Origin of the sequence: Gilliamella sp. B3464, from assembly GCF_026536145.1 — a bacterium.
GTDB lineage: Bacteria > Pseudomonadota > Gammaproteobacteria > Enterobacterales > Orbaceae > Gilliamella.
Window position 1 is genome coordinate 1 of the sequence record NZ_JAFNOQ010000007.1, and the last position, 57671, is coordinate 57671.

The following is a 57671-nucleotide window of genomic DNA, read 5'->3' on the forward strand; positions in this document are numbered from 1 at the left end:
CACATTTTGTTGTCTGATTATTGATTTTTGGCGAAACCATTTGATCATATGACAAGATGTGTATCTACCTTAACTTAATGATTTTGATAAAAATCATTAGGGGATTCATCAGTGCTTTGCCTTAGTCCATATTGTAACAATAACTGCTTGAAATCAGCACTGCAATATTGGTTTCCTTGGTCAATGTGAATGAGTTCATTTTTAGAAAAGTGATGACGAAACAAAGCTTCTTTAATGTATTACACACTAAATGATGGTCTATGTAGCGAATGGTTTGCCTAGCAATCACTTTTTGTCCATATAAATCGAACTAACCTTCACCTGTTTTAATATAAGTAATATAGGTTACCCATGTCGTATTCGGCTTATCAGGGTTAAATTGCTTATCTAACGTGTTGGGCACAATATTGCGATGAGCCGTGTCTGTTTTGTACTTGAATTTACGTGCTGCTTTACTCCTTAATCCCCATTGTCGCAAAACACGGCTAATTGTCCTTTCTGAAACTTGATATCTTACCCCCTAGCACCATAATTTGTTGTTACTCAGACGTTAACTCTCGATGACTAGTTTTATTCTGGGTAAGTTCGCTGATAGAAAGGTGTGCATGAGATAACTCATAATCAACTGACTGCTGTTTGAATTCGATACTAAATTTTTTGACCATGATATTTGTCCCCTATGAGTTTTGTTTATATCATAGAGGCGACTTATGTCCAGTTTTTTGGCGAGGATCAAACATCAATAAGAGCAGCACTAGCATCATCGTAGCCCTGATAGAGCCAAGCATTGAATTCTATAAATATATATTTATCTGCTTCTTTTCAGCCTTAATATGCTTATTTTCTAATTCTTGACGAATTAGTTTTATCATTGACGATTTTCCAAGACATCAAGCTCCAGATACACCAATCAAAATAGGCGAGATTGCGCTTGCTTTATAATTTCAGCTACAGTTTTTGCGATACTGCCAAAATTTAAATAATACTTAGTTGTTTCATTATTTTTTCATATTAATAGAAAACCTTATTTTAAAAAAAATGACTTATTTATATGAACTACTATTAAACCATATAAATGGTACTCTACTAAGAATATAAGAACAATAAATAGCCTCCCCAAACTAGAATATGTAATAAAAATCAAACGTATATTATTTAATGTGTTGGCTATTATCTATTAGTTCCATTTTATTCTAGGTTGTTTATTAACATAAACTTTGTCATATTTCTATTTGTAAGCTGTTTTATATATTTACACATAAAATGTACTTTACAGAAAATGCAATAATATTTAAATTAACATACAAATTGAATAAGCTAATCATATTGCATGGCTAAATTATTTTCACCTCTAGCAACGAAATGTACTAAAAAAAAATGCCAAAAACCCATCTGTTATTCTGCGCTATTTAAATATAAAAAAGGGTTATGTAGTGAACATCTTGCTGAATTTGAACATCAATTATCGATAAAAAAACAGAAAAAACGATTAATACCTAAAAAATGCCCTGTATGTAAAAACATCATCAAAATAAGAAGAAATCAACGATATTGCAGTGCAAACTGTCGTCGGATCGCAATGCGTTTTGTTGAACATCCTATTGTGTGTGAAGTAACAAAAACAGCAATATGGCAACGTGTAGAGCGCTTATTGCGAAGCAGTCCATGGGGATTGGCATCTGTTAATAATTGGGGGGACATTTATCACCTATACGCCTTGCTTTCTATGAAAAAATATTATGAAGTGCTTTTAAAAAAAGATGCTCCTTTGCTTAAATTAAAGTTGGTCCATCTGCATCATCTTGATATTGGTGGAACCAATACGATGCAAAATATTTTATTAGTACCTAAAATGAGCACCAATTATAAAAAAGATATGAATAAAAAATGCACTGAGTTAATCTATAATGGTGAGCAAATATATAATGATAAAGCATTACCGATCACTACTTCATTATATAAAAGTCTAATTTTTCTTGATGGAAACTCCAAAAAGTGCAAACAAAAAAATAAAAACGATTTAATTGAATTATGTTTGAAAATAAAACAAGAAATTATCCAGCCTATAATAAAAATTAATGATTATACTCTTTCTTACCTACCAGCAGATATGCTCTATGCCAACCATTTTATGGTGTTCAATTCTTTATCACAGAGAAAAGAGATTAAAAGCGTTATTTATTTTCATTTGATGAACCAATTTGCTCGTATATCATTATCTAATGAGTTTATTTCTCATTTAAAAACTACAGACAATCATTTTGATAAGTTTTTAAGAGATTCATTAAAACATCTTGAGTTTTCTGATGAAAAGCTAACCTTTCAATTTTTTGAGTTACTGGCTTTAGCCATTTACCACAATTTAGTCAATGGCGATCAATCATTTACTAAAGATATCATTAAAATAACGTATGATGTATTAAGCATGATAGAAAAAAATCCAAATGATGTAAGCTCAAAGAAAGAATATTTATTTCAAAAAATCGTCGACTATATTAATCATTATTTTGAGTTATCTCTTTCAACAAAAATTGAGGGGCATGAGAAATTTATAACATTTTATAATCGATTTTTTCAACGGGTAGGCGAATAGAAACTGGAAATCATAATGAACAAATCACTAAAATCTAAATGTAAAAGACTAAAATGTGATGAACTCATTGCAAAAACACCACTTGCAAGACAATATCGTTTATGTAAAATGCATTTTAATGAAAAAGTCAACAAAATACAAAAGCACAAAAATTCTGTTAGAAAACAGTGTAAATTTTGTGGTAAAACAATAGCAAATAAAAGGAATAACGCATTCTGTAATTATAATTGTTGGCAACTAAGTTTTTGGTGTACGGAAAAAATCACTAAAGAAATCGTGGATAATTTCTTTGCGAAAATTAATCATCTTTTTTCAGAAAAAAAACAATTTAATTATGAAAAAGCCGAACTATTATTAAATCTTGAAAGAATATTATTAAATAAAGAATTAATTAATGTTATGCCCATATTCGAATCACGTTATTCTATCAAAATTGAGAAATTTTTAACACAACCTTATCTGTATATAAGGGTAGAATCATACTTTCTTAGTAATGGTTTATTAAAATATTATAAAATACTATTTTCATTTAGAGATACTTATCCTTATGATTGTGTTGAGACCATGAACCCTCAAAATCCAGATAAAGAAAATACAGATAATAATGGTATATACTTGATAAAAATGTTTTGTACTTTCGAAGTTATAGCAATATCAATGTGTTATTCATTACTATTCAAACATATTAAAGTTTTTAAAAAAATTTTTGCATTAATCTCCAAACATCGAAAGCGTATTAATAAAGAAAATTTAACATATTTAGATAAGGTTGAGGAATATCTTGAATTACTAAAATATTGCATCAATTATTTAAATGATAATTTCAACGCACAGCTACCAAATTACTTTAACTCTAAAGAAAATATACTAATATTTCTTAATTTTTACAAAAAAATAAATAATATTAACTCATGTGTAATGTAAAGTAACTCTGTAAGTTTCATTGAAATTTATAGAGTTACTAAGTGCTCATTCTAAAGATCTTGTATAGTTCAAAACACAATACTCTTCAGGAATACTTTCACCATCGTAATCGGAACTAAAAGTTTCACCTGTATAATAGATGTAATTACCAGAATAAAATGTGCCACTTTGTTCAAATGCAATATCATGGCCATATCGTTCATAATCAAAGTAGTTACTTAAATTGCCTAACTCTTTTAAACTATAACAGCCACTTTCTGCAATCCAATAAAAACCTAAATCATATTCATCAGAAATATTGGACAAGGATTGAAAGCAATCTAAGTTATCAGATAAATTAATTAAGTCAGTAATAGAATTAACGTAGTCTCCAACATCAATAACTGCTTCATAAATTTCCATTTCATCATGACTTAATTCGTTAAGTTTACAGGCTAAAAAGTTTAATTCATCAAGATTACTATGTTCTGATATATAATTTGATACACCATAGACAGTTGATTCATAATCTGTTAAGAAATACTCATCATAGTTAATGCCATCAATACCAATTCGTTGAAAGCATTGTTTTACTTGTTCAGATGTTGTTGGCAAGGCAAGCCATTCGCCCACTAACTCACCTTCGTTATATTTTCCTAAATTGGTTACAAATACTGAGATCGTACCCGAACCCACCGCAGTGGATTCAGGGTATGACGATACATTCGGTAATGTTTGCATAAACATCTCCTTAAATTTTTAGATATTAAAATAATTAATTTTTGAAAAGAGAATTAAATAGTAGAGTGCTTTTTAAGCAGTTTTGAATTCATAAGGCATGACATATTCAGTTCGGATTGAATCTAAGTAATCAGCCCACCACTGAACCATTTTTGTTCGTTCAATAATGTGCTGTGCTTTATGAATATAAGCAGCCCTTACACCATTACGTTCTTGATGACTCATCTGGCGTTCCACAGCATCTCGTGACCAGAGATTAGATTCAACCAAAGCACTACAGGCCATTGTTCTAAACCCATGCCCACAAAGTTCTGTTTTGGTATCATAGCCAATAGAACGTAATGCTTTGTTTATTGTGTTTTCGCTCATTGGCTTTCTTGCTGAGTGATCCCCAATAAATACTAGTTCGTACATGCCACTAATTTCATGAATCTGTTTTAAGATTTCAATTGCTTGATCACTTAGTGGAATTAAATGAGGTGTTCTCATTTTGGAACCTCGTTGAGAATGAGGTACACCATCAATTTCTTCCCTTTCAGCAGGAATAGTCCAAATCTTTTTATCGAAATCAATTTCTAACCAACGAGCAAACCGTAGCTCACTAGAACGAATAAATATAAGTAGAGAGAGTTTTATTGCTAATTTGGTTAACTCTCGTCCTTTAAAATTATCAATGCGTTCTAAAAGTTCAGGTATTTTTTCGAGTTCAAGTGCAGGCCGATGATTCACTTTTACTTTACTCACTACCCCTTTTAGATCTTGAGCAGGATTATAAGAGATGTAACCATTTTGCACTGCATAGCGCATTATTGCTGAAGTACGTTGCTGTAATCGGTTAGCGACTTCAAACCGACCATTTTCTTCAACAGCTTTAATTGGAACAATTAACTGACGGGTAGTTAATGCTGAAATAGAATAAGCTCCAATTTTAGGAAATAAATACAATTCTAATGTTCGTAGTACTTTTGCTCTATGTGGCTCAGACCAAGTTTTGTTATTGGTACACCATTTACGTGCAACTTGCTCAAAAGTAACTTGTATTTCATCTTCAAACTGTTTTGCTTTCTTTTCTACCTGCGGGTCAATATTTCTAGCTAGTAATGATTTGGCTTCATTTCGTATCTTTCTAGCTTCGCTTAATAAAACATTAGGATATTGGCCTATAGACATTAATTTTTCTTTACCATTGAAATAATAGCGAAAACGCCAATATTTAGAACCATTTGAATGAACAAGTAAGAATAAACCATCACCATCAGAAAGTTTATATTGTTTATTGTATGGTTTGGCGGATTTGATTTTTAAATCTGTCAAGGACATAACGAATTCCTCAATTATAAAAATTTAGATATAAAAAAAGCCACATATTTGACTATGTGGCTTGGGTGATAGAAATTTAACTGTTAATTAGTTTTAGTCTTTATCCATGCTTCAACTTCTTTTAGGCGCCAACGCGAAGATCTTCCTAGTTTTATAGGGAGTGGAAATTTATTCTGCTTTATCAAAGCATAAAACCATTTATCAGTCATGCCTGTAAGTGTGGTGATATATTTCATATCAACTAGGTAATCAGGATGTATTTGTGCATCCAAAGGGGGTAAGAATGTTGACATTGTTGTACCTCTATTGAGTGATGTGGGTTAATTACATTCAATAGATAGGTATCAACAATATTTTTTTACTATTTGATAATAAGAATATCCATTAATGGTTTTAATTGATGTGCAAAACAGGAATAAATTATTTACCACGTAATAATAGGATTGTATTTATAATAATTTTTTTTCAAGGTCACTTAGTCCTTATTTAAAAATTAATTAAGATTAATAATTATTTATAAGTTTTTCATCTGGATATAAGTTAGGATCGGTAATAGTGAATTTTTCGTAAGATACTAAAATAGGTTGAAAACTAATTACATAGGCGGGTATGTTATTACTCTTAAAGTATTTTTTAGCGTCTTTAGTATAGTTGTAAACCATTTCACGTGTTTTACTGTAGTCAACTGATATATCAGTATCGCCTTCCACGTCAAATCTTCCTGTAATATTATTTGTTAAACCATCGATGACTTCAGACTCCCAAGCTTTAAGTGAGCCATCTTTTGATTTTTCTTCCCAAAACTTATCTTTTTGTTCTTTATTTAAAAAGCCATAACGTAATTCAAATATAACTGTAACAATATCAGCATTATTATAATAGTCACGTATCCCATTAAACTTAACAGGAACAAGTATAGTATCAACTCCATTTTTGATAACCGCTAAATGTCGATTTAATCTTTCTTGTTTAATATCATCGTTGTTTTGTGCATTTGCTATACTAATTGAAAATACAATAGATAAAAGTAATATAATTAAATGTTTCATAATTTTGTTCTATTATTCTGTTTTTATTAATTTAGTAAATTTAAATAACCAAGATTAAAAAGGGCTTTTCTCGTATTGGTTTGCATCATCTACTCTAGATAACCCTGGTTCAGTATATTTATAAGTTATATATTCAACTTTTGTTGGTTGTAGGCCAACAACGTAAAATGGCGCATCTTTATACCATTTCCTAGCTTCTAAAGTTAAAGCAAATACATGATCACGACTTGAACGAATTGGAAGCCCATGAGTGTTTAACCAGCTATCAAGATCGTCTTCAATAATATCAATAAATGCATCTCGTCTATCAGTATTATCCATATCCCATAGTCGAACATCTTTTTCGGTTTTACCATCAATAAGAACATAACTAAGATCGAACTCCAATCTAACAACTACTTTTTTAGGTTCACATAACCCTCCTTCATCAACATCAATACATTGAACGTGGTCTAAAGTAATCTTTTTATGTTGTATTTCCCTTTTAAGTAATTCATTAAAAGTTTTTAAACGTTCAGGATAGACTGGGACATAATTGTATTGTGGTATTGGTTGCATGTTACTTAATTGAGATTCATTCGTATATATTTCGCTATCATGGTAAGGATTGTTATTTGCTAATGAACTTCCTGCAAATAGTAGAGATATAGCTATAAAAAAGGTTGAATTTATTTTTGACATTTTGTTATCTCCTATCCATTTAATTAAATATTATTAGTAGATTAATGATATTTAATTATTCAGAAAAATTATTGTTAGTATTTTGATGTTAAATGATAGTTATAAACAGCTAAATTATTAATTAACGTTTCATTTTGATTTATTATTTAAATAAAGTCATATTGTTTAAACAGATCAATAAGATCTTATTGATCGTTAAAAACGATCAATGTGTGTTCAATAAAGATCTATTTTAGGATCAACCAAAACTTGCTTTATGCGAGAAATTTCAGGGATTAGTTGAGGTAAATAATTAATTAACCCTATTAAATTAATTAATAAAATTGGCCGAATTGACTTTTAGAAAATTTACCTATCCGGTAAGTAATAATACGATCTATAACTGCTCCCATTACACCGCCGATTGCTGGGATAGCCTTAATTAATTTTACACTTTGTTTTGTACTTAAAATAACGATTAGTTGTTTTGTGATGGAAAGACTTATTTGCCGAAATATTTCATTAGGCTGTTTCATTAAAGTTGCTAAACAAAATTGTTGTAATTTTAATTTACTAGATATTAAACATAATGATAAATAAATTAATATTTTTATTCGTGTATCACGTACATCGTGGCCTTGTAGTATCGCAATGGTTGTTGATAATCTCATTTGAATAAATAATACGCTTAAAGTATTTGCTGGTAGAGTAATAGTTAAACTTAAAATTCCCCCTAATCCTGTTATAAATCCGGCCATTGTTGCTTTATCAGCTTCTTGTTTAATTAGTTTATCAAGGCTATCGGAATGGAATGGAAAACGAGTTTTATGTTGTTCAGCTAATGTATAAGCTGAAGCTAAACCATAACCTCCGGTCAAACAAAGCTGATAGAGTTTATCAAGTAGTAAAGGTAATTTATCTGACATATCATAATTCCTTATTTGTCGACTTAAATAAAGAATGAAAATGATAGTAAGATAAATTGAGTTCTATTAAATAGAGTAGGATTAATTGAAATATGAGGTAAATTAGCATTGTACACTCCTTATAATAAAATATAATTGAAATAAATAGTGGTATATTCAATTAATAATATCTATTTATAAATATTTATAATAAGAGTGTTTGTAGGCCATATAAAAATTATATAAAGCAAACATATTTATAATGTTTGCTTTAAGAATAAAATTAGCAATTAATAATACTACTTGTGTTTTCCATAACGTACTAAATTTTGTTTAGCGCGAGCCTTTTGTTCATCGGTTGTTTTATCTGAATTTAATATAATTTTAGCCGTGCCTTCAACTATAGCAGGTAATACATAAGTTATAGTTAATTGCCCAGATTGATAAAGTTTTTTACCAATCCATTTAATGCTACTTATAATATTACTATTCATCGTCATGTCCCGAACACTCTGGGCATGGAAAAGTAAAATTTACATCTCCGCCACATACAGGGCAATTATCCGGATGAGGTTCTTCACCATATTCAAGTGAACAAGGAATTACTCCTGTTCCATTACATTCACTACAGTCATACTTTGCCATATTATTTCCTTAAATTATTGTTGGATTAAATAATATAACTATTATCAAAAATGTATTACCTATTGTCATATTGTTTGTGTCGATCAATGTTTAAGTTATTGATCGTTACAAGCGATCAATAAATTTAGTTATGCCTTTATACGTTAATACACTATGAATAGAATTTTCTTTCTTCTATACTGATTTTACTATTCTAGCTAAAAAATTTTTAACAAGTTGTTTTTGAAAACTAATTCCACTGCACAGATTCCACTTTTATAACAATTGGCAACTGAATTTATAATCGCTTCATAGATTGCATATTGTGTAAAGTTAAAATATAAAATGGAGGAGAAGTAAAAAACAAATTATTAACTAAAAGCTGTTATCCAAACGGTACTTAAAATATTTGGAGAAAGTAATGTTAAATCAGATAAGTTTAACATATCCATATATGTATCTACTCCATATTGCCTCTGATAGGCAAAACCCATTCAGACTGGATATAACTTTCCATAACGTGTAAGTAACGATTTATCATGAGCTTTTAGCTTATTTAGTATTAGAGCATAATATTTATCTATTTTTTGATTCCTCTATATGAATTGGAACTATATCAATGAGCCTGTTTTTGTATTATTAAATAGAGAGAGGTATTAAAAATTTACTTACACCAAGTGTTCTTGGTTTTCCACGATGGCTAGGTGGAGGAACTTCACTTAAAAAGAGACAATCACTATAACGTTTTTTAAATGGCTCTTTTTGTTCTGTTTTAGCTAAATAACTTAGCATATAACAAGCCGAACGAAATGCTTCATGATCATGATGGTTTATCATTTTTAACCCATTTATACAATAATTATTGCGTTGACAGTCATATAAGTAACCATTAGTCAGTTCATGCCATGCACGTTCTAGTTCAACATAAACAGGATAGTATTTTTGTCTTTTTTGACCATTTACATAAAAAATAGCATGGAAATGAATATGTTTATTTTGATTGAACTCCATAACAACAGCATACCCTACAATATCTAGTTCAAATTGCATTGCTTGAAAAAGTAAGCATGTGATTTCTTGTTTAGCGATATGAATATTTGTATTGAATTTATCATCCTTAGCATAATGAATGTCGATTCGAATCGGTAAAATTTTTGAGTATCTATCTTGTAATTTATTTAGGTGTGTCATTAGTTGCTGATTGAGTTGGGTATGAATAGTAAAGTTTTTATTTTTCATGTGATGGCTCTTATCAAATTAGAATCATTTGATAAGAGCTAAAATTATTTTTTTACTGTTTTAGTAACTGATGGTTTACTCAGATAAGGGGGTATTGGTGTTATTTATCTAATAATTTTCTTTTATATAATAATATTAATTAACCTTTAATGATTATTTTTTTATCTTATCCTTAGCCTTAATAAAATATCGAAAACATTTGATAGAAATTAATATTTTAAATTGCAAAATAGTGAAACGCTAATGTAATAATATTATTGTCATAAAACGATCAATCCATCAGAATATGAATGGATGAAGATGAATAGTGCATAATTCTTTTATGATTAAACAACCGGTGTAATGTAAATAAATATTTACAAAAAGAATAAAGTAGTAACGGTATCAATTGAAAGTAACAGTACAAATAATGAATACATAATCATTTGGCAAGCAATTCTCTATAGCCCTTGCAAATAAAGGCCTTAAAGCCATTTTATGGATACACGCCATTATCGAACCAAATGTATCCGGGTTTGTATCCGATTTTCCGCTTGATTTGAGGTAATTTCAGTTGAATTCGGTTGAGTAGTGAAACAAGGTGAAAGGCTTATTTGAAAAGGCTTTAGGCATAAAAAAACCTGCTAGAAGCAGGTCTTAAAATTTGGTGATTGGTGCCCGGACGCGGAATCGAACCACGGACACGGGGATTTTCAATCCCCTGCTCTACCGACTGAGCTATCCGGGCAACAATGGATGCACATTAAACACGATCTGAGATTATCCGTCAATCCCTTTTGTAAGATATTTTAAAAAAAATAGATTGTTTGGTTGAAAAATAACTAATCATCTATATATCTGGATCTAATTTTAATAATATAACGTCACTTTTTAAGGAATTGTTATATGCGATATCTAGGCTTTATTGTTTTTTTTATTTATCTCTATTTTGAGATTAGTACATTTATGATGGTAGCTAACGCTATTGGCGTTTTTCTTGCCTTAATTTGTATTATTGCAACATCTATTATTGGTTTTTCATTAGTTAAAACACAAGGTTTAAAAAACCTGCGCGAAATGCAACAAAAAATAGCAGAAAATCAGAGCCCTAAAAATCAAATTATTAAAAGTGTTGCTTTATTGTTTGCTGGTTTTCTATTACTTATCCCTGGTTTTTTGACCGACATTTTAGGCGCTATTTTATTAATTCCTTATGTGCAAGAATCGATTGTTAATTTCATTGTAAGAAAAATGCCCAAAAAATCAATATTTTCATCATACCAACGCACTGATAAAAATGCTGATATTATTGAGGGAGAATTTATTCGTAAAGATGATGAAGAATTAATCAATTAAAAAATATTTTGATTTTATTCTCTTGAAGAATTTAAAACAAACCCCATGTAGTATTCACTATATTATATAGATCATAATTTGATGATTTATTGTTAATAATTATTTAATTTAAATTAGTGCTAGGAGATAACTAATGAAAATTCGTCCATTGCATGATCGTGTGATCATTAAACGCAAAGAAGTAGAATCAAAATCAGCTGGCGGTATTGTTTTAACAGGTTCAGCTGCGGGTAAATCAACACGTGGTGAAGTTTTAGCTGTTGGTAATGGTCGCATTTTAGAAAATGGTCAAGTTCAACCATTAGACGTTAAAGTTGGCGATATCGTTATTTTCAATGAAGGATATGGCGTTAAAACAGAAAAAATTGATAACGAAGAAGTGCTTATCTTATCTGAAAGCGATATTTTAGCCATTGTTCAAGCGTAATTGGCAAATAATTTAATTTATAGACAGAATTCAGGAGAAATACAAAATGGCAGCTAAAGATGTAAAATTTGGTAATGACGCTCGCGTTAAAATGCTTAAAGGCGTTAATGTACTAGCTGATGCAGTTAAAGTCACTTTAGGTCCAAAAGGACGTAACGTAGTATTAGATAAATCATTTGGTGCACCAACTATTACTAAAGATGGTGTGTCAGTTGCTCGTGAAATCGAATTAGAAGATAAATTCGAAAACATGGGTGCACAAATGGTTAAAGAAGTAGCTTCAAAAGCAAATGATGCTGCTGGTGACGGTACAACTACTGCAACAGTCCTTGCTCAAGCGATTGTTAATGAAGGTTTAAAAGCGGTTGCGGCTGGCATGAACCCAATGGATTTAAAACGTGGTATCGATAAAGCTGTTGTTGCAGCAGTTGAAGAGCTTAAAAAATTATCTTCACCATGCGCAGACTCTAAAGCGATTGCACAAGTTGGTACTATTTCAGCAAACTCTGATGAAACTGTAGGTACTTTAATTGCACAAGCAATGGAAAAAGTGGGTAAAGAAGGTGTTATCACTGTTGAAGACGGCACCGGTTTACAAGACGAACTTGATGTTGTTGAAGGTATGCAATTTGACCGTGGTTATTTATCACCATATTTCATCAATAAACCAGAAACAGCAACGGTTGAATTAGACAGCCCATATATTTTATTAGCTGATAAAAAAATCTCTAACATCCGTGAATTACTACCAGTATTAGAAGCAGTTGCTAAAGCAGGTAAATCACTATTAATCATTGCTGAAGATGTTGAAGGCGAAGCATTAGCAACATTAGTTGTTAATACTATGCGTGGTATTGTTAAAGTTGCCGCAGTTAAAGCACCTGGTTTTGGTGACCGTCGTAAAGCAATGTTACAAGACATCGCGATTTTAACAGCTGGTACTGTAATTTCAGAAGAAATCGGTTTAGAGCTTGAAAAAGCAACGTTAGAAGATCTTGGTCAAGCTAAACGTGTTGTTATCAATAAAGACAATACCACTATTATCGATGGCGTTGGTGAAGAGTCTTTAATTACTGCGCGCGTTGAACAAATCCGTAAACAAATCGAAGAATCAACTTCTGACTACGATAAAGAAAAACTTCAAGAACGTGTCGCTAAACTTGCTGGCGGTGTTGCAGTAATTAAAGTTGGTGCAGCAACTGAAGTTGAAATGAAAGAGAAAAAAGCACGTGTTGAAGATGCATTACACGCGACTCGTGCAGCGGTTGAAGAAGGTGTGGTTGCCGGCGGTGGTGTTGCGTTAGTTCGTGCTGCATCTGCAATTTTAGACCTTAAAGGTGCAAACGAAGATCAAAACGTTGGTATTAAAGTAGCTTTACGCGCGATGGAAGCGCCATTACGACAAATCGTGACTAACTGTGGTGAAGAAGCATCTGTTGTTGTTAACGCAGTTAAAGGTGGCAAAGGTAACTATGGTTACAATGCTTCAACTGAAGAGTACGGCGATATGATCGCAATGGGTATCTTAGATCCAACTAAAGTAACGCGTAGCGCATTACAATATGCTGCATCTGTTGCAGGTCTTATGATCACAACTGAATGTATGGTTACTGATTTACCTAAAGATGATAAAGCTGATTTAGGTGCTGCTGGTGGTATGGGCGGCATGGGTGGAATGGGCGGAATGATGTAATTCATCCTATTTCGTTACAACCCAAAACCTGTTAAAAAACCACCCTTTTATCGGGTGGTTTTTTATTTATTTTCCTTCTATCAAATACTCATTAACTTCACAACTTAATCACATAATCAACACCGTGAATATCAAATAAAAGTCCATTTACACTAATTGTTGTTGAAAATAGCAATACATCTAATTTTTCTTTATGACTTTTAGTTACGCTTTTTTAGAAATGAACCAAGTATGTTGTTTTTTTCTTGTCAAAATGAAATGTAAAATAGATAATAACATGATGAAAAAATGAGGTTTATTTTTTCTATAAAAATAAATTAATTATACCAAACTTTATTACTTTATATGAAATAAGATATAAAGTTATTAAATAATAAGTGAATATAAAAAGGAATAGAACAATGAGTGTATCGTCCAGTAAAAAAGCTGCAACAGTTCAACAAAATGATTATTCAGTAAGACAACGACAAAAATCTACCCGAACAGAATCCCCTCAAGCTAACATTCAAAATAATACTTTTTTCAAAGTTATTTTTTCCGATAATCTTTCTCTTGAACAAAAAGTTCAAGAAGTTACACAAATTTTAGAATTTACCGATAATAAAGAAATAGATCGTGAAAAAGTAGAAGAGTTTGATAAGTTCAAAGAATATCTACAATCAATCTCTGAAGAGATGTCTAAGCAACGTATCGAAATGACTGATACCGAAGTGTTCGCTGAATTGCAACGAGTCTATGCTGATTTTAATAATGACCTTAATGATTTTATTGATAAAATCAAACCGCTTACCGAGATAACTGATGCGCTTTATAACTTACGCCAAAATGGTGAAACACGTAACGCTCTAGCGCAAATAAAAGCAGATCAAGAATGGGATGATGAGAAGCAAGCCGAAAAAAAACAAATACAAGATGAAATCACAAATAACAATACACTAATAACCAAACTAAAAGAAGAAATTCATACTTTAGAGCAAGATAGAATATTCTTCGGACTTGGAAAAATTAAAGCGGCTTCAAAAGCGAAAATAGCAATTAATCAAGAAAAAATAGCGCAATTAGAACAAGATATACAAAATAAAAATACACAATTAGCAAATCTTGAAGAAGAAATTAAACACCGCCATGCGCAACGTAGTGAATCACTTGATGTTGAGAAATTAAAAGAGCTACTGAATTTAACATCAGATGAACACACATTACGACAAGCTGATATGGTTGAATCTGCCTTAAAATTCGTTAACCAAGGTAAAGAGCGTTTTGGTGCTATTCGTGGTCATCTTGAAAAGATGGTTAAACAAATCGAAGGGCTTAGCGACAATAATGGTAATATGATCCAAATTTATGCCATTATGAACGAAGCGACCAAACAAGTTGAAAAAGTCCATCGTGAACGCCGACAAGAACTCGAAAATAAAGATGTTGGTGACAATTTGTTAGAGTCAATGAAACTGGAAGAAACTCGACGTAATTTAGATGAACATATCGATACCGTATCAACCGCAACTGTCGATACTATGCAAACCTACGGCGAATTAACTACCGAAGCAATTAAAATACGTAACATGCAAGCTGCAACTAAAAAACAAGTAGAAAGTGCAAGAGCAATGCATTCACGCGGTATTGCATCAGTCGCTTCACAACTTAGCGTTGTGGTAACAGCGGTTAACTCAGCAGCGATTAATGAAGCGCAATCCATGGCAGGAAATACTTTAGCTGAAATGGCGAGAGTAACTAACGATATTGCTAAGAACGAAGCAATACGAATTGCAACGGGTCGTGATGAAATCAATAACGACTTAGAAGCTATGCTACAAAACTTAGCTGAATTTGGCGATACTCAACGTGAAGCAACAGAAATCACCCGTTCTGCCCTTGAAACAATGCGCGCTAATTTAGAAGAAATCGAAAAAATGTCCAAAGATGTTCAAGGTGATACTCGTGAATTTATTGCAGTAACTGGTGATGTTTTATCTGAAAAGAGTGAAGCCAAAAAAGAAACTAAAAATACTACGTCCCCTTTTAAACTATAACTGACGAAGGAATGCACAATGTACCTAGTTAGAGGGCGTGAATATTTAGCGCAACATCCCAATTTTTCATTAGTGGGAAGAGAGCATGATTTAGAAAGAATATCATCAATTCTGATCCGACAATCATCAAACTCACTTTTACTAACAGGACCAGCTGGTGTAGGCGTTTCGGCGCTTACCCTTGGTTTACAAGCAGCTAAAAATAGTCCTGACACACCATTTGACTTAATTGTTAAAAAACTATTTTGGTTAAATAGTGATGCACTGTTTTCCAGTGGTGATAGCACTAAAATTAATAACGAATTTCAAAATATTTTAAAAAAATTACTGCAAACACCTGAATCGGTTTTAATTATTACTGATACAGCTAATTTTTTAGAAGCGGCACACAATACCGGTAATGCTCATTTTATTAATGCATTAAATAACGCTGATAAATCGGGTAATTTTCAAGTAATTCTAGAAGTTCGTGATGATAAACTTAGTAGTGTGCTAAAAGCTAGTACTAAAATGCCAGAGCTCTACACGCTTTATGATGTAAAAGAGCCAACAGGAAGTGATTTAAAAGCAATTGTTACAGTTGTTGCAAAAGAGCTATCTGAACATCATCAAATCGAAGTTGACGATAATGCTATTGACGAAGCAATACACTTAACAAGCAAATATCGTGATAGTTTGGGTTTAGGTGGAGCACAGCCTCAACGCGCAATATCCTTGCTTGATCGCGCACTAGCAAGCTACCGCCAACTGACGCATAAACAGCACCCTAAAATTGCTCAATTAATGGCTAAAATTGCGAAAAGTACTGATGAAACAGAACGTCAAACTTTGCAACAGCAATTAAATCAATGGCAACAAGATTGGCAAGATTTGAAATCAGAAATTAGCAAAACATATCAATATCAACGTGATGCTGAAACATTACGCTTCCAGCTACAAGACGAAATCACCCAAATTCAGGAGCAAGAAGAGGAAAACAAAATTTCTGATTCTGCGGCCATAAAAACCTTTGCTCAATTGACAGCAGGTGGATTTGACTCGCCAGCTGTCACCAAATTGAAAGAAAAAATTCGACAAATTGATGCCGAAATTGCACAAAATAATGAGCAACATAAAAAACTAGTAATGCTTGCCAATAAAGATCTACGACTAAATCGACAAGAAGTAATTACTGAATTTAGTAAAATTTCGGGAATATCAACCAATAAACTCGATGAAAACGAAGTTGAAAATTTAATTAATTTAGAAGCGCATTTATTGTCACGTATTTTTGGTCAGGATGAAATCGTCAAACATGTAGCTAATTCGGTTAAAGTTGCTAAAGTCGATGCACTAAAAGAGTCTGGTCCAGCAATGTCTTACCTCTTTTTAGGACCATCCGGTGTAGGCAAAACAGAAATGGCAAAAGCTTTAGCGCAATACGTATATGGTGACGAAAAATCATTAGTGCGATTTGATATGTCAGAATATATGGAAAAACATGCAGTTGCTAAATTAATTGGTGCGCCGCCAGGATATGAAGGGTTTGAAGCTGGTGGTATTTTGACTAATTCAGTTAGGGCTAAACCGATTGGTATCTACCTATTCGATGAAATCGAAAAAGCACACCCTGATGTATTTAATATTTTCTTGCAGATCTTATCAGACGGACGTTTAACCGATAATATCGGTCGTACGGTCGATTTTTCTGACATAATGATTATTATGACATCAAATATTGGTCAGCCTTATTATCTTGATCCTAATCTATCTGATGAGGCAGCACGCGAACTAGCAACAAATGAGCTAAATAATACCTATCGTTCAGAATTACTGAATCGTTTTAATGGTAGAGAAAATATTGTTCATTTTAAACGACTACCAATGGAAGTTATTGAGAAGATTATCCGCCGTGAAATTGATAAACTCAATCAAGCTTATCAACCTCGAAACCTAACTATAGAAGTACAAGACGCTTGTCTTAGTGCATTTTGTCATGATCATTATGATATTATTCGTGGTGCAAGAGGTTTACCAGGTTATATTAAAGCCAATATTCGACCGTTTATCGTCAATCACATATTACAAAACCCACTTGATCAAGGCACGTTTAAAATAGTGTATAACCAACAAACGCATAGTTTTGATATGGAATTTTGTAAAAATTAAAAACGCTTCACTTCGTTTTTAGCGAAGTGAATTTACTACAATAAATTGAAGCTAACAGGTAATGTTCCTTTAGCTTCAATTATACAACCTTTCCTAAATTCAAAACTTTTTGGCGTAGCCACGTAAATTATCAGAAAATTACCCAATAGCAGTGGTAAATAAATTAACCGTTGTGATTTTTTCTCATAGTTATATTACGTAAAGTAAACCATCACCCAAAATGGTTTACTAACATAATTTAATTAAACTTACGCAACAAGCCTAGGGTGTAAACTTCCGCTTTGTACAAGCACGATATCGTTATCAATATTTATTTTTTCGCAACAGAAAATAGATAATTAGCCACCTTAGTATCACCATTTTTTTGGTATAATTGAGCCGTTTTAATGACACTTTCTTGTCGAGATGCATCATAATTAAAAAGCTGCTTAAACATTAAATCAGCAGTTTTCTGATCACCGTTTTGAATTGCACAATAACCATACTGTTCATACGCATCGGCTTTCCAACGGTGGCGATCTAAATCAATACTTTGTTGAAATTGTTGTTTGGCTTCTTGATAACGATTTCTACCACATAAAAAAGAGCCATAATGGACATGATACAGTCCATTACCGGGTTGCATTAAGGTGATACGTTTGTAAATCATTTCAGCTTCATTATATTCACCAACATGCTGATCAAACATTGCCATTGCTAGCATAACTTGAGGGTTATTAGGTGAATATTGTGCAGCCAATTTCAAGTTATAATGTGCAGCTTTGATATTTTCTGGGGACTCATCAGCCTTAGCCAAATAAGCTAAACCTAATCGCGTTCTAGATAATGCGGCAGCTTCGGGATCAAATTCTTCATGTCCTTTAACTTGGCAACCTGTTAAAGCAATCATGGATAAACAGCTGAAGATGACTAACCATATTTTCATTAACTTTTCCCTTTTCCGTTGTCTATTTTTATGCGGTTTGCTGAACCAAGTTTTGCTTTTTATATAGTGTTCTTTTAGTCCTGTCGACAACTTCACCGGCTAACTGACCACATGCTGCATCTATATCATCGCCGCGGGTTTTACGTACAATAACCGTAAATCCATAACCCATTAATGTTTTCATAAAACGGTCTATACGTGTATTTGAGCAACGAGAGTAAGGAGCACCAGGGAACGGATTCCATGGAATTAAATTAATTTTACTTGGTACATTTTTTAAGAATTGAGCTAACTCATGAGCATGTTCTACGCCGTCATTAATCTGATTTAGTAACACATACTCAATTGTTACCTTGCCATGATTGGCATTTGAAGTAGATAAATAACGTAAAATTGAATCGCGTAACATCGCCATATTATACTTTTGGTTAATTGGCATAATTTCACTACGTATCGCATCATTTGGAGCATGAAGTGAAATCGCTAACGCAACATCAATCATTCCTGCCAACTTATCTAAAGCAGGAACAACACCAGAAGTTGAAAGCGTAACACGTCTTTTTGATAAACCGTAACCAAAATCATCTAACATGATTTCCATTGCCGGTGCAACGTTAGATAAGTTGAGTAAAGGTTCCCCCATTCCCATCATAACAACATTCGTAATAGGCCTATCAGCTAATTTTCCTGTCACACCAATGGCATTTGATGCACGCCAAACTTGGCCGATTATTTCAGAAACGGTTAAATTACGATTAAAACCTTGCTGAGCGGTTGAACAGAATTTACATTCCAAAGCACATCCTACTTGTGAGGACACACACAAAGTTGCGCGATCGCGCTCAGGAATATACACCGACTCAATCATCTGATTATTGCCAACATCCAATGCCCATTTAATAGTACCATCAGATGAGCGCTGTTCCATCGCTATTATTGGGGCTTTAATTTCGGCTAACGTTTTTAATTGTTCACGTAATTTTTTATTAATGTCAGTCATTTGATCAAAGTCATCTATTCCAAAATGATAGATCCACTTCATCACTTGATCTGCTCTAAAAGGTTTTTCACCTAATGATATAAAAAACTCTCTCAATTGCTGGCGGGTAAAATTGAGTAGATTAATTTTTTCATTGGTTGCTGGAGTAGTTTGTGTTATTTTTGCTGCATCTGCACAATTTACAGACATGTTCGGTGTTGATGATGTTAACATAAGGCCTCGTTTTTACACATTATGGCTATTTAAATTTTTAGGGAAAGGATTATACTGGTTTTCACCTTATCTGGCTAATAAATATTAGTGATATATAAATGAAAATGAATTCAACAATTTTAAAAAAAACGTTAACGATTACTCATACAATAACTTTACTTTTATGTTCAACATTCGCTATGGCACAACCAATTCCATTAGATAAATTAACAGGTCAATTTGACGAAAAGAAAGATAACAATTTTATTGCGTTAGATTCAACAATTTTGCCTGTTAATAAAAAAGGCATGTATCTGCAAAAAGAACCTGCCGAGCAGTTAATTAAAGCTTATAACGACTTTAAAAAGTCTTATCCAGATATACCGTTTATAGTTGTGAGCGCAACTCGTAATTACACGTATCAAAATGGCATCTGGCAACGTAAATGGGATGACTTGTTACCAAAACTTCATGAACCACAAAAAATTGCTGAGCAAATTTTAAAACTATCATCTATGCCAGGTACCTCAAGACATCATTGGGGAACAGATATTGACATTACCAGTGTTTCATCAAGTTATTTTAGAAATGATAAAAAAGGCATCATACTTTACCAATGGCTACAAAAAAATTTACCTAAGTATGGTTTTTGCCAGCCATTCAATGAAGGTCGTAAAGGAGGATATTTGCCAGAAGAGTGGCACTGGTCATACAAACCTATTTCCAGCCAATATATCGCGCAATATAAAGCTATATTAGACAGTGAGCCTGATAAAATTATACAAAGGCTCAATTTTACTGGTCACGACAAAATTACACTTGAAAGTTTAGTCAAACAATATGTATTAACGGTTAATTCTGAGTGTTATTAATAATACATTAGTGGTTTCGCCAATAAGGAAGTTTGATAGTGACCACTAATCCCCCACCATCACGATTATTTGCTTGAATCGTACCGTTATGCATAATGACGGTCTTTCTTGCAATTGCCAGACCTAAACCATAACCTTTGCCTAATTGCGCTGACTGGATACGAACAAACGGTTCAAAAATACTCGATAATTTATTTGAATCAACACCTGGACCACGGTCTTTGACTTCAATTTGCAAATATTTACCCACTTCTTTTAACGACACTTCGACAGCTTGCCCAGCTTTAGAAAAACGAATTGCATTACGAATAATATTTTCAACTGCTCGGCGAATTTGTTCCGAATTACCTTTAATAATAGAATGCGTTATGGATGCTAAATTAAAATGTACATCAATTAATTGATGATTGGCTTCATAATTAGCATCACTAATCACCACACTAATTAAATCTTTTAAATCAAAATATTCATCAGTACGATTATTCATTTCAGCGCGTGAATAATTTAAAATTTCACCAATTAACTGATCTAATCGTTCCGACTCTAATTCAATTCTCGCTAAAGCAGTATCAATATTTTGTTTATTTTGTTGGGCAAGCCCAATGGCTAACTGTAAACGCGCAAGCGGTGTACGCAACTCATGTGACACATCATGTAAAAGTGCTTGACGATCTGAAATTAAAATATTTAATTGTTCAACCATCATATCAAAATCTTTACCCAATTCACTGAGCTCATCACGTCTAGGCTTTAATTTTTTAAATAACCTGACAGAAAGATCACCTTGTGATACACGAAAAAAGCCTTGTCGTAATAACCGCATTGGCCTAGTTAAGTTCCATGCTAAAAATAGACTAAAAGCTAAACCAACAAATCCCCCCATTAACATAATTGGCAACGGCATACTAAAAAATACCTTTTTGCTACGATCATCTTTATCTTCTTTGAACGAAACAGCATATAAAGTACCATCAGGCGCAATAGCTGTTCGTTGATAAATATAAGTTGGTGACTCTAATTCATCAGTCAATATATTAACTTGATCATTTTGAGGGGAAATTAATTTTATTGATAACAACGCCCGTTCACGTTCAGGTAAATGCGCAATAAAATTAAGTGTTTCATCTTCACCCGCAACATGTAACAATTGCGCAATCATATCGACCTTGGTCGGCATATGATTAAGAAAACGTTGATTTCTATTTTCTACATAAAAGGAGAAAGCTATCCAGGTTAACTGAAAGGTAAGATAAAAAATCACACAAAATATAATCAGTATTTTCCAAAATAATCGACGATTCATACCAAAGCCTATTCTATCGTTAACGGATACGGTAACCTACTGCTCGAATGGTTTCAATTGTCACATCGTTTTGTGCTACTTGAGACAGTTTTTGACGAATATTACTAATATGGACATCCACGCTACGATCATAAAGCTCTCTAGCTCGACCTAATCCTATTTCAGATAGCTCTTCTTTAGTCACAACCCGTTCACTATGTTTGACTAATAAAACTAATAAATTGAATTCAGTTGATGTCAAATCAATAACTTGTCCATTCCAAGTACAAAGTCGCTGCGGTAAATCAAGCGTTAAACCATTAAAATGGTATTTTTTGTCATCGACCATTTCAACTGAACGTTCATCAAACCGACGTAAAACCGCTCGCAACCTAGCTAATAATTCTCGTGGATAACAAGGTTTAGGAATATAATCATCAGCACCAAGCTCTAAGCCTAACACCCGATCAATATTATCGCCTTTAGCTGTTAACATAATAACGGGCATATTACATTGCTGACGTATGCTTTTTAATACATCAATACCATTAATATCAGGTAGCATGACATCTAAAATTGCGGCACGATACTTACCCGATAATGCTTCATCAATACCATCTTTACCCAAATAAACACTTTTAATATTAAAACCTTCATTGGTCAAATATTCACTTAGCATTTGTGATAATTCAATATCATCATCAATTAATAAAATATTTATCATAATCGCCATCATTATCTAAATTTTAGGTCTTTACATTATTGCAATAATTAAAAAAAAGTCAGGTAGTTTTACTAAAATATTACATATTTTGAACTATTCCTGATTATTTAATTTACTAACCAACCATATAAAAAATTTAAGATAAATATTATCTCTTATTATATTTTTTGAAAGAATTTGAATAGTATTTATCAGTTAAATTACTTACCATATTATTTAAGTCAAAATTGTCAGATTGGTTATTAATATCAAACAGCAAATAACTAAGTCTTATACTGTTTACGCTGCAATCACATCGTTCAATTTTCAATAAATATTAAATAAAATAGTATGCTATCAAGAAGGTAACATTTCACCATCAACATTACCATTAAAATATGGAGATAAATAATGAAACAACAAGTAATGTGGCAAGAGTTAATTAAATTGGTGAAACACGAAGTATTACCCGCACTCGGTTGTACTGAACCGATATCATTAGCATTTGCCGCTGCAGTTGCGGCTCAATATCTAAACAAAAATAATATTGAAAAAATTGATGCTTATGTTTCACCTAACTTAATGAAGAACGGTATGGGCGTGACTGTGCCTGGCACTGGTATGGTTGGATTACCTATTGCTGCAGCAATTGGCGCAATAGGTGGCGATGCAAATGCAGAACTTGAAGTATTAAAAAATATTACAACAGAGCAAATCACCTTAGCTAAAAAAATGTTAGTGGATAACAAAGTGAATGTGAAAATAGCCAACAATAATCAAGCTATCTACTGTGAAGTCAATATTTATACTCAACACGATCATGTTAAAGTATGCATCGAAAATTCACATACCAATGTTATTTTGATTGAAAAAAACAGTAGCGTTATTTTTAAACAAAATAACATTACTGCAAATCAATTAAACAATAACGATATCATCAAACAGGTATCAGTCAGATTAATTTATGACTTTGCAACCTATGCAAATTTTGAAGATATTCAATTCATTTTACACTCTGCCGAATTAAATTGCGCCCTATCTCAAGAAGGATTAAAGCATGCTTATGGATTAAGTATTGCCTCAACATTACATGAACAAACCCAAACAGGATTATTAGCTGATGATTTGCTTTCAAAGGTCATTATTCGCACAACCGCTGCATCTGATGCTCGTATGGGGGGCGCAACGTTACCAGCCATGAGCAATTCAGGTTCAGGTAATCAAGGGATCACTGCCACCATGCCGGTTGTGGTGGTAGCAGACTATTTAGATGCAACACCTGAACAATTAGCTCGAGCATTAATATTATCCCATACTATTGCCATTTATATTCATAGCAAGTTTCCGCCTTTATCGGCTCTTTGTGCAGCATCAACAGCCGCTATGGGCGCAGCAGCGGGTATGGCATGGTTACTTGGTCAAGGCAGATATGAACCTGTCGATATGGCAATTTGTAATATGATTGGCGACTTATCAGGCATCATTTGTGATGGCGCTTCAAATAGCTGTGCAATGAAAGTTTCAACATCTGTTTCATCAGCGTTTAAAGCTGTACTGATGGCTTTAAACCATATTCGGGTCACAGGAAACGAAGGTATAGTCTGTGATAGTGTTGAAAATTCAATCAACAACTTAGGGGCTATCGCTAGTAATAGCATGAAAGCAACTGATACTCAGATTATTGATATCATGTCACATAAGGCTTAAACTACGTTTTAGTGCTAAAAGATTAAACTTTTAGCGCTTTTAATATAACCAATTGGTATATTTTTTAAAAAATATGCTGGACAATGTTGTTTTTTATGCGTAATATTTCGTCCTGCTTCAATGGTGGCTATAGCTCAGTTGGTAGAGCCCTGGATTGTGATTCCAGTTGTCGTGGGTTCGAATCCCATTAGCCACCCCATTTTATGAAGCAAAAAATCTAACGGCGAGTAGCGCAGCTTGGTAGCGCAACTGGTTTGGGACCAGTGGGTCGGAGGTTCGAATCCTCTCTCGCCGACCAATTTTAAATAAAAAAGCCTGCTCATTGAGTGGGCTTTTTTATTATCCACTTTAGCTTAAAGGATGAGAACCGACGGAGGTTCGAGCCGAGCATCGCGAGACAACGTTGCCAAAGCAACGGCCCAACGGGCGAGCATAAAATGCGAGTCATCCTCTCTTCCCCCGCTCTATTTTTTATTATCTTACTGATTTAATGTTACTAACAATAAATATTGTGATCACAACAACAATTTTGGTACTTAAGATTGACAAGATATATTTTTTTAATTAATTTTTAACCAATAAAAATGGATTTAAGATATATCTTTTAGATATTACGATCCAAAAAGGAAGGGGATGACTATTGGAATATCGTGATATTGCGGTCAAAACAGCTGTTGAAGAGCAAATTAAAGCCAATCCAGCCATAATTAAGGATAAATTCACAGAACGTGGGCTTGCCGAATATTTTGGCGTCAGTCGAACAACGGTTAGAAAAGCGTTAAATGATTTGGCCATGGAAGGCTATGTTTTTTTTGATAAAAAAAATACGCAATATCCAACAATCTTTGAAATCAATATGTTAAAAATGTCTTCATTTAGTGAAGAAATAGATAAAGAAAATCCTAAACAAATTAAAATCAAAGTTCTTTCCAACCAAATTATCAAGATTCCTTCAGAATTGACAAAATTCTTTAATTTTAATCACCAATTACTCAAAATAATTAGGCAACGCGTATTAGGTGAAATGCCTTTATCTTACGAGATCTGTTATTTACCCTTCGAAAAATTCAGAGGTTTAGAAACACAAAATTTGAGCAATGTGTCGCTTTATCAATATTTAAAAGATCATTACCAGCTCATCCCGAGTCATGGTCGGGAAGAAATTACCTACGAAACCGCAACTAAAGAATGTGCCAAGTATTTAGGTATCAAAGAACAAACACCAATCTATAAAGTTTCAAGTTATAACTACGATAATAACTTTGAGCCTTTTGAACACACTGAGCAATATTTAATAGGTAACCGATTTAAATATCACTTATCGGCTAAAAATATCTTCAATTATAGCGAGACAGATAAATGAAGTTATTTGAAAAAATTGCAGTTCAATTAGGCGAGCTAATAGATACAGGTAGGTATGGTGTTGGTGCCGCATTACCGCCAGAAGGCCAGCTACAACAAAACTACGGCGTAAGTAGAACAACTATTCGTAAAGCAATAGATCGATTAGTTGAAAAAAATCAAGTTGTAAGAAAGAAAGGGGTGGGTTTATTTGTCGCACCTAAACTTTCAACGCAAAATATTCTAGAAATGACGGGCATCATCAAACCCTATGATTATCAAAATGATAAAAAAGTGATTAAAGAGTCTTATTTAAGACAAGCAGGAAGCTACTACAGTCAATTATTAAAAATAAAATCGTCCGAGCTTATTTATTATATCAGCTTTCTTGAAGTGGCAAAAAACAGTGTCGTAAAAGCTATATTTTTGTTACCTCTTAACTATTTTCCTGATTTTCAACTTTCCATCATAAAAGTGTTATCGGCGCTGGAAATTGTCAATTCGAGTAAAAAGAAAGTTGATAAATTAGAACAAGATTTACAATTAATTGTTGCCAATGCTGAACTTGCCAAACAGCTAGGTATCAAAATTAATAACCCATTATTTAAAATTTCTAACCACTATTTTGATATTAACAGTGAACCAATAGCCATTGAATATAAATTTGCTACTAATACTAAATATGTTGTCGATTTCACCTAGGAGGAAAATTAATGATTAAATTATTACGTGTTGATCATCGTTTATTACATGGTCAAGTTGTTGTTTCATGGTTCGATAGCGTTGGGGCCAATACTATTTTGGTCGCTAATGATACGGTGGCAAATGACGAACTACGCAAATCAGCTATTCGATTAGCTAAACCTGAACATGGCAAATTAGTCATGAAATCCATTGATGACAGCATTGAGGCAATTAATTCGGGTGTCACTGATAAATATCAAATGCTGATTGTTGTTGAATCGGTTGCCGATGCTGAAAAGCTAATTAGAGGCACTCAAGGAAAAATAACCAGCCTCAATTTGGGTGGCACAAAACCACGCGAAGGCACGAAGAGCTACTCTAAAACGATCAATCTAACTGAACAAGAAGCAGATTTATTAACTGCATTAACACAAGATGGCATTGATATTTACATTCAACAAGTTCCGAGTGAAGCAAAGCAAAAATTTGAAAAATAATTTAGAGGATACAACACATGAGTATCGAATTAACAGCACTTCTATTAGCTTTAATTGCGATGTTAGCAAATGCTGAATACTTTTTAGGATCATCAATGTTATCTCGCCCACTTGTCACCTGTACTTTAGCAGGTTTAGTTATGGGGGATATCACTCAAGGCATTATCATTGGTGCAACCTTAGAGTTAGCTTTTGTTGGATCGTTTTCTATTGGGGGGTCGATTCCACCCGAAATAATTTCAGGCAGTGTTTTAGGTACCGCATTTGCTATTGGTGCAGGCAAAAGTACCGAAATTGCTTTAACATTAGGTATTCCAATTGCGTCACTGGTGTTATTAGTCAAAAACCTCTGCTTCCTTTTTATTCTTCCTTATTTTGTTCACAAAGCAGACAAATATGCCAGTGAAGGCAATGGTAAAGGGATGGATAGAATGAATATCTTAGGTGGATTTTTCTCAATCAATCTTCCAATTGGGTTAGTTGTCGGATTTTCCTATTTATTTGGTAGTGCCGCTGTTAACAACTTATTAGAGATGATACCTAAATTTATCATTGATGGTTTAGGTATTGCCACAGGGCTACTACCAGCTTTTGGTTTTGCAATGTTAATGAAAATTATGATCAAAAAAACCAATACTACCTTCTTTGTTCTTGGCTTTGCATTAGCGGTATACATGAAAGTACCTGTTACCGGCGTGGCTATTTTTGGCGCTTGTCTTGCCTTAATTTTGACCGGTTATTCTGCATTTAATGGCAAAAAAGGCGCAATAGACGAAGGTAATCAACAGCTCAATACCAATACGGGTAATGCATTAGCATCACAGGAGATCGATTATGAAAATGAAGAATTCTAAATTAGTAACCAATAAAGAATTAAACAGAACCTTTTGGCGCTCGTTTACCGCTGAATGGTCATGGAACTATGAACGACAAATGAATTTAGGCTATGCCTATGCTATGCGTCCGGCTTTGGATAAAATCTACAGCAATAACAAAGTAGAATTAACCGATGCCTATCAACGACACCTTGAATTTTATAATATCACACCATGGTTAATCACTTTTCCATTGGGTATTTGCATTGCCATGGAAGAGCAACACGCTACAGACAGTGAGTTTGATAAAAACTCAATCAATGACGTTAAAATTGCCCTAATGGGACCATTAAGTGGTTTAGGTGACTCATTTTTTTGGGGAACACTACGTGTCATCGCAACAGGCATTGGTACCTCGTTAGCGTTGCAAGGCAATATTTTAGGCCCACTTTTATTTTTACTAATCTTTAATGTCCCGGCAATTTTGGCGCGGTATTTTGGCTTACTCATAGGCTATAACATCGGCACTTCATTTATCGACAAAGTTCAAAAAACAGGTTTGATGGATAAATTATCCTATGGCGCTTCGGTATTAGGGCTTTGTGTGGTCGGGGCGATGGTTGCCACCATGGTTACCTTAAATATGCCATTAAAAATTGGTTCAGGTTCAGACGCGGCATCACTGCAAGATATATTTGATGGAATTGTGCCACAAATATTACCGTTACTTTTTACGCTGTTTATTTTTGTACTTGTTAAAAAAGAAGTGAAAGCACATTGGATTCTATTATTAATTGCGGCAATAGGTATTTTTGGTGCCTGGAGCGGTTTGTTAGGTTAATGAGAGGAAAACAATGAAAAGTATCGCAGATTATGTGGCTTTAGAACCTGAGTATTATCAACATATACTCGATAATTACCAAACGTTATTTGCCAATATTATCGATTTAAGCCAGATCAAACAACTTAACGCAATTGTTATTTTTGCAACAGGTTCAAGCGCTAATGCGGCCTATAGCGCTCGCCCTTTTATGAGTAAAATATTAAACGTGCCAGTTTATATAGAAGATCCTTCTATTGCGGCTAATTATTCATATTACAATGATCCCAACAATTTATATTTTGCTATTTCGCAAGGCGGTGAAAGCTACTCAACGATTCATTTAGTTAAACAATTTGTTGAGAATAATCAAACTATATACAGTTTAACCAGCAATCCAAGCAGTCCATTGTATAAAGTGAGTAATCATATTTTATCAATGGGAATGCCAATTGAAGAGATGCCTTATGTCAGTGCAGGTTATAGTGTAACCATACTCGACTTGATGTTAATCGCTTTAGCTATTAGTCAAAAACTAGCGCGTATTAACGCTCAACAATTTGAAAGTTATTTCACACAAATACAAAAAATAACCCAACTATTGCCTCAAGCCATTTTGCAGTCACAAGCTTGGGTTGCGAAACATCAAGATCAATTCAATCAAACTAACCGTGTGATTTTTATCGGTTATGGCGCAACATACGGCATTGCACGCGAAGGTGAAACTAAATTCACTGAAACCGTCCGCAATACAGCATTTGGCAAAGAATTAGAAGAGTATATGCATGGCCCTTATCTTGGCTTGCATCGCGATGATTATATCGTTTTTATTGAGCCACAAGGTCGACTCATGGACAGAGCTGAGTTGTTAAAACAGTTTTTAAAACAATATGTGCAAAACATTGCAACTATTTATGCACATGATACCAAAACACCGAAAACAGCCGATTTGTGCTTAAATATTGACTGTGATGAACTTTTATCATCACTGTTTATGACTATCCCAATTCACTTACTCAGTTATCAAGTGTCGCAATTAAAAGGTCACAATCTAGAAAAATCAACATATCCAGAATTTGATGAAATCACTAAATCTAAAATAAAGAGGGTTACAGTATGAGAAAATATGACGAACAAAAAGAACTCGACAGCATGAATGGTGCATTAGCGTTACGTCCACAAATTAATGAGTTTATTGATAAAATTCATAAACGTGGTTACAGCAATGTTTGTTGGTTAGGTATTGGTGGCACTTATGCATCATCAATGCAAGCAGTTGTCCATATGAAAGAAAAAACAGCCATTGAAACTTTTGTTCAACATGCGGCTGAATATCTAGTAACAGGAAACAAACGTATCACTAAAGACACATTGATCATTATTTCATCTGTCACAGGTACCACACAAGAAGTCGTTGCAGCTATTGAGAAAATTCAAAAAGAAGTGGGTTCAACCGTATTCGCTTTCATGGATAAAGCTGATACGCCATTAGGGAAAATGGCACACCATGTTATTACTTACCCAATGAATGAACAATTAAAATTCTTTATGACAGCAGATCGTTTAATGTATTTAGCCGGTGAGTTCCCTGATTATGATGAGTTTTATCAACAAATGGATCAACACTTTGCTAAAAATATTGTTGCTGTTGCTAAAAAAGCCGATAAATTTGGTCAAGAAGTTGCTGAAAAACACCATAACGATACAATGCACTATTTTGTTGGTGCGGGCAATCAATGGGGAGCAACGTATTCTCATGCTATGTGTTATTGGGAAGAGCAACATTGGTTACGTTCAAAATCCATTGAGTCAGCTGAATTTTTTCATGGTACATTAGAAGTGATCGATCGTGATACGGCAGTTACTGTTTATGTTGGTGAAGATACACAGCGTCCATTAAGTGAACGTGTCGCTAAATTCTTACCACAAATTTGTGGAAATTACACCATTATTGATACCAAAGATTATGAATTACCGGGTATCGCTGAAAAATATCGTGGACACTTATCACCGTTTGTTTTTCGTACTATCAATAATCGAATTGATGCTTATGTCGAACACTTAAATCGTCATCCAATGTCAATTCGTCGTTATTATCGTTGCTTAGATTACTAAGGAGAACATTGCCAATGATTGCAGTATTAGTCAGCACCCATGGACCAATGGCAAACAGCATTATTGAAAGTGCTGAAATGATTTGTGGTAAACAAACACAATGTGAAGCAGTCCCTTTTTTAACAGAGCAATCGTTAGATGATTTTCAACAGCAAATTGAACAAACATTGACAATGCTAACACAGGAAGGACAAACTCTACTTTGTTTTGTTGATTTAAAAGGTGGCACCCCCTTTAATACATTAACCAGACTAATGGCAAATTACCCAAATCTCGAAATTGTTACTGGGGTGAATATACCCATGTTATTGGCAACATTTATGCTAAGAACGCAAATGGCGTTAGATGATTTATTACCAGAACTAATGCAAACCGCTAAACAAAGTATTGAACACTATAATATGGTGTCAATGACGTCATCAATAATAGAAGATGAAGAGTTTTAAACTGGTCAAATAAAAAACAATTAATTTAACTTTAATAAGGCAAATATATTTTTAACGCAAATAAAATTATATTTGCTTTTATCCATTACGAGTAATACCTTTCTATTTAAAGCCTTACATTGATCATCGAATAAATAGGTAGGCAAATTTGACTATATTTAGAGATAAAACAGTTATCATCATATTGATTCTATTATTAAGTAGTATTTGTAGCTGTTGTAAAACTAATAATGAATTAACATTAAAACAAATCGACACGAACGATAAATATCGTTGGATGGAAAATCAACCACAGTTAATCAATAATTGGTTATTGTCTGAATCTGAACGTACTGTCAAAACACTAAATGCGTTACCTTGGCAAAAAACAGTGAGTCAGCGGTTTGATGAGTTAACAGATTTTGGCGCTGAACCTAGAATATCTGATATTCAATACGTAGGCGATAATTGTTTTTATTTTAAACAAACAGCAGATCATCCGTATAATCGTCTTTTTGTTAAAGATCGCTTCAATAATGAAAAAGTATTAATCGATCCCCCTATTGGCTATGGTATATATGACTTTTATCCTTCACATGATGGTCAATATATTGCTTATAGCATTTATGAAAATGGTGCTGAGATATCATCAATAAAAATTATTAATGTAAAGACCAAATCACATCTTAATGATGATATAACCGGCATATCAGATCCAAATATCATTTGGTCTAAGGATAATTTATCCTTTTTTTATAAAAGAAATGATAGATATCAACACAATAGTCAAAAATCCGGCACAGAAGAGGTCTACCATCACTATTTAAACGCAAATAGACAAAATGATGTTTTAATATTTGGTACTGGCCAGATATCCGATTATAACCCCTTTACTGATCAAAACACTTCATTATCCTTTTCGGCAAATTGGGCTATTGCTTCGGTCTCACCTTCTATATCGGGTTATAGTATCGATTTGTATATAACACCCTATGATGATCTTCAAAAAAACAATGCTCATTGGCAAAAAATCATCGATAGAAAACAAAATGTGACCAATTTTATTCTGAAAGATGATTGGTTATATTTAGCTAAATATAATGATTTGTCTGGTTATACTATTTCGCGCGTGAATCTAAATAAGAATAGCCAACCAGAAGAAAAAATTATGGCATGGCAAAATGGAGATTTGACTCAATTTGCCGCAAGCAAAGATGCTATTTACTTAGCTTATCATGAGTCAACAATCCCCCACTTTGTAACTATCCCTTTTGCTGACACTCATCATGTTAAATTGATCCCACTTGCCAATAATGAAGAAGTAACGGCCATTTTTAGTAATGCAGATCACAAAGAAATATTATTTACTGCTCAAAATTGGACTGTCCCACCCAAAATATTTAGTTATGATCCTGATAATGGGTTAATTCAAGATACAAAAATGATTAATCCCAGCGCTTTTTCGTTTGCCAACTATGAGGCTGAACAACAATGGATAAAATCAAGCGATGGCACACTCATTCCCATGACGATTATTCATCCTAAAGGGATCAAATATGATGGTACTGCTCCTACATGGTTAACGACCTATGGCGCATATGGTGTAAGTCAGCTCGCTTTTTTTGATGCGACACGTTTAATTTGGCTTGAAAGAGGTGGAATAATTGCAATTGCTCACGTTCGAGGCGGTGGAGAATTAGGCAAAAATTGGCATATTGGCGGTAGCTTAGCGAATAAACAAAACTCAATTGATGACTTTATAAAATGCGCACAATATTTGATTAATCATCATATTACCCAACCATCTAAGCTAGTTATCAGCGGTGAGAGTGCGGGTGGTATTATAATTGGCATGGCATTAGCTAAACATCCTGAACTTTTTGCTGCGGCATCTATTAATGTGGGTATGTTAAATATGAGCCGATTAGATAACATCGCCATTGGCAACGCAAATTTTGCCGAGTTTGGTTCGCCATTAAACGCAAAACAGTTAAATGATTTATCTAAAATAGATGCCTATTTAAACTTAAAAGATAATGTTACGTATCCACCGGTTATGATTTCGCTAGGTTTGAAAGATGAACGTGTCGCACCATGGCAAAGTGCTAAATTTATTGCTCGTCTTAATGCGATAAACCATAGCAAAAAACAGCAGGTATTCGTTATTGCAGATCAATATGAAGGGCATTTTTTGGATAATTTTCTCAATACTGTCGAGTTTTTTATTTGGCAAACCATGCCAACACCATAATTAAAAATGGCTAACGTTAAAGTAAATATTATTTATGACAATCTTTATCATCAAATAGGTTACTTAAGCGCACTTATCATTGTAAAAAAAGAATAGGTAACGGACATCAATAAAAACTAGCTAGTAATTTAAATAACAATAGTTTTATATAATTCGCTGTTATCTTTTCATAATCTAAAAAAATAATTCTTATCTTACTTTGATTTATGATGATATTTTGCTTTAATAGTAAAAGTGACTATTTATATAACATCTACTTTTTGGAAATAAATTATGAAAAATGTTGGTTTTGTCGGATGGCGTGGAATGGTGGGTTCTGTTCTGATGCAACGTATGGTTGAAGAACACGATTTTGATTATATTAACCCTGTTTTTTTCTCAACTTCTCAAGCAGGTGCTGCTGCGCCAACTTTTGGTGGAAAAACAGGCACGTTACAACGTGCAGATAATATTGATGCACTAAAAGCATTAGACATTATTGTCACCTGCCAAGGGGGTGATTACACTTCCCAAATCTATTCAAAACTACGCGCGACAGGCTGGCAAGGCTACTGGATTGATGCTGCATCAACTTTACGTATGGAAGATGATGCTGTTATTGTGCTTGATCCCGTTAACAAAGCGAATATCCACGCAGCTCTAGATAAAGGCATTAAAACCTTTGTTGGTGGTAACTGTACCGTCAGTTTAATGCTAATGTCTTTAGGTGGTTTATTTGCTGAAAACTTGATAGATTGGGTATCAGTCTCAACTTATCAAGCAGCATCTGGCGGTGGTGCACGTCATATGCGTGAACTGTTAACCCAAATGGGAATGCTAAATGCCGAAGTTGCTAAAGAATTGCAAGATCCGCATTCTTCAATTTTAGATATCGAACGTAAAGTCACACAAAAAATGCGCGATGGAAGCTTACCTACCGATAATTTTGGTGTGCCTTTAGCCGGTAGCTTGATTCCTTGGATCGATAAAGCACTGGATAATGGCCAAAGTAAAGAAGAGTGGAAAGGCCAAGCTGAAACCAATAAGATTTTAGGAACCAGCCAAATTATCCCTGTTGATGGACTTTGTGTTCGAATTGGCGCTCTACGTTGCCACAGTCAATCATTCACGATTAAATTAAACAAAGATATCAGCGTGCCAGAAGTTGAAAAATTATTAGCTGCACATAATGATTGGGTAAAAGTGGTACCTAATGATCGTGAAATTTCAATGCGAGAATTAACACCAGCCGCCGTTACTGGTACGTTAACAACACCAGTTGGACGTTTACGTAAACTTAATATGGGTAAAGACTATTTATCAGCATTTACCGTTGGCGACCAACTATTATGGGGCGCGGCAGAACCATTAAGAAGAATGTTACGGATTTTAGCCTAATAAAAAAGCCCGAACCCTCGGGCTTTTTTTATCATCAAAAAACTATTGTTCACTATCTTCAACTAATGTCATTAACAACGAACCATTAAATAATGCTTGTTGAATAAGAGCAAAAGCGCCTATAGCTGAACAATCATTTAACACTGAACAATTAATGGTGAGGTTTTTTCTTAATCCCTCTAAACTTTGAGCATTCAATGCACTATTTACAGCATGTAACAAAATTTCGGGTGATTTAATTAATTCCCCTGCGAGTACAATACGTTGTGGGTTAAATATATTTACCATAATTGCGACAGCTCGCCCCAAATTTTCACCCGCGTCTTTAACTAATTTAATAGCTAGCTCATCGCCTTGATTGGCACAACTGCAAATATTTGCAATATTACACTCAGTAAGCGTTAATTTAGTCGGATAACCTTGTTCGATCATCTGTTTAGCTCGGCGCTCTATAGCGTTATTTACGACGCGATTTTCTAAACAACCAAAATTACCACAATGACAACGTTCCCCTAGTGTATCGACCTGAATATGACCCACTTCACAAGCACTTTGGTTATGATTGGTTAATAATTGTTGATTAACAATTACGCCTGATCCTACTCCTCGATGAACACGTATCAATATTGAATCATCGACATCTTGTGTGGTGCCAAAGTAACTTTCAGCAAGCGCTAAACTTTGAATATCATTGCCTAAAAAGATAGTGACATTAAACTCACGATGTAATACATCACCCAAATGCCACTCTTTAACTTGAATATGCGGAGCGTATCGAACAATACCGCGTACAGAGTCGATCAAACCAGGCAGTACGACCGCTATGGCTATCAGGCGTTTCACTTTTTTACTATTTTTATGAATAAATTCTTTGAGTAAAGCAACAAGATAGTCTTGCACTTCTTGCTCAGTAAAATCGGTTAACGGATAAACCTCTAACGCTATACTATGCGCACCTAAATCATAAAGTTCAATGGTAACATGTGAACGACTTAATTGTACGCCAATAGTTTGATAATAACTAAACTTAGCTTGTATAGAAACAGCTGGGCGCCCACCTGTTGATTGTTGTGCATCAACTTCTTTAATCAATTTATTTTTAAGTAGTTGGCGGGTAATTTTTGTGATACTTGCTGGAGCTAAGTGGCTAATTTCAGCAAGTTGTATTCGAGAAATTGGCGCTTGCTGAACAATCAAACGATAAATCATTGCATAATTAAGTTGCTTGATTAGCTCAGCATTGCCAACTAAGTTCAGATAATTAAATGTCATAAATTAACTCAGATAATTTCATTCGTTATCTGACATTCTAGCGGGTCATCACCCCATTAACAACCGTTTTAATTATTCTAAAGTCACGATTAAAAACAACAAGATTGGCTATTTTACCTGCATTAATTGTACCCAGTTGTTTATCGACACCTATGGCTTTTGCGGGATAAAGCGTTGCCATTCTTAATGCCTCATCCAATGCAATGCCTACATATTCAACTGCGTTTTTTACCGCCTCAATCATGGTTAGGGCTGATCCACCTAATGTGCCATTTTCATCAACGCAACGCCCATCTTTATAATAGATAGTTTTTCCAGCAAACACGCCCGAAGTTAAATTTGAACCAGCAAGTAACATCGCATCAGTTATTAAAATTAAATGATCTTGCTTTATTTTATGGCTATTACGAATATTAGCCCAGCTCACATGATGACCATCAGCAATAATGCCGACGTAAACCTCTGGTTCATCATAAATCGCACCAACTACACCCGGTTCTCGCCCAGAAATATAAGGCATAGCATTAAATAGATGCGTGCCTAAACGAATACCGTCATTAAATCCTCGACGACAATCATCATAATGCGCATTAGAATGGCCAACTGATACATGAATACCAGCATTAACCAACTGTTGAATAAAATGACTTTCAACTTTTTCTGGTGCAAGGGTAATAATTTTAATCACATCAGCATTTTCGCAAAGAAAATCAATCATTTTTTGCGACGGTTGACGAATAATATTAGGATCATGAATACCTTTCTTTTCTGGATTGATATAAGGTCCTTCAAGATGTAATCCCAAAGCTTGGTTAGGATGCGTGGTTAAATATTCACGCATAACATTTACCGCTTTTATCATAAATTCATCTGTTGAAGTAATTAAAGTCGGTAAATAACTGGTACAACCATGAACAAGGTTTGTTGCTTGCATTGCTTCTAGTGTTTTAACACTTAAAGCATCAAGTGATTCATTAAACTGTACTCCACCACAACCATTGACTTGAATATCAATAAGACCTGGTGCAACAATGGCACCTTGTAAATCATCAATAGTGATGCCAGCTGGCAATTGTTCTTGTTTACAAACTTTGCTAATCTTATCGCCGTCAATAATAACGGCGTGATTTTCAAGAATTTCATAACCAGTATAAATACGACAATTTGTTAATGCGTACATTGAGTTATCCTTTATAAAACAGTTATTTTAAGATTATCTGCTTCCATCTGTTTAAAATATTTTAAGGTTTTGACTTTAAGATCATCAGTACTTGGCTCATCACAAACAATAATTGATGCTGGATGCATTTGTAATGCAGTCACAGTCCATAAATGGTTAACTGAACCTTCAACACCGGCTTGCAGTGCTAAACTCTTATTATGACCACAAACAAGTAAAATTACCTCTTGTGCATCCATTAATGTTGCAACACCAATAGTCAGTGCGTGTTTTGGTACTTGATTTTTATCATTATTAAAAAAGCGAGAATTAGCAATAATGGTATCTTCAGTTAAAGTTTTAATCCGTGTTCTTGAACAAAGTGAAGAGCCTGGTTCGTTAAATGCAATATGTCCATCTTGACCCACCCCACCAACAAAGATATTAATTTTACCATAAGCTTTAATTTTTTCTTCATATTGACGACATTCTGCATCGATATCAGGAGCATTACCATTTAAAATATTGATATTATTTTTATCGATATCAATATGATCAAAAAAGTTTTCATGCATAAAAGTATGGTAACTTTGAGGGTGATCTTCCGGTAACCCAACATATTCATCCATATTAAAGGTCACAACGTGTTTAAAACTGACATGACCTGCTTGATAATGTTTGATTAATTGTTGATACATAACTAAAGGTGAACTTCCCGTTGGTAAACCTAATAAAAACGGACGATCCGCTGTCGGTTTAAATTGATTAATTTTATTAACAATACGCTGTGCCACCCAAGCGCCAACTTGTTGCGCATTTTCTAAAGGAATAAGTCTCATGTGCTACTACCTCTTCTGATATAATAAAATAACTTCTTTTTTTTTAAAGTAAAATATGTTGACTATATTTTACTATATTAAAGTATTTAATCAAAAAAATTAGTGACAAAAATCACAAAAAGCAAATAATTAATTTGCGAAGTAAAATAATATAATATCAAATATAAAAAAATAACAACTAATATCTAACAACTGTTTTTAACTTAACTTTTTTAGATATTGTTTAACAATATATGAGGTTAACTTATGGGAATTTTAGCGTATTTACAACGCATTGGGCGTTCATTAATGGTGCCGGTGGCAGTATTACCTGCGGCGGCAATACTGCTTGGTATAGGCTACTGGATTGATCCAAATGGTTGGGGACAAAATAGCATTATTGCTGCCTTTTTAATAAAATCTGGTGGTGCAATTATTGAAAACATGCCAATCCTCTTTGCTATAGGTGTTGCTTATGGTATGTCTAAAGATAAAGATGGTGCAGCTGCATTATCTGGATTAGTCGGTTTTTTAGTTGTCACAACATTACTTTCACCAAGTTCTATTGCATTATTTAATGGTATTGATACCAGTGTTGATGGTTGGCAATCACAAATTTCCCCTGCGTTTAAAAAAATTAATAATCAGTTTGTTGGTATTTTAGTTGGCATTATTGCAGCTGAATTATATAACCGATTCAGTTCTGTTGAATTACATAAAGCGTTAGCTTTTTTTAGTGGTAAACGATTAGTTCCTATTATTGTTTCTATCGTGATGCTATTAGTTTCTGCTGTTTTATATTTTATATGGCCATCTATTTATGATGCATTAGTTGCTTTTGGTAAATACATTAAAGATTTAGGCTCTATTGGGGCGGGTATTTATGGCTTCTTTAACCGTTTGTTAATTCCGGTCGGCTTACACCACGCACTTAACTCGGTATTTTGGTTTGATGTGGCTGGCATCAATGATATACCAACCTTCCTTGGTGGCCAAAAATCAATTGATGATGGATTAGCAACCATTGGTATTACCGGTCGCTATCAAGCAGGATTTTTCCCAATTATGATGTTTGGTTTACCGGGCGCAGCATTAGCCATGTATCATACAGCTAAGAAAGGCAATAAAGATAAAACCGCATCGATCATGTTAGCCGCTTCATTTGCCGCATTTTTCACTGGGGTTACTGAACCTTTAGAATTTGCTTTTATGTTTGTAGCACCTTTACTTTATGTGATCCATGCTATTTTAACTGGAATTTCACTATTTATCGCTGCAACCATGCAATGGATAGCTGGCTTTGGCTTTAGTGCAGGTTTAATCGATATGCTGTTATCCAGCCGCAATCCTTTAGCTGTACATTGGTATATGTTGATATTACAAGGTTTAGTGTTCTTTGTTGTCTACTATGTTGTATTCCGTTTTGTGATTGTTAAATTCAATCTTAAAACACCGGGTCGTGAAGATGATGAAACAGTAACAACAAATAGCCAAAATTCACAATCAGGACTTGCTATTAGCGATGCATCTCAACTTGCACAGCAATATTTACTTGTTGTTGGTGGTAAAGAGAACTTAACCAATATCGACTCATGTATTACTCGTTTACGCCTAAGTGTTAATGATTCTGACTTAATTGATGAACAAGCAGCAAAAGCACTTGGTGCAATGGCAGTAATCAAATTAGGTAAAACAGGTGTGCAAATTGTGGTTGGACAGCAAGCTGAAAAAATTGCCGACCAAATGAAAAAACTGGTTTAATCGAGTTATGACTCAATTTCTATAAGTTATTTTAATAACAATAATCCAACCTATGACTGAGGGTAGCAAAGTAATAGGTTGGATTAATAACTTATATCATTAGTATTTTGTTATATAAACATTCCTACACATTCAATATATCAAATAGAAGTAAAAAAGATCTAAACAGTGGGTAGAGTTAAAACTGATTTGTGTTTTTAGTTTTAATAATTAAAACCGTAAAACCACATCTTGACTAGCTAATAATTGTTTTAAAGATGGTGCATCAAGCACCTTATGCGGAATATTTAAGTTGATATTAGTCAGATTTCGTGAGTTTAACGCAGACTGACAAACATAAACATCATCAATATCATAAAGTTCTAACAGGTTAAAAGTAGCAATATAATCGCGCATTAAAATTTTATCAGGATACTGATTTGGCAATAGATGAAATACCCCATCATCAATAAATAGTACCGAAATAGCATTTATAGCCGATGCAGCAAGTGCAATATCAAGTGCTTCCCGACCTTTAGCATCACCATGAGGTAAAGCGCTAATAATAATGGCAATTTTCTTCATTGTAATAACCTTAAGTTAAAATTGAATAGTCCGATCTGAAGTCGCCATGGATTCACTTAACTCTCCAAGCCCAGTTAATTCAAAATATTGTGCAAGATTATTTTTAGTCACACCTCGCCTTTGTGCAGCAGCGACACAAACACCTAACTTTAAGGCATATTTTTCTGCTAATTGTTGCCAAGCTGAAATTAAATTAAATTCATCATTTGCCGGATCGGTATAATCGTTAGCATTATACACGCCATCGCCATAGAAAAAGATATTTTCAATACGATAAGAAGTTTGGCTTAACAGTGATTGAGCAAATTGATAGGCACAATAAGCAGATTGGGTCCCATAAGCAGGACCCAAAACAACAAGAGTGTAACTTAATGAATTACTCAATTAGTTTGTTGCCTTTGGTTGGGCTGATTGAGTATTTTGGTTTTCGCTATTAGCATCACCATTATCGATACCAAGTAATTCAACTTCAAAAATTAATGTTGAACCAGGTTGAATTGAAGCTTTATCACCTTGTCCAGGGAAGCTTTGATCACCATAAGCTAAATCAGGCGGCACAACCAACTTAATTTTACCACCAACACCAATTAATTGAATTCCTTCTGTCCAACCTTTAATAACACCGCTTAATGGGAATGTTGCTGTTTCGCCACGGTCATAAGAACTATCGAATTTACGTCCATCGGTTAATGTTCCAGTATAGTGAACAATAACGGTGTCATCGGCAGTTGGATGACGATCTGAACCTTCTTTAAGAATTTGATAAAGTAATCCAGACTTAGTTTGTTTAACGCCATCTTGTTTAGCAAAATCTGCACGGAATTTATCACCAGCGGCAGTATTATCGGCTTTTTCTTTTTCAAAACGCGCTTTACTTTCTTCTTGAATACGTTTACCGAATGCTTCTAAAACATTTTTTACTTCATCTTTTGAAAGTTGAGATGCATCACGGAAAGTTTCATTAAAGCCACTAATGATATAATCTTGGTCGGCTTTAATTTGATTTTGTTCTAAATTTGCTTTCATGTAAGTTGCAAATGATGAACCCAAAGCATAAGCTTCTTTTTGTGCATCATTTGAAATGGTAATTTTATCTGTTCCTGACTGTGTTTTTTCTTGAGATGTTTTTTTATCATCACAGCCAACCAAAGCCAATACAATTGCACTACTTACTAACGTCATTTTAATCAATGATTTCATACTACTCTCCAAGTTAGGAACTTTTTAGCTAAATTTCAGATTATTATATATGATTTGATATAGGATAATATAGTATTTACAGATCATTTATTTAATAAAACTATTATTAATATAGCAATAATAGCTATAGTTAAACAAAACGGGGGATTTAAATCATCCTTGAGTGATAGTGGCATCCTCAGTTATAATATACAAAATTTATAGAAAATAATGTAAAAGGATAGCTATTTTGACTACCGAACTTAATACCCTTGATATTGAAGAAATCATCAGTTTATTACCTCATCGTTATCCATTTTTAATGGTTGATCGGGTAATTAGTTATGAAAAAGGTAAAACATTAAAAGCGATTAAAAATGTCACAGTTAATGAACCTTTCTTCCAAGGTCACTTTCCAAATAAACCGATTTTTCCTGGCGTATTAATTTTAGAAGCTATGGCACAAGCTACGGGAATTTTAGCGTTTAAAAGTATTGAAGAGTTATCACCAGGACAACTTTATTATTTTGCATCAATTGATAAAGCGCGCTTTAAAAGACCGGTTGTACCAGGCGATCAAATCGTGCTTGATGTTGAATATATTAAAGAACGTCGTGGTATTGCACTATTCCATGGAGTTGCAACTGTTGATGGCAAGTTGGTTTGCGAAGCAGAAATGATGTGTGCTCGTAAATAACTTGGTTTTTAAAATATCCCTAAAACAGTATTAAGGAACTGCTATGGCAACGGAAATACACCCAAGTTCAGTAATTGAAAAAGGCGCAAAAATTGGCGATAACGTCAAAATTGGACCTTTTTGCTTTATTGGTGAAAATGTTGAAATTGGCAATGGGACTTTTTTAAAATCACATGTTGTCATCAATGGTCATACTAAAATTGGTAACGATAACCAAATTTATCAATTTGCTTCAATCGGTGAAGTTAATCAAGATTTAAAATATCGAGGTGAGCCAACTCGCACCGAAATTGGCGATCGTAATATGATTCGTGAAAGTGTGACTATCCATCGAGGAACGGTTCAAGGTGGTGAGTTAACGCGTATTGGCAGTGATAATTTATTTATGATAAATGCCCATATTGCACACGATTGCCATATTGGAAATCATTGCATTTTAGCCAACAATGCAACACTTGGTGGGCATGTTCAATTAGACGATTATGTCATTATTGGAGGTATGACAGCTGTACACCAATTTTGTGTAATAGGATCACACGTAATGGTAGGTGGCTGTTCAGGTGTTGCGCAAGATGTCCCCCCTTATGTGATTGCCCAAGGTAATCATGCCACTCCGCATGGTGTTAATTATGAAGGTTTAAAACGCCGTGGATTTAGTAAAGAAGCGCTACAAGCCATTCGTAATAGCTACAAAATTCTTTATCGAAACGGATTAAGTTTAGATGAAGCTAAAATAGAAATTGAAACACTCGCAAAACAGCATCCAGAAGTACAATTATTTGTCGACTTTTTTGCGCGCTCAACACGTGGCATGATTCGTTAATGGCAGATAAGCCCTTTACTGTCGCTTTAGTTGCCGGTGAAACCTCTGGCGATATTCTTGGCGCAGGTCTAATCTGCGCTTTAAGAAAACTTCATCCCAATATTCAATTTATCGGTATCGCTGGCCCCAAAATGCAAGCCGAAGGTTGTCAAGCTTGGTATGAAATGGATGAGTTATCGGTAATGGGAATTGTCGAAGTATTAGGAAGATTGCGCCGCATTTTATCCATCCGCCAAGATATCACTAAACGCTTAATCGCCCTTAAACCAGATGTTTTTATTGGTATTGATGCCCCTGACTTTAATCTCTCTTTAGAAGGTAGGCTAAAACAAGCCGGTATTAAAACCATACATTATGTGAGCCCATCAGTTTGGGCATGGAAGCAAAAACGCGTGTTTAAGATTAAACGTAATACAAATCTGATTTTGGTCTTTTTACCGTTCGAAAAAGCGTTTTATGATAAGTTTGATGTGCCGTGTCGTTTTATTGGTCATAAAATGGCGGATGATATCCCTTTAATACCCGATCAATTCGCAATGCGCCAACAATTAGGTATCCCACTTAATAGTCGTTGTTTAGCGCTATTGCCGGGAAGCCGTCATGCTGAAGTCACGCTATTATCGGCGCCTTTTTTACAAGCTGCTCAGTTGCTAGAGCAACGTTTTCCAGATTTACATATTGTTGTACCTTTAGCAAATGCAAAAAGGCGACAAGAGTTTGAACAAATTAAAGCACAAATCGCCCCTAATCTTAAGGTTCAATTATTCGATGGTCAGGCGCGTGAAGCAATGATTGCAAGTAATGCAGCTATTTTGGCATCAGGAACGGTTGCTTTAGAATGTATGTTGGCTAAATGCCCAATGGTGGTTGGGTATAAAATGAAAGCCTTTACGTTTTGGCTAGCTAAAAAATTAATCAAAACTCCTTATGTTTCATTACCTAACATTTTAGCCGGTAAAGCGATTGTACCTGAATTACTTCAGCATGACTGTACACCCGAAAATATCGCTAATCACGTTATTCCTCTCTTAGAAAGTGATAATACAGAATTGAAAGCAACCTTTTTATCGTTACATAAGCAAATTCGTTGTAATGCCGATGAACAAGCCGCTCAAGCAGTACTTGATGTTTTAGAGGACTCACCTTGTTGTTAGAATTTACCTACCCTGATGCCACATTAATTGCCGGTGTTGATGAAGTTGGACGAGGACCATTATGCGGGGATGTCGTTACCGCAGCGGTTATTTTAGATCCCAATAAACCGATTAAGGGATTAACAGACTCCAAAAAACTGTCTGAAAAAAAACGTGAACAACTATTTGATGTTATTAAAGAAAATGCATTAGCTTGGTGTGTTGCAAGGGCATCTGTTGAAGAAATAGACAAGTTAAATATTTTACACGCTACCATGTTAGCTATGCAACGAGCTGTAGATGGATTATCGATTAAACCCAATTTTGTTTTGGTAGATGGTAACCGTTGTCCTAAATTCGGCATTCAAACACAAGCCGTGGTTAAAGGTGATTTACTTGTTGCTGAAATTAGTGCTGCGTCAATTCTTGCAAAAGTGACGCGTGATCGTGAAATGGTTGAATTAGACAAATTGTATCCACAATATGGACTGGCTCAGCATAAAGGCTATCCAACTAAAGCCCATTTAATTGCCATTGAAGCGCACGGTATTAATCACTTATACCGAAAAAGCTTTGCTCCGATAAAAAAATTACTGTTAGTTTAACACTACCAATGCTTATCAACAGTAATCAATAATGGCGAGTTAAACATAGCGACAGGCGAAATAACTCTTTCTTGATAAGGAATATTATTCCCATAGCGCTCTTTCAATTTTTGTTTAACTGCTGGTGCTGACAGATTAAAATCTTTAATTCTTTGTAATTGTCCAATTTTCAATGCTAATGCTCGGTCATAAATTTTCCAAACTAATTCTGAGCAATAAATATATGTATCATCCCAACCAAACCAAATATCGTAAGGCTTATTTTCAAATGAATGAGCAACTTGTTTTAAATGAGAAATTTCTTGCTGTGATAAAGGTTGATCTTTTAGACGTTTAATTATATATTTTCTGTTTTTTCCTCGATTTATCCATTTCTCAAACGGTGTATAGACCACTTTATTTGCCGCTTCAAAGACATAAGGTTTTCCATTTTTAATAAAAATTATTCCCATATGACTATAAGGTGAGTTAGTAGCTTGTTGAACAGCAAGACTTTGACGGGATTGAGAGGGTTGAAAGATAATATCCCCATCTTGAGGTTTGTAGTCAGCAACACAAATAAAACTGGTTAATAATAACACCAGTACAGAAACAAAACGCATCAATAAAAACCCAAACAGCTAAACTCATTAGCTGAAATTATATAAAAAAATAGCTACTTATAATTTTTATTCTTATAAGTAGCTATATGTTTTTATGTAAAAACTAATCTCTGTTAGTAAAAATCGACGATGCTTTAGCTTTATACATCACTTTACTTGCGCTAGCAAACCGAATGGTTTTAAATACGCCAAGTAAACTCGCCTGATGTGTACGATAAAGTAACCGATGAATCATTAACGCTAAAAAGCCTTTAACACTCATTTCACTTTTACTGCCTAATTTAACCACTCCTTGTGCAGTATCGTGCAACGAAATTATGGTACCTTTGTCAGAATATTTAAATGACTTCATTGGTTGATTATTAAACAAGTTAACAATGTTTTCATAACATATTTTTGCCATTTGATGTGCGGCTTGCGCGGTAGGAGGAGATGCATGACCGTTATCTTGCATAGCATAGGCACAATCACCAATAACAAAAATACTATCATCTCGCGTAGTTTGTAATGTCGGTTTGACGACCAATTGATTAGAGCGGCTCGATTCTAAACCGGCAATCTCTTTTAAAAAGTCAGGGGCTTTAACACCAGCAGTCCAGATCATAATATCGGCTTTAATCTCGTCCCCTTCTTTAGGGTAAAAACCGTCACTTTCAGCTTTGGTAATCATGGTTTTAGTCAACACATGTATACCACGTTTTTGTAAAGTTTGAGTAATACTTTCCGCTGTTTTTTCTGGTAAGGCTGGTAGAATTCGATCTGTTGCTTCAATTACCGAAACATCTAACAAATCAGAACACATTTTATTGCGCCCACAAGCACCGAAGGTTTCAACCATATGAGGTAGCTCCGAGGCTAATTCAACACCTGTTGCGCCACCACCTACAATAGCAATACGGATTTTATCTTCATCTTTTGTTTCGCTCTCATCAATAATAGAGCAAAAACTGGTAAATTTAGAAATTAAGGTTTCACGTAACTTAATTGCCGCGTTTTGATCATCTAAAAAGATACAGTGCTCTTTCACACCTGGCGTACCAAAATCATTAGAAGTGCTACCAATTGCTATCACTAAAAAATCATACGCAAGGGACGTTGTTTCATTATTATTGTCGATAATTTTAACTAATTTGTTATCACGATCTATATCGGTAAACGTACCTTGAGTAAATCCAAAACCATGATCTTGCCCTTGAGAAGAGTAATAAATATTATCAACTTGTTCATCAAGAACACCAGTTGCAACTTCATGTAATAGTGGTTTCCAAAGATGATAACTATTTTTATCGATCAACGTTATCTGTGCTTTATTACTTTTTCCCAGCTTATCGCCTAGGTCTGTCGCTAGCTCTAAACCACCAGCGCCACCACCAATAATAATTATTTTTTTCATAAATTTTAGGCCTTAGTATTTCAATTTTAAATATCATACTAAATAAGTCGGTTTTTATCTATTTCTTTTAACTAATCTCATTCATAAATAAAATCTATTAAAATAGTAGTTTAGAATGATTGAAATTTATATATCGTCCAAATAAAATAATAGTAAAATCAATAAAAGTGCCAATATTTACGTATTCTTTAAACAAAGAACGTGCTTTCGTTGTTTAAATAAAACACATTTCGTATAATATAAAGAATAGTTACAATTTACGTATGTAAAATCCATATTGCATACAATTATCCTAACTCTTTAGGCCTTATCTAATTACTGTCACTCTTAAAAAATTTATGAATAAAAGAACTTTTATTATTATTGCATTAATTGTTATTTTAATTTCAATGACAATTTTAATTCGATCACACAATAATCAACTCATATTACAAGGTGAAGTTGATGCGCCTAATGTCAGTATCTCGTCAAAAGCGAAAGGTCGGGTACAAGTCATCAATGTCAATCGAGGCGATGATGTTAAGCCAAATCAGATTGTTATTACCCTTGATAGTCCTGAGCTTTTAGCGCAAGTCAAAGCGGCCGAAGCGGCTCGCGATCAAGCTCAGGCGCAAGTCGAACTTTCAGAACATGGCACACGGGAAGAAAGTATTCGTTACTACGAAGCACTACTTAAACAAGCCACAGTAGATTACAACAATGCATCAAAAGAGTATGAACGTAATAAAGCCATTTCAAGCAAAGGATTTGTCTCTCAATCAATATTAGATAATGCTTTAAAAACTCGCGACGCTGCTTTTCAACAAGTTCAATCGGCGCAAGCTAATTTAGATCAAGCCAAAAATGGTGACCGAGTTGAACAACGTCAAATTTATGATGCGCAATTAAAGCAAGCAGAAGAACAACTTAAACAGTTACAAATCCAATACGATGACTTGAAAGTTAAAGCCCCAGTTGAAGGTGAAATTGGCTCTATCCCGGCTGAAGTTGGTGAGTTATTTAATGCAAATAGTCCATTATTAACCATAATTCGATTACCCGAAGCCTATTTTGTATTTAATCTTCGTGAAAATATTATGCCTAATATCCACAAAGGTGATCACGTTAAATTAGAAGTACCTGCACTTGGCAATAAAGAGGTTGAAGCGGAAATTCGTTATATCGCGCCTATGGGTGATTACGCAACTAAGCGCGCAACTCGTGCCACCGGCGACTTTGACTTAAAAACATTTGAAGTTAGACTTTATCCAACTACACCTATTGCAGGTTTACGCGCTGGCATGAGCACCTTATGGAAATTAGACAACTAATTTTAGACTTTTGGCAGCGTTTTAAACAAGCATTTAACGCTGAAATACCAGTCATATTTAGACGGTTTACCTTCCACTGGTTAATGTGGATTTTACCGCTGATTATTTTCATATTAATCAGTAGTATCTTCCATCGTGGGGTATTATTTGATTTGCCAGTTGGCTATATTGATAATGACAAAAGTAGTTTATCACGTGAAATAGTGCGCGATCTCAATGCTGGCGCACATGCTAATCTTATCAATTATGATAGCCAACTTTCTATTGCTGAACGTGATTTACAAAAAGCTAAAATTTATGCCATTTTGTATATTCCACCCAATTTTGAAGCGGACGTATTAGCCGGTCGTCAACCTACGCCTATGCTTTATTATAATGCGTTGTATTATAGTGCAGGGCTGTATTCAATTATGGATTATTCAGGTTTGATTGCCACATTAAATACTCAATATCGAACCACAATGGCAACCAGTGTTGGCTTACCTGTTCCAACGTTGGCAAAAGTTAACTTCAATTATGATGGGCTATTTAATGCGAGCGGTAACTCGATGTACTTCCAACAGTTCTCTGCTGTCGTGCATTTGTTACAACTATTTGTAGTCACAACCACAATTCATATTTTAGCGCAGCTACCTAAACGTACTCGCCCAAATTATCCGTTTGTGCTCGGTAAGTTAGCACCTTATACCATTTGGTATACCATGTTACTCATTTTCGAAATCGCCATGTTGGTGCTATTTTCGCATGCTCGCGTATCAGGTTCACCCTTTGCGATGATTGTGGTGGTGTTCTTTTATGTTATTGCTGCACAAAGTATTGGTATTTTGCTTTACACATTTACCAAAACCTCTTTAGATGCCTACACCTATATTGGTGTCTTGGTTGGTTTGGCACTCACTTATTCTGGTGTAGTTGTACCCGAATTATCGATGCCTTGGATTGCAAGATTTATCTCATCTCTTGAGCCGTTAACCTATGCTCTAAATAAATTGTTTGATCTATTTTTGCGGCATTCTAGTTATCTTTCAGTACTAAAAACCTGTAGTATTTTAATGATTTACCCAATAATTATTACAGTGTTAGTTCGAAAACGCTTAGTTAGACGGCTACATTCACAGTAAGAGGAAACATTTGGTGGTTAAAATATTTTGGTCTTCATTTGCAAAAATATTTTTATTTATGCTAATACGCCCGATGTGGTTGTTGCTCTTAGTATCTGTCTCGTTGATGAGCTTAGTGTATAGTAATGGTACGATTACGAGTTTACCTGTAGCAATTGTTGATCAAGATCATACCGCAACCAGCCGTAGCCTTATTCGTTCTTTAAATACCAGTTCCAAGATTGAAACAATTATATACGAAGGTTCATTAGAAGCTTATGACGATATCAATAATCGTAAACTGTTTGCTGTTTTCACCATTCCCCGAGATTTTGAAAAACGGATCTTAAGTGGTCAAGAAGTGACAATCCCAGCTTATGGTGATGCTTCAAGCCGTTTAGCTAATGGCTTAATACAGGTGGACATAAAGGGCATTTATCAGCAAATATTAACGGAATTTAACAGCCGAATTATGCGAAATAATGGTTTTTCAGACAAACAAATCAATGTCATTCTTTCACCAATAAATGGTCAAACTGAGCCTCTTTATAATGCTGGAATTAGCTTTGCTGCAATAACGTTCCCGGGTTTATTAGTGATGTTATTACAACACTCATTTTTGATTGCTTCAACGCGCACGAATATAACTTTAAACTCACTGCCTCAAGGAAAACCACCCAAAATCGCGGTAATAGGTAGTTTATGCGGTTTAATTCCAATTTGGTTATTCTTATCAATTGTGCTATTTGGTTTATGGCCTTGGGTTTTAGGATACAGGCAATTGGCAAACATACCAGAAATTTTAATTATGACATTTCCATTATTGCTTGCAGTTTTAGGTCTCAGCAAATTACTGACCGAGTGTTTACGTAGAGCAGAAATGATCTATTTAACACTGGCATTTTTAACAACGCCTGTATTTTACTTATCCGGTACAATTTGGCCGCTCGATGCCATGCCTCTTTGGGTGCAAACAGTTTCAAGAATGTTACCCTCAACTTGGGCAACCAATATGATCGCCGGCGTTAATCAAATGGGTTTAGGCCTAACAGATAATTGGTTTAATGTATTTATGATTTTAATGCTTGGCGTGATGTACGGCTCGCTTGGTTTTTTTATTGCCGCATTAAGACAAGGGCAAGTAAGACGATTCTTTAAAAAAATGAAAAGAACTTATATTGCTAAAATTAGATAAATAAAATTCACTTAGTTCATCATTAGCAGTTAATATCAATTACTGTTATGATGACTACAAATTTTTTAAATTTAAATAACATGTTAAATGTCAATGAAATGTTATCCGTGGATGATTAGTTTACGTCCAAAAACATTAGTACTTTCGCTTTCTGCAATTCTTATGGGTAATGCGCTAGCTTATTGGCAGCACGCATTCAATCTATTTATTATGCTGTTTTCAATCACCACAGCCGCTCTATTACAAATATTATCTAATTTAGCCAATGACTATGGTGATGCCATTAAAGGGAGTGATAAGCAAAATCTCAGCGCACATGCTCGAGGCATTCAATTAGGTTTAATTACCTTAAAGCAATTAAAGATAGCATTATGGATTAACATTTTGTTATGTATCTTATCGGGATTAATTTTAATTATTGTTGCCTGTAATAGTGTTTATCAATTATTAAGCTTTATCCTGTTAGGACTTTTGGCGATTATCGCAGCCATCACTTACACCATTGGCAAAAAACCTTACGGTTATATTGCACTAGGTGATTTATCCGTATTGCTCTTTTTTGGCTTAGTTGGGGTAATGGGCAGTTATTATTTACAAACTAAATTATTATCTGTATCGATTATCTTACCATCTATTGGGAGCGGCTTATTGGCCGTAGCGGTTCTTAATATTAATAACTTACGCGATATTGACAGTGATCGGCTCAATCATAAAACAACGCTTGTAGTTTTGATGGGAAACACGCTTGGACGATACTATCATATATTGTTATTGCTCTGTTCTCTAAGCTTTTTTAGCTTGTTTGCTTATTATCAACTACACACTATTTACAGTGGATTATTCTTAATAATCTTACCACTATATGGCAAACATATTTATGCGGTTTTACAATATCGCAATTCAAATGAAGCATTACCTTTGTTAATACAGATGGTCAAACTTGCTTTATTAACTAATTTACTTTATTGTTTGGGTATTATTTTGAGCTAGCTCACGTTTATTTAAATTTTATATCGTGTTAATCAATGTTAGCGTTATACTAAACACAATTTAAAATGCAAAAGGAGACTCGATGATGGAGTTTGATACTTCAATTCTTTGCGATTATTACCCAGAAGATGTTAACGTCGTTGAACCAATTTTCAGCAATTTTGGTGGTGTATCGTCATTTTCAGGTCAAGCTGTAACAGTAAAATGTTTTGAAGATAACGGCTTATTATACGAAGTCTTACAATCTAATGGTACTGGCAAAATATTGGTGATTGATGGTGGAGGATCGGTTCGACGAGCACTGATTGATGCAGAATTAATTGATATTGCTATTCAAAATCAATGGGAAGGCATAATTGTTTATGGTGCGGTTCGTCAAGTTGATTATCTTGCTGATGCTGAAATCGGTATTCAAGCTCTTGCATCAATTCCTGTCGGCTCAGAAGATCAAGGTGTGGGTGAAGTCGATATCCGTGTTAACTTTGGCGGTGTAACTTTCTTTTCAGGTGATTTTGTCTATGCCGATAACACCGGTATTATCCTATCTGAAATTGCATTAGAAATTGAAGAAAAATAAAAAGTATATTCCCCCACCGATTCATATCGGTGGCAGTTATTCTTAGCCTATAATCCAGCTAAATATTTACGACAATATAAAATGTATTAGCAAGTTCTTGTACGAATAAAACCGCCAGTTACTGTCATAATTAATCCAGCAATTTCCATCTCTAATAGTTTACTGGTTAGTTCTGGAATCGGTAAATCAACTAATGAGGCTATCACATCAACAGCTATAGGTTGGTGATGGATCACAGCAAAAATTTCGGGATACAAAATATTATTGTTAGTGTCATCATGTTGTTTTTTTACTTGCCGATCCATTGTTGATAAATAACCACTATAGTGTTCTAAAATATCGATAGGTTGAGTCACTAAATAGGCACCTTGTTTAATTAAATAATGGGTTCCACTACAGTTTTGATTATCAATATCCCCAGGTAAAGCAAACACATCACGATTTTGTTCAATAGCATAACGCGCAGTAATTAACGATCCACTTTTTTCAGAGGCTTCAACCACAAACGTACCTAAACTTAATCCACTAATAATTCGATTGCGTCTTGGAAAGTACTCAGATCTCGCGTTTTCAAAGGGCAAAAATTCTGATACTAATGCCCCATTTTGGGCCAAAATATCTTGCGCAAGTTTAAGATTAGATACGGGCGCAATCTTAGCTAAGCCACTACCAAGAACGGCTAGAGTATTACCCGCGACTTCAAGTGCCCCTCGATGACAAATTGCATCTAAACCAAGCGCTAAACCACTGGTTATCGTTAAACCATTAATCGCAAGTTCACCGGCAAAATATCGTCCCCATTGTGCGCCATATTCACTAAATTCACGGCTACCGACCATCGCAATTTGGGGAGAAGATAACAGCTGAGCGTTTCCCATCACAAATAAAAATATAGGGGGAGAACTGATTTGCTTTAGTAAAGCGGGATAGTGTAAATCACAATAAGCGATCAACGATCTAGGTGGAAAAGAATTATTTAACCATTTGAGTATTGGTTCAAAATGTAAATAAGAGATAGATAAGCAATGTGCTTGTTGAGTTTGGCTTAAGCCTAATTTTTCTAATAAAAAAGGCACATCCTTAATTTGATTAGGTAGACCAGATACAAAAAACTGACTCAATTTTTTAAAAATAGCCAGTTTTCCATGACCAAGCATTGAAATTCGAAGCAAGAATTCATATTTACTCATTACATTCCTCTTGATTCACATCTAAAACAGATGCCTTACCTTGAATTGATAAGATATATTTTATCAATAGCCAACTAAGGCTATTCATTACCAAGATAAATGTTTACAATGTGAGCAAGTTGATAAAACCTAACAAATGAGGAGTAGATCGAACAATTTATGGCTATTTTACCGGTATTACGTTTTCCTGACGAACGACTTCGCAAAGTTGCAAAACCTGTAACTAATTTTACACCTGAGCTACAAACCATCATTGATAATATGATTGAGACAATGTACGCCGAAAATGGTATTGGACTTGCGGCAACTCAAGTCGATGTACATGAACAAATTATTGTTATTGATGTTTCGGAAGACAAAAGTCAAGTTTATGTCATTATTAATCCAGAGGTTATTAGTCAAGAAGGTGAAACAGGTATTGAAGAAGGTTGTTTATCAGTTCCTGATTGCCGTGGATTTGTACCAAGAGCAGAAAAAATTAAAATTAAAGCACTTGATCGCCATGGTAACCCTTACCAAATTGATGCCGATGAATTATTTGCTATTTGTATTCAACATGAAATGGATCACTTAAAAGGTAAATTATTTGTTGATTACCTTTCACCATTAAAACGTCAACGAATTGAACAAAAAATGAAAAAATTGACGCGAGAAGAGCAACGCAATAAATAAGTTTAGCCGCCCTTTTAAGGCGGCTCATTTTTTACTTTATTTAGCAACAATTACCATAGCTGGACGAATTAATCGACCATTTAACGTATAACCTTTTTGAATGGTATTTACGATTTGACCTGATTGATGTTCAGGTGACTCAACCATACTAATCGCTTGATGTAAATCTGGATTTAATTGTGAATCTTGGGTGTTAATCACTTCAATACCAAATTTTTTCACGGTATCTAAAAATGATTTTAAGGTCAGCTCTAAGCCTTCAACCATTGCTTGATGCTGTGGATTATCCTTATCAGTTGATTCTAAAGCACGTTCTAGATTATCAATGACAGGTAATAATTCGTTCGAAAACTTTTCAAGCGCAAATTTACGGGCTTTATCAACATCTTGCTCTACACGTTTGCGCACGTTGTCGATCTCGGCACGAGCACGAATCATGGCTTCGCTTTCATTCTTTTTAGCAATTTGTAATTCTTGTTCAAGCTCGGCAATTCGTGCATCTTTCGCTTTTAATTGCTCATCAACATTAGGTTGAGCTTGTGTAGCTTGCTCGGTTGATGATTCGGTTGCGGTATCAATGTTAGATTCATTTTCTGACATATTCTTATCTTGCTCTGTCATACGGTACTCCAAATGTAGTCGAAAACTTAGTTAATAACGGTTATTATGGGGACAAATTTTATTATTACAAGCTTAACAATAAGTTGATAGATATTTTTTTGGCTGTTATAAAAAAATACAGCGATTTATATCTAACAATAACAAGGATATTCTATGCGTGCACCATTTAAATGCATTGGCTTAATTGGCATTCCAAGAAAACTTGAGGCAATCGAAACACATAGCGTACTCTATGATTGGCTGGTTAAATTGGGAATTGAGGTTTTAGTTGAAGACCGATTAGCGGAATATATTAAATTCCCGAACAACATTTATGCTTCACTAGATAAAATCGGTGAACAAGCAGATTTGGCTATCGTGGTAGGTGGCGATGGTAATATGTTGCGCTCAGCACGTTGCTTATCACACTATAAAATTAAGGTAATTGGCGTCAATCGTGGCAATCTGGGTTTTTTAACCGATATTTCACATGAAAAAGTGATCGAGCAGTTAAGCCCAGTGATTGCAGGTGAATATGATGATGATCCTCGCTTTTTAGTCGAAGTCTCTATTTATGATAATGGCAAATTAATCAACTCGGGTTTTGCCGTTAATGAAATTGTCGTTACCCCTAATACGGTTGCGCATATGATTGATTATGATGTCTACATCAATGAACGTAATGCCTTTTCACAGCGGGCTGATGGCTTAATTATTGCCACACCAACTGGCTCAACAGCCTATTCTTTATCTGCGGGCGGGCCTATTTTAGCCCCACATTTAGATGCTTTAATTATTACACCTATGTTTCCGCATTCATTAGCAGTTAGGCCATTAGTTATTAAAAGTGACAAACCTATTCATCTTAAATTTCCAACCACCGCACTCGATCTAAATATCGCCTGTGACAGTCAAATAATTTTACCGGTGAAACCAAGTCAGGATGTGATTATTCGCCGTTCAGAGTATGAATTTAACCTGATTCACTCTAAAGACTATGATTACTTTAATAATCTTTCAACTAAACTTGGCTGGTCACAAAAAATGTATTAGCCAATTTAAATGGCTCTTTTTTAGCTATCATCGCTATGAAAGACAACTCGCTTGTTAAGATAAAAACAAGCGAGAATAAGAGAAAGCAAAACAATATTGTTTTTAAATCAGCAGTTAATCAGATAAGTGAATAGATAAACAGTAATAGAAGAAAAAATAGCGGCGATAACATCATCGACCATAATCCCAAATCCACCTGGTACACGCTTATCAAACCAACGAATAGGCCACGGTTTTGCCATATCGAATATTCTAAATGCAACAAAAGCAATCATGACCCAGAGAATAGAAACTTGTGGAATAAAAAATAAAGTTATCCACATGCCGACAAATTCATCCCAAACGATATGTCCCGAATCATGAGTATGCGTATCATCAGATGTTTTTTGACATAAAAAACAACCAAATATAAAGGCAACAACCATCAATACCCAGTATAAAATGGGTTGCAAGCCATTAAATAATAACCAACACGGAATTGCCATTAATGAGCCCATGGTTCCTGGCATAATAGGCGATAAACCACTGCCTAGCCCAACCGCTAAAAAATGGATTGGATTGGTAAGTTTTAGGTATTTTTTAAAATCTTTATTGCGATCTTGTTTAGTCATTATGTCGTGATTCTTATTGATAAAATTTTGCCGACTAAAGTCGGCAAATTATAAAAAAGCTAATGCCTTATAAGCATTAAGTCCAGATAGGTATATTATTCGTCTTTAGTTAAGGTTGCAACCATGACAGCTTTAATGGTGTGTAGCCGGTTTTCGGCTTCATCAAAAACAATACTATGCTCGGATTCAAAGACTTCATCAGTCACTTCTAAGCCATTTTTCAAACCATATTGGGCAGCCATCTGTTTTCCTACAGTCGTATTCATATCATGAAAAGCTGGTAGGCAATGCATAAATTTAACTTTAGGGTTGCCGGTTAATTTGATCACATTTTGGTTGACTTGGTATGGAGTTAATAATTTTACTCGCTCATCCCATACTTCTTTCGGTTCACCCATTGATACCCAAACATCGGTATAGAGGAAATCAACATCTTTTACACCTTCGGCAACATCTTCTGTTAAGATAATTTTAGCACCAGTGGTTTTGGCTATCGCTTGGCATTTTTGCACCAGTTCAGCTTCAGGTTGACAAGCTTTCGGCGCAACTAAGCGAATTTCCATTCCCATTAATGCCGCGCCTTCCATTAATGAGTTGCCCATATTATTACGTGCATCCCCCAAGTAAGCAAATTTAACACTATTTAAAGCTCGCTTTCCAATATGCTCTTGCATGGTCATAAAGTCAGCAAGGATTTGGGTCGGATGCGCTTCGGTAGTTAAACCATTCCAAACTGGCACACCAGCATATTTTGCTAAGGTTTCAACAATATCTTGCCCATAACCTCGATATTCAATACCGTCATACATTCGACCAAGCACTCGTGCAGTATCAGCAATCGACTCTTTATGACCAATTTGACTACCACTTGGCCCCAAATAAGTCACTTGCGCACCTTGATCGTAAGCACCAACTTCAAATGCACAGCGAGTACGAGTAGAGTCTTTTTCAAAAATTAAAGCGATATTTTTACCTGATAAATGTTTTTTTTCCACTCCTTGGTGCTTCGCCTGTTTTAATTCAATAGCAAGATTAATTAATTGATTAATTTCTGCTGGTGTGAAATCGAGTAATCTTAAGAAATGGCGCTGATAAAACCCGTGCATGCAATACCCCTTTAGTTATCATGATTCAAAATAATTTTATTTGAATAATTATTCACTTTCAAGCCAATTTTTCAAAAATCAATAACAAATACCAAAACTCAACTAAAATCTCAAAAATTAGACATTATTATTTAGTTATTTTTAATAATAATGCTTTTTTTATTTAAAATATTGTAATAAACTAGCCAAGTGCTGTATATGGAAAGATAAGCAAGATTGAATTTTTATTCAATTTAAATATATTTTTATTCAAAAGGTCTTTTTAATTATGCAAACTTATGCCCTCCTTATGTTACAAGATGGTTCAACATTTATTGGTAAATCAATCGGCGCTGACGGACAAACAGTTGGCGAAGTCGTTTTTAATACATCAATGACTGGCTATCAAGAAATCTTAACTGATCCCTCTTATTGCGAGCAAATCGTTACCTTAACTTATCCACACATTGGTAATGTCGGTACGAATGATGCCGATGCCGAATCTAGTCAAGTTTATGCTAAAGGTTTGATCATTCGTGATTTGCCCCTAATAACCAGCAATTACCGTAGTAAGCTTGATCTTTCAAGCTATTTAAAAAAGCATAA

At 34.4% G+C, this 57671-nt stretch carries 59 protein-coding genes, 3 tRNA genes and 1 other RNA gene (1 of these 63 running past the window's edge); 35 read left to right on the forward strand and 28 right to left on the reverse strand.

Features of this window, described 5'->3' with window-relative positions; all coding sequences use genetic code 11:
* Window positions 1–310: 310 nt before the first annotated feature.
* Together J3U57_RS08705 and J3U57_RS08710 are read right to left on the reverse strand one after the other, a co-directional pair.
* Complete coding sequence (locus tag J3U57_RS08705) at window positions 311–478, reverse strand: hypothetical protein (protein WP_198196432.1); 168 nt, start codon at window positions 476–478, stop codon at window positions 311–313.
* A gap of 61 nt (window positions 479–539) precedes the next feature.
* Complete coding sequence (locus J3U57_RS08710; RefSeq protein ID WP_267344443.1) at window positions 540–665, reverse strand: hypothetical protein; 126 nt, start codon at window positions 663–665, stop codon at window positions 540–542.
* Between the two features lie 665 nt (window positions 666–1330).
* Here J3U57_RS08710 and J3U57_RS08715 point away from each other — a divergent pair.
* Complete coding sequence (locus J3U57_RS08715; protein WP_198196430.1) at window positions 1331–2593, forward strand: hypothetical protein; 1263 nt, start codon at window positions 1331–1333, stop codon at window positions 2591–2593.
* Between the two features lie 15 nt (window positions 2594–2608).
* The gene (locus tag J3U57_RS08720; protein ID WP_198196428.1) at window positions 2609–3517 is read left to right on the forward strand and encodes a hypothetical protein; all 909 of its coding nucleotides are present in this window, start codon (window positions 2609–2611) and stop codon (window positions 3515–3517) included.
* Between the two features lie 45 nt (window positions 3518–3562).
* Here the strand turns inward: J3U57_RS08720 and J3U57_RS08725 are convergent, their stop codons facing one another.
* From J3U57_RS08725 to J3U57_RS08770, 10 genes are all read right to left on the reverse strand, one after another.
* On the reverse strand, window positions 3563–4237 hold the full coding sequence (locus J3U57_RS08725) for an antirestriction protein ArdA (RefSeq protein WP_198196426.1): 675 nt from the start codon (window positions 4235–4237) through the stop codon (window positions 3563–3565).
* A 72-nt stretch (window positions 4238–4309) separates the two neighbouring features.
* Window positions 4310–5557, reverse strand: a complete 1248-nt coding sequence (locus tag J3U57_RS08730) for a tyrosine-type recombinase/integrase (protein ID WP_198196424.1) — start codon at window positions 5555–5557, stop codon at window positions 4310–4312.
* Between the two features lie 83 nt (window positions 5558–5640).
* Complete coding sequence (locus J3U57_RS08735; protein WP_110424538.1) at window positions 5641–5850, reverse strand: helix-turn-helix transcriptional regulator; 210 nt, start codon at window positions 5848–5850, stop codon at window positions 5641–5643.
* Window positions 5851–6060: 210 nt separating this feature from the next.
* Window positions 6061–6606: a hypothetical protein gene (locus tag J3U57_RS08740; RefSeq protein ID WP_198196422.1), complete on the reverse strand. Its 546-nt coding sequence runs from the start codon at window positions 6604–6606 to the stop codon at window positions 6061–6063.
* A 54-nt stretch (window positions 6607–6660) separates the two neighbouring features.
* Window positions 6661–7287 carry a hypothetical protein gene (locus J3U57_RS08745; protein ID WP_198196420.1) on the reverse strand — a complete coding sequence of 209 codons (627 nt, stop codon included), beginning with the start codon at window positions 7285–7287 and terminating at the stop codon, window positions 6661–6663.
* A gap of 314 nt (window positions 7288–7601) precedes the next feature.
* On the reverse strand, window positions 7602–8192 hold the full coding sequence (locus J3U57_RS08750) for an EcsC family protein (protein ID WP_181414599.1): 591 nt from the start codon (window positions 8190–8192) through the stop codon (window positions 7602–7604).
* A gap of 278 nt (window positions 8193–8470) precedes the next feature.
* Window positions 8471–8665: a hypothetical protein gene (locus J3U57_RS08755; protein ID WP_086356975.1), complete on the reverse strand. Its 195-nt coding sequence runs from the start codon at window positions 8663–8665 to the stop codon at window positions 8471–8473.
* Entirely contained in the window at window positions 8658–8816 is a 159-nt protein-coding gene (locus tag J3U57_RS08760) for a hypothetical protein (RefSeq protein WP_165755212.1), read from the reverse strand. Before J3U57_RS08760 ends, J3U57_RS08755 begins: the two co-directional genes overlap by 8 nt.
* Window positions 8817–9434: 618 nt before the next feature.
* Complete coding sequence (locus tag J3U57_RS08765; protein ID WP_034884930.1) at window positions 9435–10034, reverse strand: inovirus-type Gp2 protein; 600 nt, start codon at window positions 10032–10034, stop codon at window positions 9435–9437.
* 651 nt (window positions 10035–10685) lie between these two features.
* Window positions 10686–10761 (reverse strand) — tRNA-Phe (locus J3U57_RS08770).
* Window positions 10762–10919: 158 nt separating this feature from the next.
* Between J3U57_RS08770 and J3U57_RS08775 the strand changes: the two genes are divergently transcribed.
* The 5 genes from J3U57_RS08775 to J3U57_RS08795 all read left to right on the forward strand — a co-directional run bounded on the left by J3U57_RS08775 (window position 10920) and on the right by J3U57_RS08795 (window position 17670).
* The gene (locus J3U57_RS08775; RefSeq protein WP_267344452.1) at window positions 10920–11369 is read left to right on the forward strand and encodes an FxsA family protein; all 450 of its coding nucleotides are present in this window, start codon (window positions 10920–10922) and stop codon (window positions 11367–11369) included.
* A 133-nt stretch (window positions 11370–11502) separates the two neighbouring features.
* Complete coding sequence (locus J3U57_RS08780) at window positions 11503–11796, forward strand: co-chaperone GroES (protein WP_034915350.1); 294 nt, start codon at window positions 11503–11505, stop codon at window positions 11794–11796.
* A 46-nt stretch (window positions 11797–11842) separates the two neighbouring features.
* Complete coding sequence (groL, locus tag J3U57_RS08785; RefSeq protein ID WP_065633806.1) at window positions 11843–13489, forward strand: chaperonin GroEL; 1647 nt, start codon at window positions 11843–11845, stop codon at window positions 13487–13489.
* Between the two features lie 401 nt (window positions 13490–13890).
* Complete coding sequence (locus J3U57_RS08790; RefSeq protein WP_267334044.1) at window positions 13891–15522, forward strand: hypothetical protein; 1632 nt, start codon at window positions 13891–13893, stop codon at window positions 15520–15522.
* 18 nt (window positions 15523–15540) lie between these two features.
* On the forward strand, window positions 15541–17670 hold the full coding sequence (locus J3U57_RS08795; protein WP_267344453.1) for an AAA family ATPase: 2130 nt from the start codon (window positions 15541–15543) through the stop codon (window positions 17668–17670).
* Between the two features lie 310 nt (window positions 17671–17980).
* Here J3U57_RS08795 and J3U57_RS08800 read toward each other — a convergent pair whose 3' ends face one another.
* Window positions 17981–18595, reverse strand: coding sequence for a hypothetical protein (locus J3U57_RS08800; RefSeq protein ID WP_267344454.1), 615 nt, complete (start codon window positions 18593–18595; stop codon window positions 17981–17983).
* Between the two features lie 28 nt (window positions 18596–18623).
* Window positions 18624–19784, reverse strand: coding sequence for a bifunctional tRNA (adenosine(37)-C2)-methyltransferase TrmG/ribosomal RNA large subunit methyltransferase RlmN (locus J3U57_RS08805; RefSeq protein WP_323849461.1), 1161 nt, complete (start codon window positions 19782–19784; stop codon window positions 18624–18626).
* A gap of 122 nt (window positions 19785–19906) precedes the next feature.
* Here J3U57_RS08805 and J3U57_RS08810 point away from each other — a divergent pair, with 122 nt between their 5' ends.
* Window positions 19907–20659, forward strand: a complete 753-nt coding sequence (locus tag J3U57_RS08810) for a M15 family metallopeptidase (protein WP_267344456.1) — start codon at window positions 19907–19909, stop codon at window positions 20657–20659.
* 7 nt (window positions 20660–20666) lie between these two features.
* Here J3U57_RS08810 and J3U57_RS08815 read toward each other — a convergent pair whose 3' ends face one another.
* Together J3U57_RS08815 and J3U57_RS08820 are read right to left on the reverse strand one after the other, a co-directional pair.
* Window positions 20667–21962, reverse strand: a complete 1296-nt coding sequence (locus tag J3U57_RS08815; RefSeq protein WP_065633801.1) for an ATP-binding protein — start codon at window positions 21960–21962, stop codon at window positions 20667–20669.
* Between the two features lie 19 nt (window positions 21963–21981).
* Window positions 21982–22662 (reverse strand): response regulator transcription factor, encoded by a 681-nt coding sequence (locus J3U57_RS08820; protein ID WP_065633815.1) that lies wholly within the window; start codon window positions 22660–22662, stop codon window positions 21982–21984.
* 393 nt (window positions 22663–23055) lie between these two features.
* On the opposite strand from J3U57_RS08820, the gene J3U57_RS08825 reads away from it, so the two are divergent.
* From J3U57_RS08825 to asd, 14 genes are all read left to right on the forward strand, one after another.
* On the forward strand, window positions 23056–24351 hold the full coding sequence (locus tag J3U57_RS08825) for a serine dehydratase subunit alpha family protein (RefSeq protein ID WP_267334039.1): 1296 nt from the start codon (window positions 23056–23058) through the stop codon (window positions 24349–24351).
* Window positions 24352–24474: 123 nt separating this feature from the next.
* Window positions 24475–24550 (forward strand) — tRNA-His (locus J3U57_RS08830).
* Window positions 24551–24572: 22 nt separating this feature from the next.
* Window positions 24573–24649: transfer RNA gene (locus tag J3U57_RS08835), tRNA-Pro, on the forward strand.
* Window positions 24650–24690: 41 nt separating this feature from the next.
* Window positions 24691–24815, forward strand: a non-coding RNA gene (locus J3U57_RS08840) — RtT sRNA.
* A gap of 176 nt (window positions 24816–24991) precedes the next feature.
* Complete coding sequence (locus tag J3U57_RS08845; RefSeq protein ID WP_267344458.1) at window positions 24992–25714, forward strand: GntR family transcriptional regulator; 723 nt, start codon at window positions 24992–24994, stop codon at window positions 25712–25714.
* Window positions 25711–26394 carry a GntR family transcriptional regulator gene (locus J3U57_RS08850; protein WP_267334037.1) on the forward strand — a complete coding sequence of 228 codons (684 nt, stop codon included), beginning with the start codon at window positions 25711–25713 and terminating at the stop codon, window positions 26392–26394. Before J3U57_RS08845 ends, J3U57_RS08850 begins: the two co-directional genes overlap by 4 nt.
* A gap of 11 nt (window positions 26395–26405) precedes the next feature.
* A complete protein-coding gene (locus tag J3U57_RS08855; protein ID WP_267344460.1) occupies window positions 26406–26873 on the forward strand; it encodes a PTS sugar transporter subunit IIB in 468 nt (155 codons plus the stop codon).
* 17 nt (window positions 26874–26890) lie between these two features.
* On the forward strand, window positions 26891–27727 hold the full coding sequence (locus J3U57_RS08860) for a PTS mannose/fructose/sorbose/N-acetylgalactosamine transporter subunit IIC (protein WP_267334036.1): 837 nt from the start codon (window positions 26891–26893) through the stop codon (window positions 27725–27727).
* Entirely contained in the window at window positions 27708–28529 is an 822-nt protein-coding gene (locus J3U57_RS08865; RefSeq protein WP_065633795.1) for a PTS system mannose/fructose/sorbose family transporter subunit IID, read from the forward strand. Before J3U57_RS08860 ends, J3U57_RS08865 begins: the two co-directional genes overlap by 20 nt.
* Window positions 28530–28542: 13 nt before the next feature.
* The gene (locus J3U57_RS08870) at window positions 28543–29628 is read left to right on the forward strand and encodes an SIS domain-containing protein (RefSeq protein ID WP_267344461.1); all 1086 of its coding nucleotides are present in this window, start codon (window positions 28543–28545) and stop codon (window positions 29626–29628) included.
* Window positions 29625–30623 (forward strand): SIS domain-containing protein, encoded by a 999-nt coding sequence (locus J3U57_RS08875; RefSeq protein WP_267334034.1) that lies wholly within the window; start codon window positions 29625–29627, stop codon window positions 30621–30623. Before J3U57_RS08870 ends, J3U57_RS08875 begins: the two co-directional genes overlap by 4 nt.
* Before the next feature lie 14 nt (window positions 30624–30637).
* Window positions 30638–31069 carry a PTS sugar transporter subunit IIA gene (locus J3U57_RS08880; protein WP_267334033.1) on the forward strand — a complete coding sequence of 144 codons (432 nt, stop codon included), beginning with the start codon at window positions 30638–30640 and terminating at the stop codon, window positions 31067–31069.
* 148 nt (window positions 31070–31217) lie between these two features.
* Window positions 31218–33299 (forward strand): prolyl oligopeptidase family serine peptidase, encoded by a 2082-nt coding sequence (locus tag J3U57_RS08885; protein WP_267344462.1) that lies wholly within the window; start codon window positions 31218–31220, stop codon window positions 33297–33299.
* Window positions 33300–33572: 273 nt separating this feature from the next.
* Window positions 33573–34676 (forward strand): aspartate-semialdehyde dehydrogenase, encoded by a 1104-nt coding sequence (asd, locus tag J3U57_RS08890; protein WP_267344464.1) that lies wholly within the window; start codon window positions 33573–33575, stop codon window positions 34674–34676.
* Window positions 34677–34718: 42 nt separating this feature from the next.
* On the opposite strand, the gene J3U57_RS08895 is transcribed toward asd, so the two are convergent.
* From J3U57_RS08895 to nagB, 3 genes are read right to left on the reverse strand one after another with little or no spacing between them, the layout of a single operon-like run.
* The gene (locus tag J3U57_RS08895) at window positions 34719–35948 is read right to left on the reverse strand and encodes an ROK family protein (RefSeq protein WP_267334030.1); all 1230 of its coding nucleotides are present in this window, start codon (window positions 35946–35948) and stop codon (window positions 34719–34721) included.
* Between the two features lie 37 nt (window positions 35949–35985).
* Window positions 35986–37128 (reverse strand): N-acetylglucosamine-6-phosphate deacetylase, encoded by a 1143-nt coding sequence (nagA, locus tag J3U57_RS08900; RefSeq protein WP_267344466.1) that lies wholly within the window; start codon window positions 37126–37128, stop codon window positions 35986–35988.
* Between the two features lie 11 nt (window positions 37129–37139).
* Complete coding sequence (nagB, locus tag J3U57_RS08905) at window positions 37140–37946, reverse strand: glucosamine-6-phosphate deaminase (protein WP_267344467.1); 807 nt, start codon at window positions 37944–37946, stop codon at window positions 37140–37142.
* 246 nt (window positions 37947–38192) lie between these two features.
* Between nagB and nagE the strand changes: the two genes are divergently transcribed.
* Window positions 38193–39686, forward strand: coding sequence for an N-acetylglucosamine-specific PTS transporter subunit IIBC (nagE, locus tag J3U57_RS08910; protein ID WP_267334027.1), 1494 nt, complete (start codon window positions 38193–38195; stop codon window positions 39684–39686).
* 210 nt (window positions 39687–39896) lie between these two features.
* Here the strand turns inward: nagE and tusC are convergent, their stop codons facing one another.
* From tusC to fkpA, 3 genes are read right to left on the reverse strand one after another with little or no spacing between them, the layout of a single operon-like run.
* Window positions 39897–40250 carry a sulfurtransferase complex subunit TusC gene (gene tusC, locus J3U57_RS08915; RefSeq protein WP_267334026.1) on the reverse strand — a complete coding sequence of 118 codons (354 nt, stop codon included), beginning with the start codon at window positions 40248–40250 and terminating at the stop codon, window positions 39897–39899.
* 15 nt (window positions 40251–40265) lie between these two features.
* Window positions 40266–40634: a sulfurtransferase complex subunit TusD gene (tusD, locus tag J3U57_RS08920; RefSeq protein ID WP_267334025.1), complete on the reverse strand. Its 369-nt coding sequence runs from the start codon at window positions 40632–40634 to the stop codon at window positions 40266–40268.
* Window positions 40635–41450 carry an FKBP-type peptidyl-prolyl cis-trans isomerase gene (fkpA, locus tag J3U57_RS08925; RefSeq protein WP_267344468.1) on the reverse strand — a complete coding sequence of 272 codons (816 nt, stop codon included), beginning with the start codon at window positions 41448–41450 and terminating at the stop codon, window positions 40635–40637.
* Between the two features lie 229 nt (window positions 41451–41679).
* Here fkpA and fabZ point away from each other — a divergent pair, with 229 nt between their 5' ends.
* The 4 genes from fabZ to rnhB are packed head-to-tail and all read left to right on the forward strand — an operon-like array spanning window position 41680 to window position 44687.
* On the forward strand, window positions 41680–42126 hold the full coding sequence (gene fabZ / locus J3U57_RS08930; protein ID WP_065558097.1) for a 3-hydroxyacyl-ACP dehydratase FabZ: 447 nt from the start codon (window positions 41680–41682) through the stop codon (window positions 42124–42126).
* A 43-nt stretch (window positions 42127–42169) separates the two neighbouring features.
* Window positions 42170–42949 carry an acyl-ACP--UDP-N-acetylglucosamine O-acyltransferase gene (gene lpxA / locus J3U57_RS08935; protein WP_065633782.1) on the forward strand — a complete coding sequence of 260 codons (780 nt, stop codon included), beginning with the start codon at window positions 42170–42172 and terminating at the stop codon, window positions 42947–42949.
* A complete protein-coding gene (gene lpxB / locus J3U57_RS08940) occupies window positions 42949–44103 on the forward strand; it encodes a lipid-A-disaccharide synthase (RefSeq protein ID WP_267334023.1) in 1155 nt (384 codons plus the stop codon). Before lpxA ends, lpxB begins: the two co-directional genes overlap by 1 nt.
* Window positions 44097–44687 (forward strand): ribonuclease HII, encoded by a 591-nt coding sequence (gene rnhB / locus J3U57_RS08945; RefSeq protein WP_267344469.1) that lies wholly within the window; start codon window positions 44097–44099, stop codon window positions 44685–44687. The genes lpxB and rnhB overlap by 7 nt, the downstream gene beginning before the upstream one ends.
* Before the next feature lie 2 nt (window positions 44688–44689).
* Here rnhB and J3U57_RS08950 read toward each other — a convergent pair whose 3' ends face one another.
* Window positions 44690–45289 (reverse strand): YiiX family permuted papain-like enzyme, encoded by a 600-nt coding sequence (locus tag J3U57_RS08950; protein ID WP_267344470.1) that lies wholly within the window; start codon window positions 45287–45289, stop codon window positions 44690–44692.
* Window positions 45290–45392: 103 nt separating this feature from the next.
* Window positions 45393–46682 (reverse strand): NAD(P)/FAD-dependent oxidoreductase, encoded by a 1290-nt coding sequence (locus tag J3U57_RS08955; protein ID WP_267334020.1) that lies wholly within the window; start codon window positions 46680–46682, stop codon window positions 45393–45395.
* A 338-nt stretch (window positions 46683–47020) separates the two neighbouring features.
* Here J3U57_RS08955 and J3U57_RS08960 point away from each other — a divergent pair, with 338 nt between their 5' ends.
* From J3U57_RS08960 to rraA, 5 genes are all read left to right on the forward strand, one after another.
* On the forward strand, window positions 47021–47992 hold the full coding sequence (locus J3U57_RS08960; protein ID WP_267344471.1) for an HlyD family secretion protein: 972 nt from the start codon (window positions 47021–47023) through the stop codon (window positions 47990–47992).
* Window positions 47974–49113, forward strand: coding sequence for an ABC transporter permease (locus J3U57_RS08965; protein ID WP_065633777.1), 1140 nt, complete (start codon window positions 47974–47976; stop codon window positions 49111–49113). The genes J3U57_RS08960 and J3U57_RS08965 overlap by 19 nt, the downstream gene beginning before the upstream one ends.
* Window positions 49114–49171: 58 nt before the next feature.
* Window positions 49172–50287 (forward strand): ABC transporter permease, encoded by a 1116-nt coding sequence (locus tag J3U57_RS08970; protein ID WP_416379604.1) that lies wholly within the window; start codon window positions 49172–49174, stop codon window positions 50285–50287.
* A gap of 87 nt (window positions 50288–50374) precedes the next feature.
* Window positions 50375–51277, forward strand: coding sequence for a 1,4-dihydroxy-2-naphthoate polyprenyltransferase (locus tag J3U57_RS08975; protein WP_267346534.1), 903 nt, complete (start codon window positions 50375–50377; stop codon window positions 51275–51277).
* An 85-nt stretch (window positions 51278–51362) separates the two neighbouring features.
* Window positions 51363–51854, forward strand: a complete 492-nt coding sequence (gene rraA / locus J3U57_RS08980) for a ribonuclease E activity regulator RraA (RefSeq protein WP_267334102.1) — start codon at window positions 51363–51365, stop codon at window positions 51852–51854.
* An 86-nt stretch (window positions 51855–51940) separates the two neighbouring features.
* Here rraA and dprA read toward each other — a convergent pair whose 3' ends face one another.
* Window positions 51941–53044, reverse strand: a complete 1104-nt coding sequence (dprA, locus tag J3U57_RS08985; protein WP_267344472.1) for a DNA-processing protein DprA — start codon at window positions 53042–53044, stop codon at window positions 51941–51943.
* A 159-nt stretch (window positions 53045–53203) separates the two neighbouring features.
* Between dprA and def the strand changes: the two genes are divergently transcribed.
* On the forward strand, window positions 53204–53716 hold the full coding sequence (gene def, locus J3U57_RS08990) for a peptide deformylase (RefSeq protein WP_065633774.1): 513 nt from the start codon (window positions 53204–53206) through the stop codon (window positions 53714–53716).
* Window positions 53717–53752: 36 nt separating this feature from the next.
* Here def and grpE read toward each other — a convergent pair whose 3' ends face one another.
* The gene (gene grpE, locus J3U57_RS08995; protein ID WP_267334015.1) at window positions 53753–54337 is read right to left on the reverse strand and encodes a nucleotide exchange factor GrpE; all 585 of its coding nucleotides are present in this window, start codon (window positions 54335–54337) and stop codon (window positions 53753–53755) included.
* 153 nt (window positions 54338–54490) lie between these two features.
* Here grpE and nadK point away from each other — a divergent pair, with 153 nt between their 5' ends.
* Window positions 54491–55369, forward strand: a complete 879-nt coding sequence (gene nadK / locus J3U57_RS09000; RefSeq protein ID WP_267344474.1) for an NAD(+) kinase — start codon at window positions 54491–54493, stop codon at window positions 55367–55369.
* A 107-nt stretch (window positions 55370–55476) separates the two neighbouring features.
* Here nadK and J3U57_RS09005 read toward each other — a convergent pair whose 3' ends face one another.
* Together J3U57_RS09005 and argF are read right to left on the reverse strand one after the other, a co-directional pair.
* On the reverse strand, window positions 55477–55980 hold the full coding sequence (locus J3U57_RS09005; RefSeq protein ID WP_267334013.1) for a phosphatidylglycerophosphatase A: 504 nt from the start codon (window positions 55978–55980) through the stop codon (window positions 55477–55479).
* 95 nt (window positions 55981–56075) lie between these two features.
* On the reverse strand, window positions 56076–57086 hold the full coding sequence (gene argF, locus J3U57_RS09010; protein ID WP_267344475.1) for an ornithine carbamoyltransferase: 1011 nt from the start codon (window positions 57084–57086) through the stop codon (window positions 56076–56078).
* A gap of 268 nt (window positions 57087–57354) precedes the next feature.
* On the opposite strand from argF, the gene carA reads away from it, so the two are divergent.
* Window positions 57355–57671, forward strand: the 5' portion of a protein-coding gene (gene carA, locus J3U57_RS09015) for a glutamine-hydrolyzing carbamoyl-phosphate synthase small subunit (protein WP_267344477.1). 844 nt of this gene lie beyond the right edge of the window; only the first 317 of its 1161 coding nucleotides appear in the window; the start codon lies at window positions 57355–57357; the stop codon falls past the right edge of the window.

What these genes read in the sequence shown, in the direction of transcription:
- J3U57_RS08765 (WP_034884930.1), bottom strand. Translation starts at nt 10,034, where the DNA reads ATGAAAAATAAAAACTTTACTATTCATACCCAACTCAATCAGCAACTA.
- J3U57_RS08810 (WP_267344456.1), top strand. Translation starts at nt 19,907, where the DNA reads ATGAAAATGAATTCAACAATTTTAAAAAAAACGTTAACGATTACTCAT.
- groL (WP_065633806.1), top strand. Translation starts at nt 11,843, where the DNA reads ATGGCAGCTAAAGATGTAAAATTTGGTAATGACGCTCGCGTTAAAATG.
- J3U57_RS09005 (WP_267334013.1), bottom strand. Translation starts at nt 55,980, where the DNA reads ATGACTAAACAAGATCGCAATAAAGATTTTAAAAAATACCTAAAACTT.
- J3U57_RS08720 (WP_198196428.1), top strand. Translation starts at nt 2,609, where the DNA reads ATGAACAAATCACTAAAATCTAAATGTAAAAGACTAAAATGTGATGAA.
- J3U57_RS08825 (WP_267334039.1), top strand. Translation starts at nt 23,056, where the DNA reads ATGAAACAACAAGTAATGTGGCAAGAGTTAATTAAATTGGTGAAACAC.
- nagA (WP_267344466.1), bottom strand. Translation starts at nt 37,128, where the DNA reads ATGTACGCATTAACAAATTGTCGTATTTATACTGGTTATGAAATTCTT.
- J3U57_RS08970 (WP_416379604.1), top strand. Translation starts at nt 49,172, where the DNA reads ATGCTAATACGCCCGATGTGGTTGTTGCTCTTAGTATCTGTCTCGTTG.
- J3U57_RS08975 (WP_267346534.1), top strand. Translation starts at nt 50,375, where the DNA reads ATGTCAATGAAATGTTATCCGTGGATGATTAGTTTACGTCCAAAAACA.
- J3U57_RS08805 (WP_323849461.1), bottom strand. Translation starts at nt 19,784, where the DNA reads ATGTCTGTAAATTGTGCAGATGCAGCAAAAATAACACAAACTACTCCA.
- fkpA (WP_267344468.1), bottom strand. Translation starts at nt 41,450, where the DNA reads ATGAAATCATTGATTAAAATGACGTTAGTAAGTAGTGCAATTGTATTG.
- rraA (WP_267334102.1), top strand. Translation starts at nt 51,363, where the DNA reads ATGGAGTTTGATACTTCAATTCTTTGCGATTATTACCCAGAAGATGTT.
- J3U57_RS08870 (WP_267344461.1), top strand. Translation starts at nt 28,543, where the DNA reads ATGAAAAGTATCGCAGATTATGTGGCTTTAGAACCTGAGTATTATCAA.
- asd (WP_267344464.1), top strand. Translation starts at nt 33,573, where the DNA reads ATGAAAAATGTTGGTTTTGTCGGATGGCGTGGAATGGTGGGTTCTGTT.
- tusC (WP_267334026.1), bottom strand. Translation starts at nt 40,250, where the DNA reads ATGAAGAAAATTGCCATTATTATTAGCGCTTTACCTCATGGTGATGCT.
- dprA (WP_267344472.1), bottom strand. Translation starts at nt 53,044, where the DNA reads ATGAGTAAATATGAATTCTTGCTTCGAATTTCAATGCTTGGTCATGGA.
- J3U57_RS08790 (WP_267334044.1), top strand. Translation starts at nt 13,891, where the DNA reads ATGAGTGTATCGTCCAGTAAAAAAGCTGCAACAGTTCAACAAAATGAT.
- J3U57_RS08850 (WP_267334037.1), top strand. Translation starts at nt 25,711, where the DNA reads ATGAAGTTATTTGAAAAAATTGCAGTTCAATTAGGCGAGCTAATAGAT.
- J3U57_RS08750 (WP_181414599.1), bottom strand. Translation starts at nt 8,192, where the DNA reads ATGTCAGATAAATTACCTTTACTACTTGATAAACTCTATCAGCTTTGT.
- J3U57_RS08725 (WP_198196426.1), bottom strand. Translation starts at nt 4,237, where the DNA reads ATGCAAACATTACCGAATGTATCGTCATACCCTGAATCCACTGCGGTG.
- J3U57_RS08775 (WP_267344452.1), top strand. Translation starts at nt 10,920, where the DNA reads ATGCGATATCTAGGCTTTATTGTTTTTTTTATTTATCTCTATTTTGAG.
- J3U57_RS08960 (WP_267344471.1), top strand. Translation starts at nt 47,021, where the DNA reads ATGAATAAAAGAACTTTTATTATTATTGCATTAATTGTTATTTTAATT.
- lpxB (WP_267334023.1), top strand. Translation starts at nt 42,949, where the DNA reads ATGGCAGATAAGCCCTTTACTGTCGCTTTAGTTGCCGGTGAAACCTCT.
- J3U57_RS08815 (WP_065633801.1), bottom strand. Translation starts at nt 21,962, where the DNA reads ATGAATCGTCGATTATTTTGGAAAATACTGATTATATTTTGTGTGATT.
- J3U57_RS08875 (WP_267334034.1), top strand. Translation starts at nt 29,625, where the DNA reads ATGAGAAAATATGACGAACAAAAAGAACTCGACAGCATGAATGGTGCA.
- J3U57_RS08745 (WP_198196420.1), bottom strand. Translation starts at nt 7,287, where the DNA reads ATGTCAAAAATAAATTCAACCTTTTTTATAGCTATATCTCTACTATTT.
- argF (WP_267344475.1), bottom strand. Translation starts at nt 57,086, where the DNA reads ATGCACGGGTTTTATCAGCGCCATTTCTTAAGATTACTCGATTTCACA.
- nagE (WP_267334027.1), top strand. Translation starts at nt 38,193, where the DNA reads ATGGGAATTTTAGCGTATTTACAACGCATTGGGCGTTCATTAATGGTG.
- J3U57_RS08735 (WP_110424538.1), bottom strand. Translation starts at nt 5,850, where the DNA reads ATGTCAACATTCTTACCCCCTTTGGATGCACAAATACATCCTGATTAC.
- J3U57_RS08895 (WP_267334030.1), bottom strand. Translation starts at nt 35,948, where the DNA reads ATGACATTTAATTATCTGAACTTAGTTGGCAATGCTGAGCTAATCAAG.
- J3U57_RS08965 (WP_065633777.1), top strand. Translation starts at nt 47,974, where the DNA reads ATGGAAATTAGACAACTAATTTTAGACTTTTGGCAGCGTTTTAAACAA.
- def (WP_065633774.1), top strand. Translation starts at nt 53,204, where the DNA reads ATGGCTATTTTACCGGTATTACGTTTTCCTGACGAACGACTTCGCAAA.
- J3U57_RS08795 (WP_267344453.1), top strand. Translation starts at nt 15,541, where the DNA reads ATGTACCTAGTTAGAGGGCGTGAATATTTAGCGCAACATCCCAATTTT.
- J3U57_RS08950 (WP_267344470.1), bottom strand. Translation starts at nt 45,289, where the DNA reads ATGCGTTTTGTTTCTGTACTGGTGTTATTATTAACCAGTTTTATTTGT.
- J3U57_RS08855 (WP_267344460.1), top strand. Translation starts at nt 26,406, where the DNA reads ATGATTAAATTATTACGTGTTGATCATCGTTTATTACATGGTCAAGTT.
- J3U57_RS08800 (WP_267344454.1), bottom strand. Translation starts at nt 18,595, where the DNA reads ATGAAAATATGGTTAGTCATCTTCAGCTGTTTATCCATGATTGCTTTA.
- J3U57_RS08780 (WP_034915350.1), top strand. Translation starts at nt 11,503, where the DNA reads ATGAAAATTCGTCCATTGCATGATCGTGTGATCATTAAACGCAAAGAA.
- J3U57_RS08755 (WP_086356975.1), bottom strand. Translation starts at nt 8,665, where the DNA reads ATGAATAGTAATATTATAAGTAGCATTAAATGGATTGGTAAAAAACTT.
- J3U57_RS08710 (WP_267344443.1), bottom strand. Translation starts at nt 665, where the DNA reads ATGGTCAAAAAATTTAGTATCGAATTCAAACAGCAGTCAGTTGATTAT.
- J3U57_RS08955 (WP_267334020.1), bottom strand. Translation starts at nt 46,682, where the DNA reads ATGAAAAAAATAATTATTATTGGTGGTGGCGCTGGTGGTTTAGAGCTA.
- nadK (WP_267344474.1), top strand. Translation starts at nt 54,491, where the DNA reads ATGCGTGCACCATTTAAATGCATTGGCTTAATTGGCATTCCAAGAAAA.
- J3U57_RS08760 (WP_165755212.1), bottom strand. Translation starts at nt 8,816, where the DNA reads ATGGCAAAGTATGACTGTAGTGAATGTAATGGAACAGGAGTAATTCCT.
- J3U57_RS08730 (WP_198196424.1), bottom strand. Translation starts at nt 5,557, where the DNA reads ATGTCCTTGACAGATTTAAAAATCAAATCCGCCAAACCATACAATAAA.
- nagB (WP_267344467.1), bottom strand. Translation starts at nt 37,946, where the DNA reads ATGAGACTTATTCCTTTAGAAAATGCGCAACAAGTTGGCGCTTGGGTG.
- grpE (WP_267334015.1), bottom strand. Translation starts at nt 54,337, where the DNA reads ATGACAGAGCAAGATAAGAATATGTCAGAAAATGAATCTAACATTGAT.
- J3U57_RS08880 (WP_267334033.1), top strand. Translation starts at nt 30,638, where the DNA reads ATGATTGCAGTATTAGTCAGCACCCATGGACCAATGGCAAACAGCATT.
- J3U57_RS08740 (WP_198196422.1), bottom strand. Translation starts at nt 6,606, where the DNA reads ATGAAACATTTAATTATATTACTTTTATCTATTGTATTTTCAATTAGT.
- J3U57_RS08860 (WP_267334036.1), top strand. Translation starts at nt 26,891, where the DNA reads ATGAGTATCGAATTAACAGCACTTCTATTAGCTTTAATTGCGATGTTA.
- lpxA (WP_065633782.1), top strand. Translation starts at nt 42,170, where the DNA reads ATGGCAACGGAAATACACCCAAGTTCAGTAATTGAAAAAGGCGCAAAA.
- J3U57_RS08715 (WP_198196430.1), top strand. Translation starts at nt 1,331, where the DNA reads ATGGCTAAATTATTTTCACCTCTAGCAACGAAATGTACTAAAAAAAAA.
- J3U57_RS08865 (WP_065633795.1), top strand. Translation starts at nt 27,708, where the DNA reads ATGAAAATGAAGAATTCTAAATTAGTAACCAATAAAGAATTAAACAGA.